This is a genomic window from Pseudomonas sp. GW460-12-10-14-TSB1 (assembly GCF_017349775.1).
Classification (GTDB): Bacteria; Pseudomonadota; Gammaproteobacteria; order Pseudomonadales; family Pseudomonadaceae; genus Aquipseudomonas; species Aquipseudomonas piscium.
The window spans coordinates 1-56,963 of record NZ_JACNAC010000042.1; the positions used below are offsets into that span (position 1 = coordinate 1).

Below are 56,963 nucleotides of genomic sequence, written 5' to 3' on the forward strand. Positions count from 1 at the left end.
ATACTTGCCTGATCCTCTGAGCTTGCCGGGTATCGGATAGGAAAGGCTTTCCCCCTGGGCTAGAGTTCGATCACTAGGAGCCAGCCGCCATGACCCAAGCCAGCGCCGGCCAGGCATCGCCCCTGGCACAACCCCTCGATACCTCCTCGTATTTTCTCGTTTACTCACCGGGCCTTACGGCCAACTCCGAAGTATTCGCGGCCAGCCCGGCACACGGGGCAACGGATTAACGTCCCCCCCCTTACCAGCGTTTCTTGACCAAGGATGCGCCTCGTAGCGCCTCCCTGAAGAAAAAACAAAGACACACCAACCGATGATCAGCAGGTGAGCCATGGAACTACGAATCAACCAAAAGGCCTATCAGGTCGATGCCGACGCCGACACGCCGTTGCTGTGGGTGATCCGCGATGACCTGGGCCTGACCGGCACCAAGTACGGTTGCGGCCTGGCCCAGTGCGGCGCTTGTTCCGTGCTGGTGGATGGCAACGTGGTGCGCGCCTGCGTCACCCCGGTGGCTGGAGTGGTCGGCCGCGAGGTCACCACCATCGAGGCGATCGAAACGGATGAAGTGGGCAAGCGCGTGGTGGCCGCCTGGGTCGAGCATCAGGTGGCCCAGTGTGGCTACTGCCAGTCCGGCCAGGTGATGGCGGCCACCGCGCTGCTCAAGCACAGCCCCACGCCCAGTGATGCGCAGATCGAGGCGGCGATGGTCAACCTGTGCCGCTGCGGCACCTACAACGCCATCCGTACCGCCGTGCATGACCTAGCCGCACAGCCTGCCAAGAAGGAAAGCGCCTGATGAACAAGCCCATCGACTCCGCTAATGAACTTCTGAACCTGGCGCTGGACGAGCCGGTCAACCTGTCCCGTCGGCGCTTTCTGACCGGTACCGCCGTGGGTGCGCTGGTGCTCGGCTTCGGCCTGCCGCTCGGCTCGGCCAGGGTCCTGGCCGCCACGGCGACTGCCGCGGAACGCGGGACTCAGGTCCCGGCGTTTCTCGAGATTCGCCCGGACGGCAGCGTGCGCCTGCTCAGCCCCTTCATGGAAGGCGGACAAGGCACCCACACCGCCATGGCCCAGATCGTCGGTGAAGAGCTGGATGCCGATCCCGCCACCTTCGTGGTCGAGAGCGCGCCGCCCGGCGAAGCCTACGTGGTGATGGAGAACGGCCTGCGCATCACCGGCGGCAGCATGTCGGTGCGCATGAGCTACCCGACCATGCGCCGCCTGGGTGCCCTCGCCCGCGCCATGCTGCTGCAGGCCGGCGCCGAACAACTGGGCGTTCCCCTGGCCGAGCTGTCCACCGAGCCTGGCCGGGTGCTGCATGCCGCTTCCGGTCGCTCGCTGGGCTACGGTGAGTTGGCCAGTCGCGCCCTGGACATGCCGGTGCCCGACCCAACCAGCATCACCCTGCGCGACCCGAGCCAGTTCCGCTGGATCGGCAAGCCGGTGCGGCGCGTCGATGCCTACGAAAAATCCACCGGCAAGGCGCTGTACAGCATCGACCTGAAGGTCGACGGCATGCTCCACGCCGCCGTGCAGCACGCGCCACGCCTGGGCATGACCGTGGGCAGCCTGCGCAACGAGGCGCAGGTCAAGGCCATGAAAGGTGTGCACTCCGTTCACCAGTTGCCTGGCGCGGTGGCAGTGGTCGCCGAACGCTGGTGGCACGCCAAGCGTGCGGTAGAAGCCATCCAGGTCGACTGGCTGGAAGCATCCGCCGATTCGAAGGTGCGGACGATGCCCGCCGATTTTTCCAGCGATGGCTTCCGCGATTTTCTCGCCGCCCAGCAAGGCCCGGCCCGCGACGACGAGAACGAAGGCGACGTGGCCGCCGCCCTGGCCAGCGCCAAGACCCAGGTCGAGGCCACCTACCACAACCAATACCTCAACCACGCCCAGCTGGAGCCGCCTTCGGCCCTGGCGCGCTTCAACCCCGACGGCTCGCTCGAGGTCTGGCTGCCGAACCAGGCGCCGGACATGTTCCGCGACGACATCGCCAGGCGCACCGGTCTTTCTGCCTCGCAGATCACCCTGCATTCGCCGCTGCTGGGCGGTTTTTTCGGCCGGCATTTCCTCTATGACTCGGCCAATCCCTACCCACAGGCCATCGCCCTGGCCAAGGCCGTCGGCCGGCCGGTCAAGCTGATCTGGAGCCGTGAGGAAGAGTTCGTGCGCGATGTGCTGCGCCCGGTCGCCGTGGTCAAGTTCCGCGCCGCGCTGGACGCCGAAGGCCTGCCGGTGGCGATCGAGGCGGTGAGCGCCACTGAAGGCCCCACCGAGGCCATCGCTGGCAAGCAGCGTGAAAAAATCGACCCTACGGCCGTCGAGGGGCTGTCGGGCAAGTCCTATGCCATTGCCAACAAACGCATCGCGCAGATCTACGTCAAGGGGCCGGCCATGCTCGGCTACTGGCGTTCGGTGGGCAATTCGCTCAACGACTTCTTCTACGAAGCCTTCCTCGACGAGCTGGCGGACAAAGGTGGCCGCGACCCCTATGAACTACGCCAGCACCTGCTGCGCGACAACCGGCGCCTGACCACGTTGCTACAGGCGGTGGGCGAACTGTCCGGCGGCTGGAAGCGTGGCCCGTTCACCGCCGAGGACGGCAGCCGACGCGCCCGCGGCGTGGCCATGGCCTCGCCGTTCGGCTCGCAAACGGCGGTGATCGCCGAGGTGTCGATCGAGCGCGGCCAGGTCAAGGTCCACGACATCTGGCAGGCCATCGACCCGGGCAGCATCGTCAACCCGGCGATAGTCGAGGCCCAGGTCAATGGCGCCGTGGCCCTGGGGTTGTCCCAGACATTGCTGGAGGAAGCGGTCTACGTGGACGGCAAGCCACGGGCGCGCAACTACGACCTGTACCCGATCCTGCCCCTTTCACGCATGGCGCGGGTGCATGTGCGGATAGTCGAGAGCGGCGAAAAGATGGGCGGCATCGGCGAGCCACCGCTCCCCGCGGTGGCGCCGGCGGTTGCCAACGCGGTGGCGCGGCTGACCGGCCAGCGCATCCGTAGCCTGCCATTGAGCCGATACACCTTCAGCTAACCGACAAGGACTGCCCATGAATAACAGCCGATTCGCAAGAACCGCAGGCTGGCTGGCCTTGCCGTGCCTGGTCGCGGCAGGCCTGCTGGCCTGGTATGTGACCCGCCAGCCCGCCTCGCCCTTTGAACAGGAACAGGCCGCGGCGAGCAGCTTCGACCCCGCACTGGTGAGCCGTGGCGAGTACGTCGCCCGGGTCAGCGACTGCGTGGCCTGCCACAGCCTGCCAGGCAAGACGCCCTTCGCCGGCGGCCTGGAAATGGCCACGCCGCTGGGGGCCATCCACGCCACCAACGTCACCCCCGACCGGGACACCGGCATCGGCGCCTATAGCCTGGCCGACTTCGACCGCGCCGTGCGCCATGGCGTCGCGCCGGGCGGCCGGCGGCTCTACCCGGCCATGCCCTACCCGTCCTACGTCAAGCTCAGCGACGATGACATGCGCGCGCTGTACGCGTTCTTCATGAAAGGCGTGCAACCGGCCAACCAGCCCAACGTCCCCAGCGATATTCCCTGGCCGCTCAATATGCGCTGGCCCATCGCGCTGTGGAACGGTCTGTTCGCCCCGAGCACGCCCTACGCGGCCAAGCCCGCCCAGGACGCGCTGTGGAACCGCGGCGCCTACATCGTCCAGGGACCGGGCCACTGCGGCAGCTGCCACACCCCCCGCGGCCTGGCATTCAACGAGAAAGCCCTGGACGAGTCCGGCGCGCCGTTCCTAGCCGGCGCCCTGCTCGACGGCTGGTACGCGCCGAGCCTGCGCCAGGACCCCAACAGCGGCTTGGGACGCTGGAGCGAGCCGGAGATCGTGCAGTTCCTCAAGACCGGCCGCAACAAGCATGCGGTGGTCTACGGCTCGATGACCGAAGCCTTCAACAACTCCACCCAGTTCATGGCCGACGAGGACCTGGCCGCGATCGCCCGCTACCTCAAGTCGCTGCCCGGCGATCCGCAGCGCGACGGCACGCCCTGGCAGTACCAGGCCGTGTCCGCCGCCACCCGCCTGGACAGCCCCGGAGCCCACACCTACGTGACCCGCTGCGCCTCCTGCCACGGCCTGGACGGCCAGGGCCAGGCCGAGTGGATGCCGCCCCTGGCCGGCGCTACCTCGGCACTGGCCAAGGAAAACGCGTCGGCGATCAACATCACCCTCAACGGCTCGCAGCGCATTGTCAGCGCCGGCGTGCCGGATGCCTACCGCATGCCGGCCTTTCGCGAGCAGTTGTCGGACCGGGAAATCGCCGAGGTCCTGACCTTCGTGCGCGGCACCTGGGGCAATCAAGGTAGCGCGGTCGACGCGCAAGCGGTCGGCAAGCTGCGCGGGCATACCGACCCGGCCAGCAGCAGCCCGATCGTCCTGCACATGCGTTGAAAAGAAGGGCTGCAGGCGATCCCCTCCTCCAGGATCGGGTTTGCCGGCAGCCCCTCCCATGAACAACAGAGGTCCCCATGGAAAGCATCGATCTACTGGTCCTGAGTACCGCCCATGACTGGCTCCAGGCCGGCCAACGCGTGCTGCTCGCCACCGTGGCCCGCACCTGGGGCTCCTCGCCCCGCCCCGTGGGCTCGATGATGGCCCTGCGCGGCGATGGTCGCGTGGTGGGCAGCGTGTCGGGAGGTTGCATCGAGGACGATCTGATCCACCGCTACACCAGCGCCTATGAGGGCAATTGCCTGCCGGACGGTCCGCCGCAGGTGGTGCGTTATGGCATCAGCGCCGATGAAGCCCACCGCTTCGGCCTGCCCTGTGGCGGCACGCTGGAGCTGATCCTCGAATTCACCCCATCCAGGCCCGCCCTCGAACGGCTGCTGGCCCAGCTCAACGCCGGCCACCTGGTGCGCCGCAGCCTGGACCTGGGCAGCGGCCAGGTGAGCCTGGCCACCAGCACTGCGCCGGAGCAGTTCTTCTTCGATGGCCAACAGATGGTCAATACCCTGGGCCCCGGCTACCGCCTGCTGCTGATCGGGGCTGGCGCGCTGGCCGAATACCTGGCGACCATGGCGCTGTTCAACGGTTTCCGGGTCGCGGTCTGCGACCCCCGCCCCGAATACATCGGCGGCTGGAGTATCGCGGGCGTGGAGCAGTTGGTCGGCATGCCGGACGATGTGGTCCGGGCCTTCGCCCCGGACCTGCGCAGTTGCATTGTCGCCGTCAGCCATGACCCCAAGCTCGACGACCTGGCCCTGCTCGAGGCGCTGCACAGCCCGGCCTTCTACATTGGCGCGATCGGTTCGCGGCGCAACAGCCAGCTGCGCCGCGAACGCCTGATCGAACACTTCGGCGAGAGCCAAGCCTCGCTCCAGCGCCTGCACGGCCCGATCGGCATCTACATCGGCAGCAAGACGCCCGCCGAGATCGCCGTGAGCGTCATGGCCGAGATCCTCGCCGCCAAGAACGGGGTCGCCCTGCCCCGCACCGTCGACATTTCGAGCGCCAAGCAGGCCCGCGAGCAACTCGACTCCGTGGCGGCACTTTGAATCGGTCCGGCGCCGGCCATGGCGCCCTCCCCTAGACCGCCAGAACGCTGCAAGACGCCTGATACAGGATATGTTCGGTGGTGCTGCCCAACAGCTTGCCCAGCCCGCGGGACTGGTTTCTGCCCATCACGATCACATCCACGTCCTGGGCGTGGGCAAACTCGCTCAGCACCGAGACGGGTTGCCCCCTGATGAAGTGTCGACACTCGGCAGGCACGCCAAAACGCTCGGCCAGCCTGAGGAAAGACTTTTCCAGATCCTCGCGCAGCTCCCTGGTTAGACCCGCCAGGGTCAGGTCGACACCGCCCATATCCGCCAGGAAGGCCGCGGAAATATCACAGGCATACAGCAAGTGCAGCTCGGCATCACACTGCAATGCGAGGCCGGCGGCCTGATGGATGATCCGCTCATTGAGTTCGTTGTCCGCAGGCTCGGTATCCGACACCTCGACCGCTGCCACGACCTTGCGCGGCAAGGCGTAGCCATTCCCGCCAATCAGATAGACCGGTATCGGGCAATGGCGCAGCAAGTGCCAGTCCAGAGGGGTGAAGAACGCGCGCTTGAGCTTCGGCTCATGCTGTATCTGCTTGATCAACAGGTCGGGTTGCATTTCCACGACATGGTCGAGGATGTCTTGCTCCATGTCATCGACCCATGCCACCTCCGTCGTCACGGCGAGCCCCTTGCCATGCAGGTCTTCTACCTGGGCCTCGAGCCAGTCGCGCTGGTCCTGCAAGTAACTTTCCCGGGCCTGTTTGCGGTCGCCCTCCTCAAGCAACGACAGAATATCCAGAGACCTCAGCAAGGCCGCGATATGCAGGCTCGCACCGCTGGCCTGGGCCAGGGCGGCGGCGTGACCTATGGCGTGGGCATGGCGTTGAGCCGGATTGATGATCAGCAGCAACCGTTGATACTGGCTCATGATCTACCTCCAGACAGGTGGGTCTTCGGCGCCAGACGCCCATTGATAAAGGCATCCGCGTCAATCCAGATTCCTCCCTTGGCGCCTCCAGGGTGCTGATCCATGTCAGATCCCCGCGCAATGCGCCGACATGATCAATAATTCATCAATGGGCCCCTTCGCGGCTGACCGCACGTCAGTTGGCCTGCTCCACGACCGGACGGCTTGATACAGATCAAACGCGCACCACCGGCCGGAGGCAGGATCGCAGCAAGCTTTCACGGCCACAGACGCGTTGCCGTTATCTGCTATCACCCACGGGAGATTTGTCATGTCCGAGCAATCACGTTTCATGCTGGTCGCCTCGCCGCTGATGGAAAACAGCCCGGCCTTCGATCGGGCCGCCGCGCTGGCCAGGGTCGAAGGCGCGGCACTGCACATCGTCGCCTTCGACTACCTGGAGGGTTTGGCCACGGCCAGCCTGGTCAACGAACAGGCCCTGGAGCAAATGCGCCTGGGCTACGTCGAGCGCCATCGCCAATGGCTTGAAGAACAGGCCCGCCCGATGCGCAAACTGGGTGTCACCGTCACCACTGAAGTGGTGTGGGTGCAAAACCCGCTGCAGGAAATCCTGACTCATCTCAAAGAACAGCCCATGGCCCTGCTGATCAAGGCCCTGGAGCATCAATCGCTGCTGTCGAGGGTGTTCTTCACTCCCCTGGATATCCACTTGCTGCGCGAATGCCCGGTGCCCCTGCATTTTGTCAGCCACCTGCAGCATGCGTTGCCACGCAAGATCGTCGCGGCGGTCGACCCATTCCATCGCGATGACCAGTACCAGGACTTCAACGACCGGATACTGCATGAGGCGACAAAACTGGCCAGCGCCTGTAACGCCGAACTCGATGTGGTCTATGCCCATGACCTGTCCTCTATCGGCGCGGACGAATTCAATTTCGACGAGAGCTCGACGTTCTTCTCCTCGAGCAAAGCCAAGACCCTGTTCGACGCACAGGGCGCTGCCCTCAACGCACTGGCCGAACGCAACGGCATTCCAGCGGAGCGCCAGCACATGATCATGGGCAGCCCGGCCAAGGTCCTTGCCAGCTACGCCGAAACCCATGGCATCGACGTGATTGTCATGGGCAGGGTCGGCCATCGTGGTGGCATAGGGCGCCTGATCGGCAGCACGGCGGAGCAGTTGCTGTACAAGATGCCTTGCAGCGTATGGGTGGTGTCGCCAGAGGTGTTAACGGCTGGATAAAAAGTATTTCAGGACGATTGCCCGCGCGCCTGACCGGCATCGAACGCCATCCAGGGCGCCCGGCAACCTCGCGGCCTTTACCGGTCAGCGCGGCGCGCCAGCTGCGTGAGGTAGGCGCAGAACATGTCTGCCATCGCGTCGGCGTAGGTCTCGATCTCTGCGGCGGTACGCGGGCTTTCTGAAAACTCCTTGCCCACGCTGCTGAGCGTGGTGGTAATCAAGTCGCTGGCCAGGGCACGGATTGCCTGCGGCGCGTCGGGCAGCACCTCCTGCATGAAGACCTGGAAAATCATTTCTCCCTGCGCCTTCACGGCCTGCGCCTCAGGGGCGTGGCGATACAGCGGCGCGGCGTCGTTGAGCGCCACGCGCATCCTCGCCTCCTCGCACTCGGACTGGATAAACACCTGGACCAGGATGCGCAGCCGTTCCAGCGGGGCTTTGCCAAGGTCTTCGAGGATGCTGCGCAGCAGCTGCGTGGTCTGTTGCCACTCATCGCTTTGCAGGCGGAACAGAATCGCCGCCTTGTTCGGGAAGTATTGGTACAGCGAACCGATGCTGACACCGGCCTTCTCGGCCACCCGCGCGGTGGTGAAACGCTGCGCACCCTCCCTGGCCAAAACCTGAGTAGCGGCTTCCAGAATCGCCGCGACCAGCTCCGTCGAGCGGGCCTGTTTAGGGGCTTTTCGCGAGGAAACCTGCGGGGTTCGGCGATTGCTCATGAGGGCCTGACAGGGCCGGAGCCAATGCGAATAGCGGATGGGGTCACCTGCTCATATTCTCTAAATGCGACGAATTGATCGCATTTTAGCCACGCGCCGCCAGGCGTCAACTTCGGACAGGATGCCCCCCATGACCACCACACTGACTACTTCCCCGCTCGCGCCCTTGCTCGATCGCCTGTTCGAACAGGCCGATACGGCGACCAGCCCGGCCGTCGCCGACATCCCCCGCGAGGAACGCGAGCGCCTGATGCACAGCAAGACCGAATACCTGGACTTCTATGGCCGCCTGAAGGACCTCTGGCTGCCGGTTTCGCGCGAGACCGGCGGGCTGCTGTACATGCTGGCGCGCAGCACCCGGGCCCGATACATCGTCGAATTCGGCACCTCGTTCGGCATCTCGACCCTGCACCTGGCGGCGGCGATCCGCGACAACGGTGGCGGCCGCCTGATTGGCAGCGAGTTCGAGGCGTCCAAGGTGCAACGGGCGTACCAGCACCTGCTCGAAGGCGGCCTGGCTGACCTGGTGGAAATCCGCGAGGGCGACGCGCTGAAGACCCTGGCGGTCGACCTTCCCGAGTCCATCGACCTGCTGTTGCTGGACGGCGCCAAGGCGCTGTATGCCGATATCCTGGCCCTGGTCGAAAGCCGCCTGCGGCCAGGCGCGCTGATCGTCGCCGACAACACGGACTACTGCCCGGACTACCTGGCCCGCGTCCGTTCGCCCGGTAGCGGCTACCTGTCCGTGCCCTTCAGCGACGACGTGGAACTGTCGATGCGGCTCGGCTGAGTCGCCCTTGGAAGGTAAGGTCCTGATCAAGATCGGGACCTGATCACCCGCGACCTTGCCATGCCCCTGAGTCGCTCCGCTGCCGCTCAGCGATCCTCGCGCCCTGCCCACTCCAGCGGATGCAGCGCCAGGTAGCTGTCGACGGCATCGCCTATGGTCGGGAAGAACGCCGCTTCGCCCAGCCGCGCGAACAGCCCGAACCGCTTCAGCTTGTCCTTGACCGGGTCTTTCATCTCGGCCACGCACAACTTGATGCCGGCCGCGTGCAGGCTGTCGTCCAGCTCCGCCAGCATGTCGGCGGAGGTCACGTCGACGCTGGTCACCGGTTCCGCCGCCACCACCAGCCAGCGCACCGGTGTCGGCGAGGCCGCCACGGCATCCAGCACCCGGTCATGGAACAGCTCGGCGTTGGCGAAAAATAACGGCGCATCCCAGCGAAACAGGACCACGCCGGGGATGAGCTGCGCGTCGGGATAACGCTTGATGTCGTGATACCCCCTGACGCCTTTCGCCCGCCCGAGAACCGCCGAATAAGGGCGCCAGCCATCCCATAGAAACTCGATGACGGCAATCAATATGGCCAGCCCGATGCCCTCGATTGCGCCAAGCACGGCTACGCCGATGGTGCAGACGATGGACAGCCAGAACTCCCAACGCTGGATGCGATAAATCCGTCGCAGGTCGCTGACTTCGATCAGGCCAATGGCCGATGCGATCACCACCGCGGCCAGGGCGCTGCTCGGCAGGTCCTCCAGCAGGTCTGGCGCCAGCATCAGCAGCAAGGCCACGGCCAGGGCGCCTATGACTCCGGTCAGCTGGGTCTTGGCGCCGGCGGCCTCGGCCACGGGGGTGCGCGACGAGCTGCTGCTGATAGCAAAACCCTGGAAAAGACCGGCGGCCAGGTTGGCGACGCCGAGCCCGACCATCTCCTGGTTCGGGTCGACATAGGTGTGGGTTCGCGCCGCATAGACACGGGACAGCACACTGGTATCGGCGAACGAAACCAGGGCCACCGCGCAGCCGCCGATCAGCACCGGGACGATATCGGCGCGGGTGATCCAGGGCACGGCGAACGCCGGCAGGCCTTGTGGCAGCGAGCCCAAGACCGAGACGCCGGCGGTTGCCGCAAGGTCCAGTACAGCAACGGCGACCGTCGCCGCGGTGACGGCAATCAGGATGCCCGGCACCCGTTTGTGGTTTCTGAACAGCAGAATCACCGCCAGGGTCGCCGCGCCGACCATGAAGGCGGTCCAGTTGGTTTTCCCTTCCAGCACTGCAGTGGCGATGGCCCACAGGTTGCGCAGCGGCCCCTCGGCGTCCACCGAAAAGCCGAAGAGTTTCGGCAACTGGCTGATCAAGACCGTCAGTGCAATGCCGTTCATGTAGCCGTAGCGGATCGGTTTGGACAGCAGTTCGGTGACAAACCCCAGGCGCGCGATGCCGGCCAGGATGCACACCGCACCCGCCACTATCGCCATCATCCCCGCTAGCGCCACCGCGCGCTGCGGGTCGCCGCCGGACAGCGGCAGGACCACGGCGAGGATCACCGCCGCCAGCGAGGAGTCCGGCCCCAGCACCAGGATCCGGCTGGGGCCGAACAGCGCATAGGCGAGCAACGGCACTATGGTCGCGTAGAGGCCATAGATGCCGGGCAGGCCCGACGCCGCCGCGTAGGCGATGCCGACAGGCACCAGCATGGTGGTCAGCACCAGCCCGGCCACCAAGTCATAACGCAACCAGGCGATCCGGTATTCGCGCAGCATGCGCAGCCCCGGTAGCCAGCGGCTCCAGCGGTTCTGCCCGTCGCCGGCATCCCGGCGGGCGATGCGGCCGGGTTCCGGGACGGGCGGTGAAGACCCCGAATGGCTCATGGGACGCGGGTCCTTTGCTGTACTGCGCAGGTTTGCTTACAGGTGCCGCTCAGAACTTCTCCGGAACCCGCCGCAGCGGATGGTCCGACTCCCGATAGCCGCCCGGTTTCTGGCGTTTCGGCAACACCACTTGCTCCCGTGGTACCTCCTTGTAGGGAATGCGGCTGAGCAGGTCGGAGATGATATTCAGGCGCGCGCGGCGCTTGTCGTTGGAGTTGGCCACCAGCCAGGGCCCATGTTCGGTGTCGGTGGCCTTGAACATCTCGTCGCGGGCGCGGGAGTAGTCATACCAGCGGCTGTATGACTTGACGTCCATGGGCGTCAGCTTCCAGATTTTGCGTCCGTCCTTGATCCGCGCTTCGAGCCGGCGGGTCTGTTCCTCCGGGCTGACCTCCAGCCAATACTTGAGCAGGATCACGCCCGAGTCGACGATCGCCCGCTCCACCAGCGGCACCGCCTTGAGGAAGGCGACCGCCTGCTCTTCGCTGCAGAACCCCATCACCCGCTCGACACCCGCGCGGTTGTACCAGCTGCGGTCGAAGATCACCACTTCGCCCGCCGCGGGCAGGTGCGGCAGGTAGCGCTGCAGGTACATCTGGCTTTTCTCGCGGTCGGTCGGCGCCGGCAGCGCCACCACCCGGAACACCCGCGGGCTCAGGCGCTCGGTCAGGGCCTTGATGGTCCCGCCCTTGCCGGCGCCGTCGCGCCCCTCGAAGACGATGCAGATCTTGATGCCCTTTTCGCGCACCCACTCCTGCAGCTTGACCAGCTCCACATGCAAGCGGCGCAACTGGTCCTCATAGTCTTTTTTTGTCAGTTTCGCGTGCTCAACGGCAGCGCCCTTGGCGGCGCCCTTGTTGTTTTTTGCCATGACCGGAACCTCGTGCCAGACGTTATAGATCGCGTGAGTCTAGTCGATGATCCGGCATCCACAGGGCTGCCCAGACCAGTTGGGGGCGCGGCAAGGACAAGCGCCCTCACCCGCCCCCTTGGCTCAGAACACCGCGATATGGGCATCCGTGCGCGGTTCGGTACCGCCGCACAGCACGCCGGTTTGCGGGTCGCGCAGGATGATCTGCCCGCGCCCGTAGCTGGTCAGGTCACAGGCCACCTGCACCTCGTGCCCGCGGCGCGCCAGGGCGGCGGTCATGTCCCGCGAGGCGTTCTGTTCGATCCCCACTTGCAGCCCGCCCAGCCATTGCCAGCGCGGCGCATCCAGGGCCGCCTGCGGGTTGAGGCCGAAATCCACCAGGTTCATGACCATCTGCACATGCCCCTGGGGCTGCATGTAACCGCCCATCACGCCAAACGGCCCCATGGGCACGCCGCCCTTGCTGAGGAAACCCGGGATGATGGTGTGGAAAGTCTTCTTGCCCGGCGCCAGGCAGTTCGCGTGGGCTGGGTCGAGGCTGAACTCTTCGCCGCGGTTCTGCAGGGCGATGCCGCTGTCGGGCAGCACCACGCCCGAGCCAAAGCCGTGGTAGTTGCTCTGGATGAACGACACCATATTGCCCTCGGCATCGGCGGTGGCCAGGTAGACCGTGCCGCTGGCGTGCGGATCGCCCGGCTGCGGGGTCAGCGCCTGCTCGCCGATCTGCGCCCGGCGCTGGGCCGCGTAGCGGTCGCTGAGCAGGTCCTCCACCGCGACCCGCATATGCGCGGGGTCGGTGATGTAGTGCAGGCCGTCGCTGTAGGCCAGCTTCATCGCCTCGAGTTGGCGGTGCCAGGTCTGCTGGCTGTCGCGGTGATCGAAGTCGAAGCCTTCGAGAATCTTCAGGGTCATCAGTACCACCAGGCCCTGGCCGCTCGGTGGAATCTCCCAGACGTCCACGCCGCGATAGTTGACCTTGATCGGCTCGACCCACTGGGCGCGGTAATCCTGCAAGTCGCTGGCGCGCAGGTAACCGCCGGTGGCCCGCGAGTGCTGGTCCAGGCGCTGCGCCAGGGCACCGCGATAGAAGCTTTCGCAGCCGCTGGCGGCCAGCTCCGCCAAGGTCCTGGCTTGCGCCGGGTTGCGAAACATCTCCCCGGCCCGGGGTGCCCGGCCGTCGATCAGATAGGTGTCGAACCAGCTGTCGAGCACGGTGTTGCGGCTCGGGGTGAAGTTCTCCAGCGCGCTTTGCCATTGCAGGGCAACCACCGGCGACACTGGGAAGCCATCGCGCGCCAGGCTTATGGCGGGCTGCAACAGGTCGGCGAATGGCAGGCGGCCGAAACGCTTGGACAGTTCGGCCCAGGCCGACGGGCAGCCTGGGACCGTCACTGGCGTCCAGCCGTGCAAAGGCATCTGTTCATGGCCGGCGGCTTTCACCGCCTCGATGCTCAGGGCCTGGGGGGCGACGCCGTTGGCGTTCAGACCATGCAGTTTGTTCTGGGTCCAGACCAGGGCAAAGGCGTCGCCACCGATGCCGCAGCCGGTAGGCTCGACCACGGTCAAGGCCGCCGCCGTGGCGATCGCGGCGTCGATGGCATTGCCCCCGCGACGGATGATTTCAATGCCGGCCTCGGCGGCCAATGGCTGGGAGGCGGCGACCATGCCGCGCTTGGCGAACACGCTTTGGCGCTGGGAGGCGTAGGGATACTCGTGGGCAGAAAATTTGAACATGGCAGGACTCACACAAGGTTGAAGATTCGGGTTCACAACACCCGGCTGAGAAAGGCCCGGGTCCGGGCGTGGCGGGGCTGGCTGAAGATCTGTTCGGGCGGGCCTTGCTCGATCAGCTCACCTTGATCGAGCACCACCACCCGGTCGGCCACTTCGCGGGCAAAACCCATTTCGTGGGTGACCACCACCATGGTCATGCCCTCCTCCGCCAGCTCCTTCATCACTTGCAGCACTTCGCCCACCGTCTCCGGGTCGAGGGCGCTGGTCGGCTCGTCGAACAGCATCGCCTGGGGTTTCATCGCCAGCGCCCGGGCGATCGCCACCCGCTGTTGCTGGCCGCCGGACAGCATTGAAGGATAGTGGCCGGCCTTCTCCGCCAGCCCCACGCGCTTGAGCAGCGCCCGCGCCTGTTCCTCCGCGGCGGCGCGTGGCACGCCGAGGACGTGGATCGGCGCCTCGATAATGTTTTCCAGGGCGGTCATGTGCGGGAACAGGTTGAAGCGCTGGAACACCATGCCGATGTCCCGGCGCTGGCGGGCGATGTTGCGCTCCGAGTCGCGCACCAGGCTGCCGTTGGCCCGCGTGCGGTAGCCCATGGGCTGGCCGGCGACGCGGATCTGCCCGGCCTGGATGTCTTCCAGCAGATTGATGCAACGGATAAAGGTGGTCTTGCCCGAACCGGAGGCGCCGATCAGCACCACCACTTCGCCGCGCCGCACTTGCAGGGAGATGCCCTTGAGAATCTCCAGGTCGCCGAAGGACTTGTGAATATCCAGGGCTTCGATGACCAGTTCTTCACTCATGTGCGCCATGCTCAACGCCCCCTCAGCAGTTTCATGGTGTGACGCCCGAACAGGCGGCTGGCCGCCGGTGCCGGGCGCTCGGACTGGCCGAAGCGGTTCTCCAGCCAACGCTGGAAGAAGCCCCAGAGCGTGGTCAACGCCAGGAAGTAGATGGCAACCACCAGGTACAGCTCGAACACCCGGAAGGTGGCCGAGGTCACCATCTGGGTACTGAGCAGCAGCTCCTGCACACCGATGACGCTGACCAGGGTGGTGTTCTTCAGCATCACGTTGAACTCGTTGCCCAGCGGCGGGACTATCACTCGAAACGCCTGGGGCAGCACGATGCGCCGCATCAGCTTGGGGAAAGTCATGCCCAGGGAGCGCCCGGCTTCATACTGTCCTTTATCCACCGCACCGATGCCGGCGCGGATGATCTCGGCCATGTACGCGCCTTCGTTGAGGCCCAGGGCGATGATCGCCGCCTGGATATTGCCCGGCACCACGAACCAGCCCAGGTCCAGGTCCTCGAAGCGGAAAATCCCCCCGGCCGCCAGCGCGGTGTACAGGAACACGATCTGCACCAGCAGCGGCGTGCCGCGCATCAGCCACACATAGAAGCGCACCGGGTACTGCAACAGCGGGTTGCGCGACAGCTTCATCAGCGCCGCCAGCAACCCCAGCACACAGCCCAGGAGCATGGCCGACACGCTGATCAGGCAAGTCAGCCCGAGCCCCGTCAGGTAGACATCGCTGGGCAGCAACAGGTACTGCCAGAACACGTCCCAATTGAAGTTCATCGAGTCTGCCCTCAGTCCAGTTTGTCGCCGCTGACGTGCCATTTATCCAGCAACGCGGTGTAGCTGCCGTCGGCGCGCATGTCCTGCAAGACCTTGCCCAGCGCCGCGCTCAGTTGCGGGTCCTGCTTGCGCACGCCGAAGCCGGTGAGGATCCGGTTGAACGCTGGCACCGCCGACTGGAACAGGTCCGGGGCCAGTTGCTGATAGTGCCCGGCGGACTCCACCGTGGTACCGAAGGCGTCCACCTGGTTGATGCGCAGCGCCTGGAAGGCATCGGCGTCGACGTTGTACACCACCAGTTTCATCGGCGGCTTGCCGGCCGCCACCAGCTTGTCGTTCTCGGCACCCAGCAGGATGCGGATGGTCGAACCATTGCTGACCGCCACCTTGAGCCCGGACAGGTCCCCAAGGCTGTTCACCGCCTTCGGGTTGCCCTTGGGCACGACGATGGACTGGCTGGAGTACATGAAGTTGACGATGTCGATCACTTCCCGGCGCTCGGGTTTATCGAACAGCTGGTCGACGATCATGTCGCATTGCTGCGCCAGCAGTGCCGGAATCAGCCCGGCGAAAGGCGAGATGCGCCACTCGACTTGCTTGCCGCCCAGGCGCTGGGCAATCGCCTCGCCCATGTCCACCTGCAGCCCCACCGGTTTCTGTTGCGTGTCGAACGACACCAGCGGCGGCGAGTCCATGCCGGAGCAGTAGACGATCTTTTCGCTCTTGCTCAAGCGCTCCGGCAACTCGGGGGCGGCCTGCGCCCATAGGGAACAACATAGACTCAAGGTAAAAACGGCAACTGACGCGCAAGGCTTGTGCATGGCATTACTCCAGTCATGTCGGGTAGCAAGGGGACCGGCGCTCACGGCAAGCGTGAAGCGCCCGGCGAAAAGTGCGTGGTTACTGATGGGCCTCCAGGAACTGGATCAGCCGCGGGATGGTGCCCTCGATGTGCTCGCACACCACCTGCGCCGCCTTGTCCGGGTCGCCGGAACGCAGCGCGGCAATGATCGAGGCGTGTTCGTCACGGGCGCTGCGGGGTTTGTCGGCGTGTTGCAGCCACAGACGCATGTGCGGCTCGATCACCGAATACAGCGCCGAGATCTGCCGCATCAGCCGCGGGCGCTCGCTCAGGCTGCACAGGTATTCATGGAAGGCGCGATGGCGGCTGACCCACTCGGCACCGTCTTCGCGGTAGTCGTCCATCTCGTCGAGCAGGCGCTCCAGATGGCTGAAATGGCGCTCGGTGATCTTGCCCACCGCCACGCGGATCGCCAGCCCTTCGAGGGCGCTGCGCATTTCGAAGACTTCGCGCATTTCATCGATGTTCAAGCCACGGACAATGGCCCCGCGATTGGGCCGCAGGGTCACCAGGCCATCGGCATCCAGGCGCCGGAAGGCTTCGCGCACCGGCATCCGGCTCATGTTGATTTCACTGGCGATGTCCTCGGCGATCAGCCGCTCGCCAGTGCGGAAGCGCCCTTTGCAGATCGCTTCCAGCAGAAAGTTGTAGGCCTCCTCCTCCGCGGTCACGGGCTGGCGCTCGGTATAGGCTGGGGCGAATTTCATCGGTGACACCTTTTGAATTTTTGTATCCAATTATCCATATAGCCAAAAAAGCACATTGCATGCCAAAGCCCCTGCCCGTTTTACAGGTGCTTGATTCGCTTGGTTTTTGAATAATCAGGAAGGCTGACGAAGAAGATCGCCAGCCAGAAAGGCGAGTGAAAATGCCCCAGGACGGGGCTTGTCGGGCGCGAAAAATGTGCTCGCGGTAACACCGGGGGCGCGGGTCACCCGATGTGGCGCTTTAGCAGGCGCGGCGCCTAGAAGGTGCGCAGGTAACGCAGGGTCAGTTGCGAGCCCTGGGCGCGATTTTCAGCAGCGCTTTCAAAGTAGAGGTTGGCGAACAGAGTCTGCTTGCCCTGGCGGTACATCACCCCTGGGCCGATGCCCAGCACCTGTTCCCGGGAGTCTTTCTGCCGATGGCCGTCGATGCGGTCGTCGCTGATCTGCTTGAGCTGGTAACCCGCCACCCCGACCCGCCAACGGTCCGAGAGCGCATAGGACAGCGCCAGGTTGCCGTGGACCGCCTGCCCCGGCTGAATGCTGTCGACCCCCAGCACCGACGCCGGATCATGGTTGCGGCTGGACCAGGCGTAATGAATGCGCCCGCTGACCTCCAGGCGCTCGCTCAGCTCCCAGGTGAACACATAGTGCGGGTTGAACACCCAGACATTGCTCCCGGTATTGATGCTCGAATCCTTGCTGTAGGAACCGGTCGGCAGCGAGAACACGAAGTTCAGGCGCTGCCAGTAAGGCCGGCCGAAGAACGATACCGGGGCCCATTGCAGCAGGAACGGGCTGACGATCACATCGCCCTGGCGAGTGCGCCGGCCCTTGGGGCCCTGGTCGATGTCCAGCTCCAGGTTCACCAGCGGCAACAGCACCTCGGCGCCATAATTCGCCCCCAGCAGGGTGTCACTGCTGAAATAGGCCAGGTGCGGCAGTACCGTGGTGCTGTACACCTGCTGCCGGCCCGGGAGCGAGTGGCCGCGGGCATCGTAGGCCGAATGGCTGCGGTAGTACTGCACCGGCAGTTCGAACAGCCCGCCCGGGCCGGCGACCCCGTCCATGAAGCTGGTATTGCCCAGGGCCAGGGGCGGCAGGCTGACACTGTCGGCTTCGCTCGTGGCGCAGGCCAGCGCCGAGCTGATGCCCAGCGCCTTGACCCATTTCGTTCGGTTCATGCAACAGCCCCTCTGCGGCCGGTTAGAAAATGCTGAACGGGTAATCGACTATCACCCGGTATTCGTCGGCGTTGGCATTGCCGCGGGTATTGCCCGGGGCGGTGTAGCCCTGCCCCGTGCGGTGCGCGGCCCAGCGCAAGGTCAGGTTCAGGCCCTTGGCCCGGCCGTCGGGCACGGCGTAGCGCAGCGACAGGTCGCGCTCCCAGTGATGGGCGTCCTTGCCGGCGGCGTTATAGATGTAGCCGTAGCCCTGGCTGCCGGGGTCGACCCGGGTCAGGTCGGCCTCGCCTCGGGTATAGGCAGCACTGAACTGCAGGTCCGGGGCGTCGATAAAGGCCAGGCTGGTCTGGTACTGGAGTTTCCAGGAGCGTTCCCCCGGCGCGTTGAAGTCGGCGTATTGCTGCGAATTGCTGAGGTAGAGAAAGGAGCGGTCGTCCTGGGCGATGTAGTCGAACGGGGTATTGCCATCGACCTTCTGCACCCCGAGGGTCAGGCTCTGCCCCGCCACGGCCAGGGTCAGCCCGCCGCTGTAGGTATCGTTGTCGATGCGCCCCAGTTGGCCGCGGCCCTGGTCGCGGGTTTTGAAGTAATGCAGGTAAGGCGTCAGGCTGATGCCCTGGTTCAGCTTGAAGGGCTGGCTCACGCCTGCGTAGTACTGGCGCCAGATATCGCTCAGTTGCCCGCCATACAGGGTCAGCGTGGGCCCATCCACTGGGTTGTAGATGCCCCCGGCCCAGGCCATGCGCGAGGCTTCGCGGTCGGCTGCGACCCCACTCTTGGTGCCGCTGCCATAGCTGGTGGTCAGGTGGCTCTGCCCGCTCTGGTTGCGCAGGCGGGTGGAGTCGACCATGCCGACGTCCAGGGTCAGGTGTTCCAGGCTGTAGTTCTTCAGCGTCAGCCCACGAAAGGTCTGTGGGAACAGGCGACTGACCCCGCCCGCCGCCAGCGGATTCTCCAGGTACTGGTCGCCGGCCTGGAGCAGGCTGTCGAAGCCGCGCAGCTTCAGGGCCGCGCCGGCGGCGGAGAAATCCGCCTGGGGTGCCCGTTGCGAATCCAGCGGCAACAGCCCCGCCCCGCCACTGCCGCCTCCGCCGTCGAGCTTGAGTCCGTAGAACCCGTGCACATCCAGGCCGACACCGATCGGCGTGTCGGTGTAGCCCGAACGAAACGACAGGTACAGGCCCTGCACCCACTCGCGCTGGTCCTGCCGCGCCGGGGTGTTGTGGTTGTCCCGGGCCAGGTAATAGTTGCGCAGCAGGCCGTTGAGCGACGAACCCTGGACAAACCCGGCCGGCACCGCCAGCTCGGCCTTTTGCCGCTCGTTGATGGCGGTGCTGAGGTTGTCGCGCTGGCCCAGGGAGTTGTCGGCCCGGACATCGATCAGTGTCAGCGACAGGCCGAGGGTCATCGCCCAGCGTTGCAGGCGTAAGGCAGGCACACCCTGGGGTTGGTTTCGTGTGGTCATGGTGGTTTCAGCAATCGTCAGGCGGGATATCGAGGCGCGGCTATCCAGCGAGATTTCGCTGGACGGGCCCGCAGGCAAGGGCTGCCAGGAGCGGCAGCCCTTGCCCGGAGGTTACTTGCCGGAAGTCAGCGTGTTGTAGCTGGTGATCAGGTTGCGGTAGTCCGGGATGTGGTTGGAGAACAGGGTGCCCAGGCCCTCGATATCGTTGCGCCAGTCGCGGTGCAGCTCGCAGGCCAGGCCGAACCAGGTCATCAACTGGGCGCCGGCGGTGGACATGCGGTTCCAGGCCGAATCGCGGGTCAGCTCATTGAAGGTGCCGGAAGCGTCGGTGACCACGAACACCTCGAAGCCTTCTTCCAGGGCCGACAGCGCCGGGAACGCCACGCAAACCTCGGTCACTACGCCGGCGATGATCAGCTGCTTCTTGCCGGTGGCCTTGATCGCCTTGACGAAGTCCTCGTTGTCCCAGGCATTGATCTGGCCCGGCCGGGCAATGTAGGGCGCGTCCGGGAACAGCGCCTTGAGCTCGGGCACCAGTGGACCGTTGGGGCCGGTCTCGAAGCTGGTGGTGAGGATGGTCGGCAGCTGGAAGTACTTGGCCAGGTCGGCCAGGGCCAGCACGTTGTTCTTGAACTTGTCCGGGTCGATGTCGCGCACCAGGGACAGCAGGCCGGCCTGGTGATCCACCAGCAGCACGGCGGCGTTGTTCTTGTCGAGACGCTTGTAGGTAGTGGTCATGTCCATCTCCAGAGAAACAGCGCAAACCCCGATGGTTTGCGCTGGAAAGGCAGAAAGCCCCGGCCCTGTTCAGCTGCGCTGGGAGTCGAGGGTTTCGTGATTGTTGGCCACTTGCTGAGCCTTGATGTAGCTCTCGATCAGCAGTTGGTAGTGCGGCATCGCCTGGGTGTAGACGCGTGCCCAGTCCTCGGCATCGGGACGGTTCCACGAGCCCTGCAGTTCGGAGAGCGTGGCCATGATGTCGATCGGCACCACCCCGGCCTGGGCCAGGCGAGCGATTGTCAGATCGGTGGCCAGCCGCGAATGGTTGCCCGAGGCGTCGACCACCGCGAACACCTTGTAGCCGGCATGCACCGCGGCAATCGACGGAAATGCCAGGCAGACACTGGTCAGGGTGCCGGCGATCACCAGGGTCTTCTTGCCGGTGGCTTTTACCGCGGCGACGAACTCGGGATTGTCCCAGGCGTTGATCTCGCCTTTGCGCGCCACGTACCGGGCGTGGGGAGCGGCTTCCTGGATCTCCGGGATCAAGGGGCCGTTGGGGCCCTGGGGCACCGACGCGGTGGTGATCACCGGGATCTTCAGCAGGCTGGCCGCCTTGGCCAGGGCGATGGCATTGGCCCGCAGCTGGGGAACCTCGATGTCCTTGACGATCTGGAACAGTCCGCTCTGGTGATCGATCAGCAACATCGCTGTGTCGGTCGGATCAATGGTCGGTTTGGCCCCATTGAAGTTGGCTGCGTGTCCTGTTGTGCTCATTTCCATTTCTCCTGCGTAGGGTGCCCTCATGGCATGGGGAACGGGCTGGATGCTCGGCGCTGGCTGCCGTCCTGGGCAAGCCTGGGTGGGGGCTGGGCCATGGGCCGGCCCCGAAGTCCTGGCGGCAGTCGTTTACCTGACTGCCCCCTCTCGACTGTTCCAGCGGTGTAACCACGACTGCTGACAGGACGGGCCTCATGACTGCCCCACCAGCCGCGCAAATCGGCTCAAGGGCACTACCTTAGTGGCCGGCCTTGGGTGCCGGTAGTCATTGAATTAGACTGCACCGTCTCATTATTGGAACAACGCGATTGTCGATGATCGATCTGAACGAACTCTTCCTTTACGCCAAAGTGGTCGAACACAGCGGCTTCGCGGCGGCCGGCCGGGCGCTGAACATGCCCAAGTCGACCTTGAGCCGCAGGGTCAACCAGCTGGAAACCCGCCTGGGAGTGCGCCTGATCCAGCGTTCGACCCGGCAATTCCAGGTCACCGAAATCGGCCAGGCCTACTACCGGCATTGCGTGGCGATGATGGCCGAAGCAGAGTCGGCCGAAGACCTCATCGAACAGAACAGGTCCGAACCCCGGGGCGTGGTCAGGCTGAGTTGCAGCACCCCGCTGCTGAACTACTGGGTGGCGCCACTGATTGGCAAATTCATGGTCCAGTGCCCGGCTGTCGAGCTCTATGTGAAGAGCTACAACCGGCGGGTCGACATCATCAGTGAAGGTTTCGACATCGCCCTGAGCCTGTGTTTTCCACCGCTGGACGACAGTGAGCTGGTGATGAAGGTCCTGAGCAAAAGCCCGCAGGTACTGGTGGCGAGCTCAGACTTTGTCCGCCGCCATGGCCCGCTGGAGTCCCCCGAGGACCTGGCCGAGCTGCCCAGCATCGGCTGGACCAGCGCCGGGCAGTCCAGCCACTGGTGGCAATTGCGCGACACCTGCGGCGCGACCGCACAGATCGTCCACACGCCCCGGCTGCTCAGCGACGACATGGCGGTGCTCAAGAGTGCAGTGCTGGAAGGCGCCGGCATCGCCAACCTGCCCCTGGCGGTGGTCCGCGACGAACTGGCGAGCGGCCAGTTGCAGCGACTGCTGGGGTCCTGGCAACCCGCCGAAGGGGTGATCACCGCAGTGTTCCCGTCGCGCCGAGGCTTGCGCCCTTCGGTACGCACGCTGATCGACTTCCTCGCCACCTCCTTTGCCCAGGAACCCAGCGAATAACCGCGCGAATACGCGGTTCTGCCGCCTTGCCCGGTCCCCGATCAACGTGCGCGATGCCGTGGCCTGGCAAGTCGGCCTTTAGCTCCTAGAAACGAAACGCCACCTCGGGGGTGAGGTTGAACGCATCCCCCGGATAGAAATTCGCCGAGTCCCGCCCCTTGGTGTCATAGGCGGTGTTGGCCGCGGTGGCGTAGCGGACGCCGCGCGGGCACAGCGCGATCTTGCAGCGCGCCGCTTCTCTTTTTTAAACACCCGGTTTTCGCCTAAACCGGCGACTCGTCCAGGACTTCGTCGAACTGGCGACGCCACAGCCGATGATACTGCCCACCCTGGCGCAGCAGTTGTTCGTGGCTGCCGTCCTCGACCACCCGGCCCTTGTCGAACACCAGGATCCGGTCCAGATGGGCCACGGTGGACAGCCGGTGCGCCACCACCAGCACGGTCTTGTCTTCCATGATTTCGTCCAGCTTGTCCTGGATAAAGCGCTCGGTGATCGAGTCGAGGCTCGATGTCGCTTCGTCCATCACCAGGATCGGTGCGTTCTTCAGCAACACCCGGGCGATGGCGATGCGTTGCCGCTGGCCGCCGGACAACTTGACGCCGCGCTCGCCCACCAGTGATTCATAACCCAGTTCCATGCCCTCGATGAACTCGCTGGCGCCGGCGCGGTGGATGGCTTGCGCCAGTTCTTCCGGCGAGGCGTCCAGGCGACCGTAATGGATGTTCTCGCGGATGCTGCGGTGGAACAGCCCCGGCTCCTGGGGAATCAGACCGATCTGTTGGTGCAGGGAATGCTGGGTCACGCTGCGCACATCCACCCCGTCGATCAGCACCGCGCCTTGCTGCACGTCGTACAGGCGCAGCAGCAGGTTGACCAGGGTCGACTTGCCGGAGCCGGAAGCCCCCACCAGGCCGACCTTCTGCCCGGCCGGGATGAGGATATTCAACTGCTGGAAAATCGCCGGCCCCGTACCGTAGGCAAAGCCGACACTGCGGAACTCGATATCCCCGCGCTGGATCCGCAAGGGCTGGGCCTGGGGTTGGTCGATCACCTCATGGGGACGGATCAGGGTGTTCACGCCGTTGGCGATGTTGCCGGTGGCCTCGAACAACTCCAGGAAACGCCGGGACAGGTTGCCGACATCATTGATGATCAGCAGCGACAGGCTGGTGGCCATGACGAATGAGGCGATATCGATGCGCTGGGTGCGCCACAGGTACAGCGCCAGCAACAGCAGGCCGAGCTTGAGCACCACGCCGCAGCTGGTCTGGAACCAGCGGATCTTCTCCATGTAGCCCAGGGAGCGGTTGGCCGCCTTCACCTCCTTGTCGAGGAAGCTGCCCAGGTAGCGGTGTTCGAAGGCATGCCGGGCAAACAGGCGGATATTGGCCAGGTTCGACACCGCATCCACCACCTTGCCATTGCTGGTGCTGCGCGCCGCCGAGTATTGCTGGGCCAGGGGGTGGCTGCGCCGGGCCAGCAGGTAGCAGATGGCAATGAACAGCAGCGACCAGGCAGCCATGAACAGCGCCAGCACCGGTGACGCGCTCCACAGCAGCACGGTGGCCAGGCTCAGGGTCGCCACCAGGGGGATCAGGTCGAACAGCAGGATACCCAGCGCCTGGTTCACCCCCAGGGCGATCTCGGACACCTTGTGCGCCAGGGCGCCGGCGAACTCATTGCTGATAAAGCGATGGGAATGCTGTTGCAGGTAGGCGAACACCACATGGGTAACCATGCGCCGCTGTAGCGGCAACACATGAATGTGGCAACCGGCGGCGGCTCGGGTGAACAGCACTTCGCCCACCAGCAGCGCGGCAAACAACGTCAGGGGCCACCGCAACACCTCGAAGGCGTGGGCACTGTCCAGGCCGTTGCTGACCGTGCGGGTGATCTGCCCCAGGCCCCAGGGAACGAGAATGGTGCAGACCACCGCAGCGATCTGCAGCAGATGAATCGCTAGGTACCAGAGCTTGAAGTGGCTGGCGAAAAACCGCACGAAAGCCGCCGGCGTGGCAGGCAGATGCTCGACTTTCCAGTGGCTGTAGTGGCGATCGCGCGAAGGCGAGGAGGATGAACTCATGACCGATGGTTTCCTGGATAAAACCTGTGGCCGCGCAGCTTCCAGGCAAGAATGGGCGCGCTGGCGCCCGTTGAAATATTGCGTTCAAAGCGTTGCCCGGTAGCGGATTTCCTCCAGCGCCCAGCCCCCCCTGGCTATGCTGCGCTGCGAGCTGTTGTCGGCCAGCAGCCCGGCCTTGCGGTAGAAGCCTGTGGCCCGTGTATTGTCGAGCAGCACCCACAAGCTCAGCGCCTGGAAACCCTGGCCGCGCAGATGCTCCACGGCCGTTGTCCAGAGGGTGCGCCCAACACCTGTCCCCCAGTGCTCGGCCAGCAAGTAGAAGGCCATGACCTCGGCGGTTTCGCGCTGGTCCACATCCTCGTCGCGGCTGCTGCCGACAGCGATCCAACCTATCACTCGTTCATCGACCAGGGCCACGAACACCTCGGGCGAACCCTGTTCGATCGACTGTTTCCACCAGGCCTGGCGCTGCTCCTGGGTGCGGTCCAGGGCGGCCAGGTAATCATCGGGCATCAGCCCACGATAGGCCTGTTGCCAGCTGCGAATCTGCACCTGGGCAATGGCCGGGGCATCCGTGGGACGAGCGACGCGAATCATTGACTACCTCCTGTATACACGGCGGCACCTGCCACCGGCGAAAGCCTGCGGAACACCACTGCTGACAAGGCGCAAAACACACCGCCGATCAGCATCACCAGGGCCACGTCGTTTTCCGCGATGCCGACGTGGCCACGCAGCGCCATGACCAGGCTGAGCAGCGCCGCCGCGACACCCACCGACAGGCTCATGCTCAGCTGGATGGTCATGGCCGCCAGGCTGCTGGCGCGGCTGGACAGCTCGGCGGGTACGTCGGCGTAGGTCAAGGCGCCCAGGGTGCTGAACTGCAGGGAGCGGATGATGCCGCTGCCAAACAGTAGCAGGATCACCACCCAGTACGGCGTGGAAATATTAAAGCTGGCGCAGGCCGCTATCGTCAGCCCGGTGAGCAGCGCGTTGACGGTCAGGGTGCGGCGAAAGCCGAAGCGACTGACGATCCGCACCGCCAGCAGCTTCATCAGGAACGCCCCCGCGCCGCTGGCAAAACTCAGCAGCCCGGCCTGCAGCGGGTTGAGGCCGAAACACAGCTGGAACAGCAGCACCAGCAGGAATGGCTGCGAGGCACTGCCAAGGCGCAGCAGGTTGCCGCCCCAGAAACTCAGGCGGAAGGTCGGGATGCTCAGCAACGAAAGATCGATCAGCGGCTGCGCCACGCGCCTGGCATGCCTGACGTACAAAGCGGCGCAAAGCCCCCCGGCGACGATCAGCGCCAACGCCCAATGCCGTTCCAGCAGGCCGTGGCCGAACGCCTCGAAACCGAAGACCAGGCCGCCCAGGCCGACGCCGCTGAGCAGCAGCCCCAGGCCATCCAGGGGCCGCCCGCGGGCGCCGGGATAGTCGGGGATGTAGCGCAGCACCAACAGCACCCCGAGGATGCCGATGGGCACATTGATCAGGAAGATCCACTGCCACGACAGCAAGGTCACCAGCAGACCGCCCAGGGGCGGCCCCAGCACCGGGCCGATCAGCGCCGGAATGGTCAGGTAGGACATGGCCCGCAGCAGGTTGTCCCGGGCCGACCAGCGCAGCAGGATCACCTGCCCCACCGGCACCATCATCGCCCCGGCGGCACCCTGGGCCATGCGCGCCAACGACAGTTGCAACAGCGAACCGGCGCTGGCACAGGCCACCGAGGCCAGGGTGAACAGCAGGATGGCGCTGACGAACACCCGGCGCGGGCCGAAGCGGTCCGCGGCCCAGCCACTGACCGGGACGAACAGCGCCACGGCCAGCAGGTACAGGGACACCACCAGGTTCATCCGCACGCTGGGCTCGTTGAAGTCACGAGCCATCTGCGGCAGCGCGGTGAGCACGGCGGTGGCGTCGATCAACTCCATGAACAGCGCGCAGCCGATGATCATCGGCACCCGGCGCTGGCTGCCCTGCGCCCCTTGGCTCAAAGCGCTGGGCGTTGATAGACCAGGGTGTCGCAGATACCGAAGGTCGCCGATCTGCGGGCCGCCGTTATTGTTTGTATGCATTGAAACCCCACGGCCTGCGCCAGCCTCTGGCTGGCAATGTTGGCCGACGACGTGGTCAACCCCAATGGCTGGCCGGCCAGTTGCCCGATCAGCGCGGCCAGCGCTTCTTTCATCAGGCCCTGCCGGGCATGGCCCTGGCGCACCCAATACCCGAGATCGAAACCGCCCTCGTCGCCGGACCGTGGCTTGAGCCCGACACAGCCCACCAAGGGTTCGGTTTCAGCCCGCAACAGCAGGAAGAACTTCTTCTCCCCGACCGGCTGCGGGAAGTCTTCCAGGGCCCGCCGCAGGCTGTCCCGGGTGTCGCCGGTGCTCCAGTGCGGCTTGCTCCAGGACAGGAAGTCCTGGTGCAGCCCGTAGCTGGCATTCAGCGCCTCGGCCAGCCGCGGCGCCAGTTCGAGGTCGGGCCTGACCAGGCGCAGGCGTGCGGTGTCCAGGCTCGTTGGCAGTTGAACGCTCGCCATATCAGAACAACCCCGAGGTCGGAGGTGGGGTTCCCTTCAGTTGCCAGGCGCCGACCGCCGCGGCCTTCCAGTGCCGGGGGTTGTGGTTGGCCACGGTGCGCGCGTTGCGCCAGTGCCGGTCGAGGTTATGGCCGCGGCCGGTGGTCGAGGCGCCACCGACGTCGAACACCAGCTCCGCCGCCTTGAGCGCCGACTCGGCGGCGATGTATTGCGCCTGGGCCACGTCCACCGCGGCCCGGTCCACCGCCTGCGGATCGAGATCGGCGGCCCAGGCGCGGTCGATGGATTCGGCCGCGCGCAACACCACCGCTTCGGCGCTGAAGGCCCGGGCCGAGATGTCGCCGACGCTGAGTTCGACATAGGGATCGTCCACCGAGCGCGTGGCGCTGCTGTGCTTGATCGGTCGCGCATGCTCATTGGCGAAGGCCACCGCGTCGTTCAGCGCATTGCGCGCGATACCGGCCTGCACCGCCCCCAGGAACAGCTGCAGGAACGGCGTGACTATGGTGCGCTTGCCCTCCTCCACGGTGCGGGTGCGAATCTCCTCGGCCAAGACCTGCACATGGTGCAGGTGGGTGGTGCCGCTGGCGGTCAGGCGCTGCCCCATGGCGTCGAAATCGTCCAGCAGCTCCAGGCCCTGGCGATCGCGGGGCAGGACGAAGGACACCGGCTGGTCGTTCTCGTCCAGGGCCACCGCGCTGACCCAGTCGGCATACAACGACCCGGTGCTGTAGTACTTGCTGCCGCTGGCCCGGTAATGGGCGCCGTCGCGGACGATGCGCGCGCTGATCGAGCCGTTGGCGCCGCCCACCTCCCAGCCGGCGTTGCCCAGCACCGCGCCCTGCAGGTAGCGTTCGAACCAGCGCTCGCGCTCGGCCTCCGCGCCCTCGACGCGGGAAGCCAGCAGGCCCTCGACGAAACCGAAGCCCGGGCGCAGTGCCTGGGCCACGTTGGAGTCCACCGCGGCGATGCGGATCAGCAGCGCGATCACATCCTTGACCGAGCCACCCGAGCCGCCGTAGCGCCCGGGAATCCGGCAGGTGAAAAAGCCCGCCTTGGCGATCTGCGCCACCGCCTCGAACGGCAACTGTCGCTCGCGCTCGCGTTGCGCGGCGCCCTGGGCGATCTCCGGCAACAGCCGGTCGGCCCGAGTATTGAGTTGTTCCACCGAGACAATCGGGCGTTCGGGTACAGCGGATAACCTGCTCATGGCATTTCCTTGTGCAACATTCGGGGCTGGATCGCCCGGCAATGGCCACCCGCTACCGCTGGCCACCGGACAGCCGCAACGGCCGGCGTGACGCTCCAGCGCGGGTCGAACGAACGTGGGGGGGGTAGATCCTGTGCGACCTGGGTCGCGGGCTGTGCAATTGCGGGAGGCTGGGCGGGTTCTCGCATGGGTGCTGGTAGGCCTTGGGTCCGGGAACCAGGCTATTGCACAAGGCATGCCGGGTTTCGCGTCCCGTAAACAGGCGCGGAGGCCAGCGTTGACGAGGTGGCAAGCAAACAATCTGTTCGGCCACTGTTGGCTGAGCAACAGTGCCGTCGACGCCTCAGCCGAGGTCGCCCTCGCCCGCCGATTCCACCCGCAGGAAACCCTCCGCCTCGCAGGGCGGTTCGAGCATGGCGAAAACACTTTTCAGCGCCGCCTCGGGCACGCGCTTGTCCAAGGCGCGCCGCGCATTGCGCGACAGCGCCTGCTCCAGGGACGCGCGGACGAAGACGCCGATCACCGGCACCGCGTACTGCCGGGCCAGCGCCAGCAGATGCTGGCGATGCCGCCGGGCCGGCAAGGCCGCATCGAAGACGATCGCCCGGGCGCCGAGCCGCTCGGCATTCTCCGCAACCCAACGCGACTTGCCCGCGCCCTGCACGCCCATGACCACATACAGGCGGGCACCCGCGGCGGCCCTCGCCAACTCCGTTTCCAGCCGCGTATAAGCCAACGCCCAGGCCAGCTTGTTGCGCTCGGGGGTGAACTCGCGACCAAACTCGGTTTCAAGGTAATCGTCGGGATTGATGACCTGGGCAATATTCTCCATCTCGACTCCTGCCTGCTGGATGTGGCTGATGACAGTCGGCCTCAGGAACCGGCCTAGGTAAAACGCAGCGGCGCCGTCGGAGCCTTCAACGCCGTCGGGTCGCGGTAACGGGCGCCGAGTCGCGGGCGGTCTCGAAAGACAGGTACTGCCACAGGTTTCAGATCGCCAGCTTGAGAAATTCGAAGGACGTGCGCCGCCCGCTTTCCAGGTGCGGGATCGCGTCGAGCAAGGCCAGGGTGTAGGGATGCTGCGGATGGTCGAACACCTCGCGCACCGGCCCGGCCTCCACCACCCGGCCATCCTTCATCACCAGCACCGCGTCGCTGACATGGTTGATCACCCCCAGGTCATGGGAAATGAACAGGCAGGCCAGGCCCAGGCGCTGCTTGAGGTCGTCGAGCAGTTCGAGGATCTGCGCCTGCACCGAAACGTCGAGGGCCGACACCGGCTCGTCGCAGACCAGGATCTTCGGCCCGGCCGCCAGGGCCCGGGCGATGGCCACCCGCTGGCGCTGGCCGCCGGACAGTTCGAGCGGCCGCCGGCCGAGCAAGGCCGCATCCAGGCGCACCAGGCCCAGCAGCTCCGCGGCCTTGTGCGCCCAGTCACGGCGCGGATGCCCGGCCACCTGCAGCGCTTCGAACAGCACCCGCTGCACGCTGTAGCGCGGATCGAAGGAACTCAGCGGGTCCTGGAACACCACCTGGATGCTGCGTCGCAACTGGCGTTTCTGCGCATCAGGCAGGCTCAGCCAGAGCTGGCCCAGCAGCTGGATATCGCCGCTGTCCGGGGTCTCCAGGCCGAGGATCATCCGCGTCAGGGTGGTCTTGCCCGAGCCGGACTCGCCGACTATGCCCAGGGTCTGGCCCCGGCGCAGTTGCAGGGAAACCCCGTCGACCACCCTGCGCAGGCGCCCGTCCGGGCCCTTGAAGGCCTTGCTCAATTCATCCACTTGCAACAGCGGCGGCGCCTCGCCCCTGACCGGCGCCACCGCGCTCAGGATCGGCCGCGGACTCGGCGCGGGGCGCCGGAAGTGCACCGCCCTGCCCGCGCGCAGCAGGAATTGGGTGTAGGGATGCTGCGGATCGTGCAGCACCTCCTCGACGCTGCCCTGCTCGACGATCACCCCGTTGTGCATCACCGCCACCCGGTTGGCCAGGCGCGAGACCACCGCCAGGTCGTGGCTGACGATCAGCATCGCGGTGCTGTCGCCGCGCAGGGATTCCAGCAGGTCGAGGACCTGGGCCTGCACCGTGGCGTCCAGGGCCGTGGTCGGCTCGTCGGCGATCAGCAGCCGTGGATTGCAGGCAATCGCCGAGGCGATCAGCGCCCGTTGGCGCAGGCCGCCGGAGAGCTGGAACGGGTATTGGCGGGCGCGCAGTTCGGGCTCCGGCACGCCCACCGCGCGCAGCAGTTCGAGTACCCGCGCCTGGCGCTGCGCCCGGTCCAGCGGGCTGTGCAGCTCCAGGGGTTCGGCGATCTCCTTGCCCACCGGGCGCAGCGGGTCGAGGGAACCCAGGGCGTCCTGCATGACGAAGCCGATCTGCGCTCCGCGTATCCGTCGCCAGGCGCGCTCATCGAAGCGCCGCAGGTCCTGCCCGGCGAACTCCAGGCGGCTGGCCTGGATCAACGCGTTGGCCCCGGTCAGCCCGGCCAGGGTGCGCGAGGTGACGCTCTTGCCCGAGCCGGATTCGCCCACCAGGGCCAGGCATTCGCCGCGCCGCAGTTCGAAGCTGATGCCCTTGAGCGTGGGCGCGGCATGGGCGCCGAAGCGCACCTGCAGGTCGCTGACCCGGATCAGCGGTTCGGGGCCTTCTGGAATAAGGTTCATAGGTGTTTTCCTTCGCTGCGCCGCAGCAGTTCGCGGCCGATCGCGCTGATCGACACCACGGTCAAGGTGATTGCCAGGGCCGGCCAGGCCACCAGCCAGCCGGCGTTGCCCAGGTAGTTGCGGCCGATGGCGAGCATGCCGCCCCACTCCGGCGCCGGTGGCGGCGCGCCAAAACCGAGAAAGCTCAGGGCCGCGCCGGCGACTATGTTGCCGCCGATGCCGATGGTGGCCAGGATCAGGATCGGCTTGATCGCATTGGGCAGCACATGCCGGGCGATCACCGCGGATCGCCCGAGACCCAGGGTGGTCGCCGCCTCGACATAGGCCGCGCCGCGCACCACCAGGGTTTGCACGCGCACCAGGCGGGCGTAGCGCGGCACGCTGGCGATGCCCACGGCAATGATGGTGTTGAGCTGGCCCTGGCCGAAGAAGGTGATGATCACCAGGGCCAGCAGCAGGTCGGGAAACGCCAGCAGCACATCCACCAGGCGCATCACCGCGCCGTCCAGCCAGCGCGGGCCGAGGCCGGCGAGCAGGCCGAACAGTGTACCGACCAGCAGGCCGATGGCGGTTGCCGCCAGCCCCAGCACCAGGGAGGGACGCACGGCGTAGACCAGCCGGGTGAGGATGTCCCGGCCGTTCTCGTCGGTGCCCAACCAGTACAGGCTGTCCGGGGCCCGGAACGCCTCGCGGGCATTGGCCGCCAGCGGATCGCCGGCTACCAGCCAGGCCGGTTGCAGCGCGGCGATCAGCAGCAGGACCACGAACAGCCCGGCCAGCAGCAGCCCGGGACGCACGACCCAACCGAGAACCCGCGGGCGTCTGGCGGCGAACAAGGGCACCGCCTGGATCAGGCCGACCGGCGCCGGCGTGCTTTGATTGATGGGCGCCATGGGCACCTCCACAGGCTAAGGGATGACGCTCAGGGCGCCGGATTGGGGATGGTCCCGTGGATCTGCTCGATACGCGCCAGTGCCTGGGCATCCAGGCGCAGCGCCAGGGCCCCGAGGTTTTCCCGCAACTGGCTCAGCGAGGTCTGCCCGGTCAGCGCGCTGCTGACGAAGGGCTTGCCCAGCACATAGGCCAGGGCCAGTTGCGCCGGGCTGACCGCCAGGTCCGCCGCCAGCTCGACATAAGCGGCTATCGCCTGCTGTGCGCTCGGGCTGTCGTAGCGGTTGAAGGTGCGGTACACCGACGACAGGCGCGAACCCTCCGGCCGCGCCCCGCCCAGGTACTTGCCGGTCAGCGCGCCGAACGCCAGCGGCGAATAGGCCAGCAGGCCGACGCCTTCACGGTGGCTGAACTCCGAGAGCCCGCCCTCGTACAGGCGATTGAGCAGGCTGTAGGGGTTCTGGATGCTGAGGATCCGCGGCAAGCCGAGGATCTCGGCCTGGCGCAGGAACTGCGCGACGCCCCAGGGGGTTTCGTTGGACACGCCGATATGGCGGATCTTGCCCGCCGCCACCTGCTCGGCGAGCACGCTCAAGGTCTCGCCGATGGCAATCGCCTCGGGGTCGTCGACATAGGGGTATTCGCGCTGGCCGAAGATATTGGTGGTGCGGTCCGGCCAGTGCAGTTGGTACAGGTCCAGGTAGTCGGTGCGCAGGCGCTTGAGGCTGCCGTCCAGGGCCTGGACTATGTTCCGGCGGTCGTGGCGGGTCAGGCCGTCGCGGATATGCGCCCCTGCCCCTGGCTGGCGCGCCGGGCCGATGATCTTGCTGGCCAGGACGATGGAATCGCGGCGCCCACGACTGGCCAGCCAGCTGCCGATAAAGCGTTCGGTGCTGCCCCAGGTCTCGGCGTGGGTCGGGGTCGGGTACATCTCCGCGGTGTCGATCAGGTTGACGCCGTGGGCCAGAGCCTCGTCGAGTTGCCGGTGGGCCTCGGCCTCGCTGTTCTGGTGGCCCCAGGTCATGCTGCCGAGGCCGAGTGCGCTGACCTTCAGGTCGCTGTTGCCAAGTGTGCGGTAGTCCATGGTCTGTCCAGGTCGATGATGGATGGGGTCAAACGGCGACGGCCGCCTGCTGGTACTGGCTGGCCGGATACGGCAGGCCGAGGTGCTCGCGCAAGGTGCTGCCACGGTATTCGCGGCGAAACACCCCGCGCTTCTGCAGCAGCGGCACCACGTGGTCGACGAAGGCCTCGACCCCGGACGGGAACACGTCCGGCATGATGTTGAAGCCGTCGGCGGCGCCGGCGCGGAACCAGTGTTCCAGGCTGTCGGCCACCTGCTCCGGGGTGCCCACCAGCAGGCGGTGGCCCACCAGGATGCGGCGCGACAATTCGCGAATGCTGAGGTTTTCCCGGCGCGCCAGGTTCAACTGGGCTTCGAGGAAACCATGGGAGCCACGCTCGAACTCTTCGATCGGGCCGATCCGCTGCCACGGCAAGGGCGCGTCCGGGTCCAGCTCCTCGACCGCCAGGCCTACCCGCGAGGCGACCTGTTGCAACAGGCCCTCTTCGCCGTGATAGGCATTGAGCTGGTCGAAACGCGCCTGGGCCTCGGCCTCGGTGCTGCCGATCACCGTGGACAGTCCCGGCATGATTTTCAGGTGCTCGGGGTTGCGCCCCCACTGCCGCGCGCGTTGTTTCATTTCCTGATAGAAAGCCTGGCCGTCCACCAGGGTGGTCTGGGTGGTGAAGATCGCATCGGCGTAACGCGAGCCCAGGGCCTTGCCGCCTTCCGACGAGCCGGCCTGGACCAGCACCGGGCGACCCTGGGGCGAACGCGGCAGGTTCAGCGGGCCCTTGACCGAAAAGTGCTGGCCGACGAAGTCGATGGCATGGATCTTCGCCGGATCGGCGAAGCGCCCGCTCCCGGCGTCGGCGATCACCGCGTGGTCTTCCCAGCTGTCCCACAGCTTGAGGGTGACGTCGATGAACTCGTCGGCCCGGGCATAACGGTCGACATGCCGTGGCGCGCCGGCCAGGCCAAAGTTCTGCGCCGCGGCGTCGCCGGCGTTGGTCACCACGTTCCAGGCCGCGCGGCCGCCGCTGATATGGTCCAGCGAGCTGAAACGCCGGGCCAGGTTGTACGGGTCGTTGTAGCTGCTCGACGCCGTGGCGATCACCCCGATATGCCGGGTCGCCAGGGCCACCGCGGTCAGCAGCACCGTCGGTTCCAGGCGCCCGGCCGGTTGCCGGGCAACATCGCCGACCAGCGCCGGGCCATCGGCGAGAAAGATCGCATCCAGGCAGCCGCGCTCGGAAATCCGCGCGATGTTGCGGTAATACTCGACGTCCAGGTAAGCGTCGGCCGCCACTTCGGCCTTGCGCCAGGCCGCGGCGTGGGCGCCGAAGCCGAGGATGTTCATGCCGATACTCATCTGCTGTTCAGGCTGGCTCATGGTCACTCCTGCGAAGGTGGGGTTCAGACGGCGCTGGCTTCATCGCGCGCGCCGCCGCTGGCCGCGTCCTGCTCATGCAGGGCGCGCCAGGCGGCGCCCGGGCTGATGCCGTTGAGGTAGTAGTTGCCCAGCGCCCGCTCGCGGTAGATCGCCGGGTTGTGCGAAGCCAGAGTGCGGGCGTTGCGCCAGTGCCGGTCGAGGCGCCGGGCCTGGCTGGTGGCCGAAGCTCCACCGACTTCGAAGAGCAAAGTGGTGGCTTCCAGCGCCTGTTCGAGCACGATCTGCTGGGCCTGGTACACGCGGATATCCGCCTCGACGTAGTCGGACTCCCGTACCGTGCCGGCGAGTTCGGCCTGGTGCACGCCTTCGAGCACCTCGGCGGCGCCGAGCACCAGGGTCTCGCTGGCATAGGCCAGGCTCGACAAGCGCCCGATCACCCGCTGCACCAGGGGATCGTCCTTGGGGCTGGACTGGCCCGGCACGCCGAAGGCGCGGGTGCGGCCCTGGACGAACAGCGTGGCGTCCTGCAGCACCGCGCGGGCGATGCCGGCCAGGGTCGCCAGGTGGAACAGCTGATAGAAGGCCGACAGGTACGACTCGGCGCGCAGCTCGCCGGGCTTGAAGCGCCGCAGCACATGCTCGCTGGGCACCGCGACCTGCTGGAAACGGGTGGTGCCGCTGCCGGTCAGGCGCTGGCCGAAGCCGTCCCAGTCGTCTTCGCGGCTGACCCCGGGGGCGTCCACCGCCACCACCACGCTGACGAAATCCTCGTCCAGCATGGCCACGGCGGCGACCCAGTCGGCGTAGATCGCCCCGGTGCAGTAGTACTTCTCGCCGTCCAGCAGCCAGCCGGCGCCGGGATTCTGCGGGTCGGCGGCGCTGAGCCGCACTGAGTTGCTGGTGCTGTCGCCGCGCTCGGCCATGGCCGCGCCCCACAACTGACCGTCCAGCACCTTGGCGAACCAGTAGGTCTGGGACGCGCTGTCGCCACTGGACAGGCGCCCTTCGACGAAACCGAAATGGGCGCGGACGATCTGCGGCAGGTTCGAGTCGGCCGCGGCCAGGTCGATCAACAAGCGAAACAGCACTGGCAGGCTGATTCCGGCGCCGCCGTGGGCAAGCGGCACCCGCAACGCCGCGAACCCGGCTTCGCGCAGCCAGCCGACGGCGTCGAACGCCAGGCTGCGTTGCTGCTCGCGCTCGATGGCACCGGCGGCGATGCGCTCGAACAACGGGCGCAAGCGCTCATGCAACGCGGAGTAAGACTGGGGTTTGGGTGGATGTGCAGTCATGACAGGTCCTTGCGGGGTTTCACACGGCTTTCGCACGCGGATCGACCCAGTGATTGATCAGGTCGACCAGAAAGTTGACGACCACATAAATCGCCGCCGCCAGCAGGGTGATCCCCAGCAGCAACGGCACGTCCTTGCTGTTCGCCGCGTCGAGCATCAGCCGGCCGATGCCCTGGCGCGCGAACAGCAGCTCGATCACCACCGCCCCGCCGAGCAGGCTGGCGAAGACGAACCCCGACAGGGTCACCAGCGGCACCAGCGCGTGCCGCAGGGCATGCCGCAGGCGCACCCCGGTCTCGGACAGGCCGCGGGCCCGGGCCATGGCGATAAAGGGTTGTTCGAGGATGTCTTCCAGCGCCTGGCGCAAGACCTGGGTCAGCACCGCGGCGATCGGCAGCGCCAGGGCCAGGCTCGGCAGGATCAGCGCGCGCCAGCCCTTCGAGCCGGAAGGCGGCAACAGGTGCCAGCCGAAGGCGAACACCAGCAGCAGGGCCAGGCCGATGACGAAGGACGGCGCCGACGACAGCACCAGCTCGGTGCCGGACGCCAGCGAGCGAATCCAGCGCGCGCGGTTGGCGGTCAGCACCGCCACCCCGATCGCCAGCAGCACTGCCAGCACCGCCGCGGCCAGCGACAGTTGCACGGTGGCCGCCAGTTGCCCGCCGATTGCCTGCACCACCGGGATCCGCAGGCGATAGGAGTCGCCCAGGTCGCCTTGGGCCAGGCGCCCGAGGTACTGGCCGTATTGCACGATCAGCGGCTGGTCGAGACCGTATTCGGCGCGCACCCGGGCGATCAGCTCGGCGCTGGGCATGGCTTCCGGGCCGCCGAGGATCGCCAGGGCCGGGTCGCCGGCACTGAGGTTGAGCGCGAGAAAGGTCAGGGTCGCGGCGCCCCAGAGCACGCCGATCCCGGACAACAATCGGCGCAGGACGAGTCGCAGGCTGTTCATCGGGCCTCCTGGTCCAGCCAGACGCTGGTGAAAAAAGGTGTGTTGTGGGAGGTGTCGAAAATCAGGCCCTTGACCTGTTTGCGATAGGCCACCAGCACGTGGCTTTCGAACACCGGCACAGCGGGCACGGTTTCCACCAGGCGTTGCTGGGCAATCCGGTAGGCCGCGGCCAGCTCGACCGGGTCTTGCAGTTGGCGAGCGGCGGACAAGGCCCGGTCCAGCTCGGTATCCCGGAAGCGCCCGGCGTTCTGCCCGATCAGCTTGGGCGTGCTGATCGCCTGGCTGTGGTAGAGGATGAACAGGCCGTCCGGGGTGTTGGTGTGCCAGTAGCCGCCGGCGATTGCCTGGAAGTTGCTCGCGTAGCGGCGCTCGGTGACCTGGGCCAGGGGCAACTGGTCGATGGCCATCTCGAAGCCGATCTTCTTCAGGTCGGCCTGGATCGCCACCGGCACGCTGCTGGGAAAAGCCCCGGTTTCGTAGGTCAACAGCCGCGCCGCCAGCCGCTGGCCGTCCTTGACCCGGTAGCCCTGGGCATCGCGCTGGCTCCAGCCGGCCTGGTCGAGGATGCGGTTGGCGGCGTCGACGTCGTACGCCAGCACATCCTTGAACGCCGGGTCGTAGTAGCGGGTGTTGGCAGCGAGGAAATCGCCCTTGGGCAGGTACTCGCCAAACCCGGTGATCCAGGCCAGGCCTTCGCGGTCGATGGCCTTGGCCACCGCCCGGCGCACCTGCACGTCCTCGAAGGGAAAACGCTCGACGTTGAAGGTCAGGCTGCGAAACGGGTTGGCCTTGCGGATCCGACTGCGCATCTGCAACTCGGGGTTGGCGCGGATGGCCCGGGCATTCTGCGCCGGGGCGTCCACGGTGAAATCCGACTGGCCCGACTCCAGGGCGCTGAAGCGGATCATCGGCTCGGGCACGATGCTCAGCTCCAGGCGTTCCAGATAGGCTTCGCCCTGGTGCCGTGTGACCGGCGGCGCCCAGTTGTAGCCCTTGCGCCGGACGAAGCTGGCGCCCTGGTCGCGGGTGTAGCTTTCCAGCACGAAGGGCCCGGAGCCGATCGGCCGTTCGGCGATGGTCTTTGGCGCCTCGAGGATCTGCCGCGGCGAGATCATGCTCAGCCAGGACTGGGCGAGCACGTCGAGGAACGGCGTATAGGCTTCGCGCAGATGTGCCTCGAAGGTGTACTCATCGACGATCCGGCCGTCGACATAGGGCGCGATGTAGGCCGCCGCCAGGGGCGACTTGGTGGCTGGGTCGCGCATGTGTTCGAGGTTGACCTGCAGCGCCCGGGCGTTGAATTTCTCGCCGTCGCTGAAGGTCACGTCGTCGCGCAGGTGAAAGGTGTAGGTCTTGCCGTCGGCGGAGATCTCCCAGGACTTGGCCAGCCAGGGCGAGATATTGCCCTGCTCGTCCTGGTACAGCAGGCAGTCGAACAGGATCCGCCCCAGCCACTGCACATTGCCGTGGGAAATCGAATGCACGTCGAGGGTGGTGGTGTCGGACGAAGTCGACACCCGCAGGGTGCCGCCAGGTTTGCCGGGCGCGCTTTCACGGTAGTCCTCGGCGGCGTAGCTGAGGCTGCCGTTGTCCAGCCGGCCGTCACTCGGTTGGCCGTCACCGATGCGTGGCGCCTCGCCAGCCGGCTTGCAGGCGGCCAACGCCATCACGGCGACGAGCGCCGCCAGGCGGGCGAGCCTTGTGGTCAGGGTCATTGCTGTCTCCCACCACTGCCCGGTCGCCGTCGTGGGACGCGCCGGGCAGCAGCCGCGCTGGCTCAGAAGTTGTAGGCGATACCGGTGAAGGCACCGAAGCCGTCGCCCGGGTACAGCGACGCGGTGTCGCGGCCGTTGGCGTTGTAGGTCGGCAGCACGGCGGTCACGTAGTTCTGGTCGGTGAGGTTCTTCAGGTCCAGGTACAGCTGCCACTTCTTGCCCGGGTCGTCGTAGCCGAAGCGCGCGCCCCACAGGGTGTAGGACGGGGCGTAGAAGGTGTTGGCGTAGTCCACCGCGGTGCTCGACACCGCGCGCACGTTGATCCCGGCGTAGAAGCCGTTGGCGTACTGGTAGAACAGTTCGCCCTGGTAGACATGCTTGGGCAGGCCCGGCAGCTCGTTCTGGCTGAACAGCGGGTCGTTGCGGTAGTGGAAGTCGTTGAGGGTATAGGCCTGGCGCCAGCTCAGCACGTCGCCGTTGCCGCCTTGCCAGAGCCGCGTGGTGAGCCCGGCCTCGACGCCCTGGTGAATGGTCGGCGTGGCGTTCGAGGTGGAGACCACCGCGGCTGTGGTGCGGGTGGCCGGGAGCACTTCGACGTTAAGCAGCTCGTTCTTGATCCAGGATTTGTACAGGGTCAGGCTGCCGTCGAAGATCGCGTTCTTGCCACGGATGCCGAACTCCACAGTGTTGGCGCTTTGCGGCACCAGCGGCTTGGCGTAGTTGCTGGTGACCCCGGAACCGGAGCTGGACCAGGAGCTGGGCGGGTCGATGGAGCGGCTGGCGTTGGCGAACACCTGGACATCCGGGGTCAGGTAATAACGCAGGCCGGCGCGCGGCGCGAGCTTCCACTCGTCATAGCGGTAATGATCCGGCAGGCCGCTGGTGTTGGCGCGGTCGCTGAAGGTGACGTTGATATCGCGCTTGATCTCGATCGCCGAGAGCCCGCTGGACAGGTACAGGTTGTCGGTCAGGCCGAGGTCGTTGCCGAGGGTGAACACATGGTCGAACGAGCCGTCGTACTCGACTTGTTTCTGCAGCACGCCCAGGTCCTTGTCGCCCCGGTAGGTACGCACCCCGGAGCGGATATGCTCGGTGCTGCTCCAACCGACGGTGGTGGTGCTCGGCAGGCCGAACACCTGGTCGTGGCGACTGTACTTGAGCGAATAGTTGATGTCGCGCCAGTCCCAGTAGTTGGGGTTGACGCTGCTCTGGCGGCTGAGGATCTGCGGGTAATTGTGGTACACCAGCCCGGCTTCGAGGGTGGCATCGTCGTCGAAGGTGTAGGTGGTCTTGCTGCCGACCCAGGTCGAGCCGCGCTTGGTCGAGTCGCCCCGGGCATCGCGCACGGCGGCGGTGGTCTTCGACGAGTCGTGCTTGATCTGCGCGCGGGTCAGCGGTGCCGAGTTCTCGTGGTACTCCTCGCGGTAGCGCACGTAGAGGCGGGTTTCCAGTTTCGGGTTGAAGCGATAACCGAAGTTGGTCACCACACCCTTGGCCTTGGTGAAGGTGAAATCCTGGTAACCGTCGCGCCGCGAATTGTCGACGCTGACGAAGTAATCGCCATCCCCCACTACACCGCCGGTGCTGAGGGTCTGTTTCTGCCAGCCGAAACTGCCGCCCTCGACCTTGATCCGGTTACCCGGCGCGGTCAGCCCCGAGTTGGTCACGAAGTTGATCGCGCCCCCCAGGGACAAGGCACCGTATTCGAAGGCATTCGCGCCGCGCAGTACCTCGGTGTAGTTCAGGCCCTGGGTATCCAGCAGCTCATAGGGCGTGCCGCCCGGGCCGGTCAGGGCCAGGCCGTCGAACAGGAACTTGGTGCCCTCGCGGAAATAACCCGGCGAGGTATTGGCCCCGGAGCCGCGGATGGAAATCTTGATCGCATCGTTGCCGCCCGCCGCCTGGGCATACACCCCGGGCTGATAGGCCAGGGTGTCTTCGAGGGTCGCCGAGCGGCCCTTCTCCACCTCTGCCTGGGTCACCAGGCTGGTGCCGCCGGGGATCTCGTCGAGTGCCGCCTGGGCGGCTTGCGCGGCTGTCTGCTTGGCCGCCTCGACCGTGACCGTGCCCAGGCGCTTCTCGCCGGCCACCGGAGCCTCGGCGGCCGAGGCCCCAGAGGCCAGACCGAGTACCGCGGTGCCTACGGCGAATAAAGAGGAATGACGGAAGGTTGTTGCGGTTGTCGCGGCTGTTGTCAGAGACACATGCTTCAAGGTCTTGCTCCCCACCTGATTAAAAAATAGGCGAGTTTCTATAGGTATAGTCAATCTCCCTTGGGCCAATGCACCGACCATGCCAAATGGCAAAGTGCTTTATCTGTTGGCTTTCAAGGAGTTGGCTGGAGCAAGCGGGTTGTTGCAAAACGACGTGAGTGTTCAGCCGCTGTTGCCTGGCGGACAGCTGGAGGCGTCCAGTCCATCGATTGCCGGTGAGCCCAATGAAAAACGGGCGCCTGCCACGGCGCCCGTTTTCCTGGCCAATGGCTGGCCGCCCTGCTCTCGCTGATCCGCTCAGCCAGACGCCTTGCTCGCCGCCAGATAAGGCGCCAGGCGGCGCGCCATTTCCTCGCCGAGGGCCTGCAGGCCGCTCATGGGACGGACCATCACCTCGAACTCGACGATCTTGCCGGCTTCGTCGAAGCGGATCAGGTCGATGCCCTTGATCTGCCGCTCGCCGACCCTTGCGCTGAACTCCAGCACCACGCTCAGGCCATCGGCGGTGACCAGTTCGCGGTGATAGGCGAAGTCGCTGAACACCTTGAACACGGTATTGAGGATGGTCGAGACCACCGGCGCGCCCGGATAAGGCGTATGGGCCATGGGCGAGCGGAATACCACTTTCGAATCCAGCAGTTCAGGCAAGGCGCTCAGGTCACCCTGGGCAAGCATGGCGTGCCAGCGTTGCAGCGAGGCGGCAGCCTGGGGATGCAGTTTCAGATCGGACATGGTGTTCTCCTGTCGCTTGTAAGGGTCGGACTTGGGAGCTGTGGTTCGGTGCGATTGACCGGGTCACCATAAGCGCCGGGCACGGCGCGCAACAATGATCGCAAGTGACACTTGACTGATCGCAATGAGCAATCCCCGTGGCGGCCCTCTTCAGGACTGGCAGAGTTGCTCGAACAGTCTGGCGTGCTGCGGGAAGCCTTCGCTGAGCTGGCGCTTGCAGCCCAGCTGCATGTCCGCGTAGTCGAATCCGGGGCACACCGCCTCACTGATCAGGCCGTAGCCCGCTGCACCGGGCAGCAGCCGCGAGGCCTTCCACACGCCGCCGGGAACATGCAGTTGCAAGCACTGACCGGCCAACACATCGCTGCCCATCACTCGGGTTTCCAGGCGGCCATCCGGGAACAGCAGGCAGTATTCGAGGGCGTCTCCGAGGTGGAAGTAATGCAGGATGTCGGACTGGTTCAGATGGAAGTGACCGATGGGTGAATCCCCGGTCAGCAGGTAATAGATGGAGGTCATCAAGTAACGCTGCCCACCCGCGCTGGCGAGCATCGGCCGCTGGTCCGTCTGGAAGGTCCGGCGGTAGTAGCCGCCTTCCGTATGCGGTTCCAGGTTGAGGGCGGTGAGCAGTTGTTGTGCGCTGCAATCAGGCTTGGGCGGGAGCTGGTCAGTCATGTCGAGGATCACAGGTCAGGGAGTTGCTCCCAGCGTAGCAGCGCCTCGCCCTGGCGCCCCTGGGCCGGCCCGACCTGCCGTGCGAAGGCAGATCGGGCCCAGGTCACTTACGTCCGCCGCGAACCGGCGACCTTGCCGACCGGCACGGACTTGCGTGACAGGGTCCTGGTCCGACGCAGGTAACGCACGGCCCAGACCAGCAGCATGCCCAGGCTCAACAGCAGCGGAACCAGGGCGATGTTGAGCATCTTCAAGGTCCTTCCAAGCTCATCGATATCGGCGTTCAGCTGGTATTGCACCTCGCGCAGCTCCTTGCGAATGCGGGTTTTCTCCTGCATGAACTGACGCACCGTCGCCTGCTGTTCGGCGCTGAGGGTCTCGCCCTTGTCCGAGGAGCCTTGCAATTGCTGCAGCTTGCCTTCGGTTTCCTCAAGACTTTCCTCGAGGGCGAAGCGTTTGGCCCGGAAGCTGGCTTCGGCCTGGCGGCGCAATTGCTCCACCACCACGAACGGACGGCTGTAGGGGCCGCGCGAGCGCAGGCTGTTCAGGGCGTCCGAGCCAGAGAGGTTGTCCAGGGTATTGAGCACGAAGGAGGCGTTGTCGGCCCAGGGCCGCGTTGCCGGGCGCCCGTTGATGTCCTGCATTTCCAGCCACATCCGGTCGCTCAACAGGTCCGTATCGGCCACCACCACCAGGTTGACCTGCTGCGCTTCCTTGAGGCCGTCCTTGCGCCCCTCGATGCCGTCGGCAAAGGCGCTCTGTACCGGACCCTGCACCCGGGCGGCGATAACGTAACGCTGACTCGGCTGCTCCTGGTCGCGCACCAATTGTTTGCGGTCGACGGGCTTGTCGAAACGGTCCGCCTCGAAGGCCTTGGCCGAGTCGGAGCTGTACATCAGCGGGGTAAAGCGCGTGCTGGCGCCGGCCACCGGCTCGAGGATGCCAGCGGTGGTCAGGGCGATAAACTCCAGCCCGGCAGTACTCGGGTCCTGTTGGCTCAGCGCGGCTTGCGGCACACCCAGGGTGAACGGCCGCGGCGTCGGACGCCCATCCTCCTCGGCACTCTCCAGCAAGGCATAGAGGTTGTCCCCCAGGACCTTGCCCGGCTGCATATGGATGCCCCAGGCCTTGAACAACGGCTCGAGATTGGAGGATTTGTCCTTGCTCTGGATGCCGAAGTACTCCTCGCCTGAGTCCTGCTCGCTGTAGGGGTCGACGAAGGCCAGCAGCTTGCCGCCGCGCAGCACGAACTGGTCGATGGCGTACAGGGTCGGCTGCGAGAGTTTTTTCGGGTGCAGCAACATCAAGATGTCGACGTCTTTCGGGATGTCCTGGGTATCGGGCTTGAGCTGTTGCAGATCGAACTCCCGGCGCAGCTCCTGGATCAGCATCCACGGCTCGGTCTTGCTCTGCGTGCGGATATCGAAGCCACCGTTGGCCGGCAGGCTGGTCAGCAGGCCCAGGGTCGGGCGCTTGGGGTTGGCCAGGGCTTGCAGCAAGCGGCTGATGTCGTACTCGAGAAACTCTTCCTGGTCCGGCGCAAAAAACTCGATCGTCTGGGCGTTGTTCTGCTCATCGGTACCGGCCAGGCCGAAATACACCGGCGCCCCGCCCTGCCCCAGCGGTACGGCTTGCAGGCCGAACTCGCTGGCCTTGTCCTCTTCCGCGGAAAACGGCAGCGGGTCGATGACATGCAGGCGGATCTTGCCGTCAGCCTCGCGCTCATAAACCTTGAGCAGTTCCTGGACTCGCTGGGCATAGCCACGCATCGGCACCAGCTCCTTCGAGCCACTGTCGGAAAAGTAGAAATACAGGTCGAGCGGTTGTTTCAGCTCCGCGAGAATCTGCCGGGTACCGGCGCTGATGGAATAGAGCTTGTTCTGGGTCAGGTCGAGCCGGACGCCCGTGAGCAGTAGCCCGGTCGCCAGGTTGAAGGCCAGGAACAGCAAGGCAATCAGCAACAGGCCGGAAGTGGAATACAGCATGCGTTTCATCGAATCGTCCTCACTCGGCTTTCTTCAGGTTGACCGTCACCACCGTGGCCATCAGCCAGGCGACGATCACGCTGAGGAAATACAGCGGATCGCGCAGGTCGATCAGCCCTTTGCTGATCGTGCCGAAATGGGTCAGCAGGCTCAGCGAGGCCAGCAAGTCCAACAGCCATTGCGGCGCCCAGGGGTTGAGTGCATCCAGCACCAGGGAGAAACCGCAGGCGACGAACAGGAAACACACCAGGAAGGCGAGGATCAGGGCGATCACCTGGCTCTTGGCCATGGCCGACATGCAGGAACCGATCGCCAGGTAGGTGCCGGCGAGCAACCAACTGCCCAGGTAGCCGGTCAGGATCACGCCGTTGTCCGGGTTGCCCAGGTAATTCACAGTCAGCACCATGGGCAGGGTCAGCAACAGAGTGATGCCGGCGACGACCCAGGCGGCGAGGAACTTGCCGACCACCGCTTCGAAACAGCTCACCGGCAGGGTCATCAGCAGTTCGATGCTGCCGGACTTGCGCTCCTCCGACCACAGGCGCATGGCCAGGGCCGGCAGCAGGAACAGATAAAGCCAGGGATGGACGTCGAAGAACGGCGCCAGGTCTGCCTGGTTGCGCTCGTAGAAACTGCCCAGGTAGAAGGTGAAGACGCCCGAGAGCACCAGGAAGATCTCGATGAACACGAAGGCCAGCGGCGTGGCGAAATAACTGCCCAGCTCGCGTTTGAAAATCACCGGTAGCTGTCTCATGCCGATTCTCCCCGGGTCAGGGTCTGGAACACTTCGTCGAGACGGCCCTGCTCCAGCTCCAGGCGCTTCATCTTCCAGCCACGCGCAGTCACCAACGCGTTGACCTGAGGGAAAATCACCTCGCCAGGCCGCGCCAGCAGCGTCAGGCTGCCCTCGGCCGGGTTCTGCTCGACGCCTGCCACGCCCGGCAAGACCACCAGGGCCAGCAGGTCCAGCGGTTCGTCGGCCTGCAAGGTCACCGCCTGGCGATAGCGGGAACTGCGCTCCAGCTCATACGGCGTGCTGTCAGCCAGCAAGCGGCCATTGCTGATGATCAGGGCGCGGTTACAGACGGCCGAGACTTCTTCGAGGATATGGGTCGAGATGATCACGATCTTGTCCTGGCCCAGGTCCTGGATCAGTTGGCGAACCAGTTGTTTCTGGTTGGGGTCGAGCCCGTCGGTGGGTTCGTCGAGAATCAGCACCCGCGGATCGTGGAGGATCGCCTGGCCCAGGCCGACCCGGCGGGTGAAGCCCTTGGACAGGGTCTCGATGGTCTGGCGGCGGACGTCGCCCAGTTCCAGCAGGTCGATCACCCGGTCCACCCGTTCGCGCTTCTGCGCGCCGCGATAGCCGCGAACACTGGCAATGAACTCGAGAAAACCCTGTACCGCCATGTCGCTGTAGCTGGGCGCGCCTTCCGGCAGGTAACCCATCTGCCGCTGAGCGTGGCGGGTCTGGGTGCGGATATCGAACCCCAGGATGCTCGCGGTGCCGGAGGTCGGCGCCAGAAAGCCGGTGAGCATTTTCATCGTGGTGGATTTGCCTGCACCGTTTGGCCCGAGAATCCCCAGTACTTCTCCCGGGCCGATATGACAGGACAGATCGTCGACCGCGACCTGTCCGGAAAAAGACTTGGTTAGTTTGGATATTTCAATCATGGCTTCCAGGTTCAGCAAGAGAAGTCTGAGGTAAACAGCCAAAGGCCATTCATATTCAGAAGAGGTTGAGATTGGGTAGTTGCAACAGGATCAATAGCTGTGTTGTGCCGGAATGGGCGCAATACAATACACGCTGATATTTTTAATGCGGATATAAAGCCATATGAATAAGAGTATTCAATAGAAATATAAGATTTATCCTAAATAGCGACAGCATTGTTCCTAAAGCCGACTGACGTTATTTCCTAGTATCCTAGCGCTCATATTTTTACTTGAGTTTACTGGGTGACACATGCTCTTACGCACTATCTTCATTGAAAACAAAGAGCAGCAAATGCTGACGGCGGCTTTGCTCTGCAGTTTTTCTGTTCCGGAAGCAGGTCGAAACTTTCTCGCCTATAGCCTCAACGAAAGCCTTGATGAGGATAATCTACGCGTCTATATCGCCTTGTTATTCAACGAAGGGGGCACTTACTGCCTGGGCGCCCTGGACTCGGACGAGGATGGGCAGCTGGCGATTCGCGTGTTCAGCCAGATCCTGCGCGAGGCCGCCACCGGCGAACAGCGTGAAAGCGATGTGCCCTACCATCTGCTGGACCTGAACAAACAACAGTTGCCCGCCGCCGCGGCGGCGGACCATCGTCTGTTGAGCACCAAGAAGGAGTGGATCGCCAAGCTGCTGAGCTTCCAGGCTTCGGCTCAATTCGGCTCGGCGATCGAACATTCGCCCACCGCCATCGATGACCAGCAACTCGACGCCGCCCTGGCGCAGCTCGACGAGCAGGCGGGCGAAAGCGCCGAACAAGAACGCCACGAATCCACCGAGACGGCGGGCAACTCCGAAACGCAAAGCCCCCAGCCAGAAGCGCCCACGACCGAAATCCGCTACTCCGATGCCGGCTCCCTGCCGATGCCAGCCGAGCAGCAGCCTCCGACCGAACCCCAGGATGAAGACTGGCCTTTCCCGGGCACCGACCCCGAGCACTTCCTGCAGGATGTCGAGGCGAGCCTGATGGAATTTTCCAGCATCGCCAACCGGCTCAAGCAACAGAAACAGCAAAGCCAGGCGCAACAGCAAACCCTGGACTCCAGAGCGTCTCAATTGCAGGAGAAAGAGCGCCTGCTCGAACAGAAGGAAGAGCAGTTAGAGCAACTGCAACGGCAACTTGATCAGGATCGGCAATCCGACAGCACTATACGTGCGCAACAAGAAGCCCGTCAGGGCGAACTGGATAAACGTGAAGAAACATTGCAGCAAAAAACCAGGGAGCTGGCGGACCAATTCAGGAAGCTCAAGCATGCCAAGGACAACTTCAACAACACCCTGAAAAACCTCAACGAGATCATTCAACTCAATGAGGATGTGCTCTCCGAATGAACTTGCCTTGGTCGCCGGGCAAACTTGGGCTATTACCAAGGCCGGTAAAACCTGAAGCGACTCAATTACAAACTACCTGTTTTATCCAACGGGTCGTTATTCAGATAGCGGTCTTTGACTTTCTCGATATAACCGTCACGGCGCATGGCCTCTATGGCTTTCGCAACATCGGTCACCACTTCGGCGTCGCACACTTTGGAACAGGCCAGGTAAAGCTCATGACTCACCATAGGCGGGCTCATCAACAGCGGCCGGCTGGAGACGCGCTGCCAGATATACCGGCTTTCCTGAACCCCGTTGAACCAGGCGTCCACCCTGCCCTTCAACAGCAATTGCGCGGGGTTCTCGCCGATCTTGATGGGATAGATCTGCTCCGGGGCGAAGCCTTTGCTGCGCAGGATTTCTTCCTGGGCACTGCCCAGCCCCACGGCGATGGTCTTGAAGCGCTGCCGGGCTTCGTCGAAGGTCGCCACTTTATGCTCGAGACTGAAAAATGCCCTGTCCATCTGCATGATCGGGGCAATCCAGGTGTAGCGATCTTCCCGTTCGGGTGTCCGGCTGAGCGGCGCGAGCAGGACGCTGTCCTTTTCGAGGGCATATTTCTGCGCCCGCGCCCACGGCAGGGTTCTCAGTTCGCTGGCATATCCGGCTTTTTTCAGTGCCCGCAAAACAACATCGCCGACTATGCCGTGACGCTCGCCCTGGTTGACCATGGTCAGGGGTGGCGCGTCCGGCATCAGCAACTCGAGAGACTCGTGTGCCTCGAGCACAGGAACCCTTCCCAGCAATAGCGGCAGTAACAACAGGCTGAAAAGAGAAACGCCTTTGGCTGGTGTTCTGTCAATCACACAACGAGCCTCTTGTTGGCTTCTATTCGTTATTGAGTGGCCGGTGGTTATTCAACGGTGAATGGTAGAGCAGTGTTATTGCCGGCGCCTTCCCTCCCCCGGACTCTGCCGACAAGAGTGCCGTTTGACTTCAGGCAAGCGATCGAGCGCCGCTACAAGCCCGACGGAGTATACGACGGGAACGCCACGGCCCTGTCAAAGGTCGTATCGGTCGGCGCCCCGAAGGTGTCAAGGCAGCAAGATAGAGCGTCCACGGGTCGGTGATGTGCAAACGGATGCTCCTTAGTTCATGTGGTGTTTGAAAACAGTGGCGCCTGCAAAGGTAAAAGAACCTCTCTCGGCCAAGCGACTTTCACCCCTGTTATCCGCGAAAAAAACACCTTGGGGATGCTGTAACGAGGGTTTTCCCGATCAACTAGTGGCGAAGTCTGAACACTGGCTGTCTAGGTGAAAGATAAACGCTCCGTTGGCCTTTTTTTCATGTTCGTTTCACATTTTTCCGCTTAACCTGAATCCATTCATAGGCGCAGGGAGTCAGCCCGGTCATCTGATTGAAACAAAAGCTAACACACTGATCTGGCTTTACTTTTACCCTGCATGGTCTTTACTGCAATCAGGCATGGACGACCACAACGACCTCACTTATGGACGCGCTTCAATGACCGAACCAAAAACGCCTTTTTTGAATACTCCCAGCTGTAGCACAGGCGCTTTTTCTCCTTTCGATTGCTGAAAATCCTTTTTCCCCGAGGTCTCAATGAACCAGGCTTTCCTTCCTTTCTCGCGCCCGAGTATTGGCGATGAAGAGATTGCTGCGGTCGAGCAGGTTCTACGTTCTGGCTGGATCACCACCGGACCGAAAAACCAGGAGCTTGAGCAGCAATTTGCCGCGCGGGTCGGCTGCAAGCACGCGGTGGCGCTGTCGTCGGCCACCGGCGGCATGCACATTACCCTGCTGGCGCTGGGCATCGGCCCCGGCGATGAGGTGATCACCCCCTCGCAGACCTGGGTTTCCACGGCCAACATGATCTGCCTGCTGGGGGCGACGCCGGTCTTCGTCGATGTCAATCCGCACACCCTGATGACCGATGCCGCCACCGTCGAAGCGGCGATCACGCCACGGACCAAGGCGATCATCCCGGTGCATTACGCCGGCGCCGCCTTCGACCTCGATCCGCTCTACGCCCTGGCCGACAAACACGGCATCGCGGTGATCGAAGACGCCGCCCACGCCGCCGGCACTACCTATCGTGGCCGCGCCATTGGCGCCCGGGGCACGGCGATCTTTTCCTTCCATGCGATCAAGAACATGACCTGCGCCGAAGGCGCGATGTTCGTCAGCGATGACGAGGCCCTGGCCAACCGGGTGCGCATGCTCAAGTTTCATGGCCTGGGGGTCGACGCCTATGACCGCCTGACCCACGGGCGCAAGCCACAGGCCGAGGTGATCGAGCCCGGCTTCAAATACAACCTGGCGGATATCAATGCCGCCATTGCCCTGGTGCAGTTGCAGCGCCTGGACGCAATCAATCGCCAGCGCGAGCTCCTGGCCAACGCCTACCTGGAGCAACTGCGCGACCTGCCGGTGCAACCGCTGCACCTGCCCTCGTATCCGCAGCAACATGCCTGGCACCTGTTCATCCTGCGCATCGACGCCGAGCGTTGCGGCATCGATCGCGACGGCTTCATGAAAGCCTTGCAGGAGCAGAACATCGGCAGCGGCATCCACTTCGTCGCCACTCACCTGCACAGCTATTACCGCCAGCGCTTCCCGGATGTGCGGCTGCCCAATACCGAGTGGAACTCGGCACGCCTGTGCTCGATTCCGCTGTTCCCCGACATGACCCTCGACGATGTCGAGCGGGTCGTCGGCGCCATCAAAACCTGTCTGGACCGAAACCTTTGAAACCTTATCCAATCCAGTTCGTGTCGATCGTCATTCCGGTCTACAACGAAGAAGAGAGCCTGCCCGAACTGCTGCGGCGCACTGAAGCGGCCTGCCGACAGCTCAAGCACGATTTCGAGATCGTCCTGGTGGACGACGGCAGCCGCGACGAATCGGCACAGATCCTCGAGGAAGCCGCCGGCCGCGAAGGCAGCCCGGTGGTGGCGGTGATCCTCAACCGCAACTACGGCCAGCATGCGGCGATCATGGCCGGTTTCGAGCAGTGCCGCGGCGACGTGGTCATCACCCTGGACGCCGACCTGCAGAACCCGCCGGAAGAAATCCCGCGCCTGGTGGCCCAGGCCGAGCTGGGCTACGACGTGGTCGGCACGGTGCGCAACAACCGCCAGGATTCCGCCTGGCGCCGCTGGCCGTCGAAGCTGATCAACCTGGCCGTGAAACGCTCCACTGGCGTGGCCATGAACGACTACGGCTGCATGCTGCGCGCCTACCGCCGCAGCGTGGTCGACGCGATGCTCGCCTGCCGCGAACGCAGCACCTTCATTCCGATCCTGGCCAACAGCTTCGCCCGCCACACCACCGAAGTGCAGGTCAACCACGCCGAGCGTGAACACGGCGATTCCAAGTACAGCCCGATGCGCCTGATCAACCTGATGTTCGACCTGATCACCTGCATGACCACCACGCCGCTGCGCCTGTTGAGCATCATCGGTTTCAGCATGGCCGGCCTCGGCGTGCTGTTCGCCCTGATGCTGATCTTCCTGCGCCTGGTGTTCGGTGCCGAATGGGCCGGCGACGGTATGTTCGTGCTATTCGCCATCCTGTTCGTGTTCACCGGTGGCCAGTTCATCGGCATGGGCCTGTTGGGCGAATACCTGGGTCGCATGTACAGCGATGTGCGCGCCCGTCCGCGCTTCTTCATTGAAAAAGTTCTGCGCAGCCAGCCTGCCGCCCCTGCTCCCGCTGTCACGGTCGACGGTCTAACTTCCACTCTCTCCGATCAGGTTTCGCCATGAGTCATAAAGCTGTTGTCTTCGCCTACCACGATATCGGCTGCGCCGGCATCGAAGCCCTGCTCAACGCGGGTTATGAAATCGGCGCGGTCTTCACCCATGCCGACGATCCGAAGGAAAACACCTTCTACGGCTCCGTTGCCCAGCTGTGCTCGCTCAAGGGCATCCCGGTGCATGCCCCGGAAGACGCCAACCATCCGCTGTGGGTCGAGCGCATCGCCAAGTTGAAGCCCGACTACATTTTCTCTTTCTACTATCGCAACCTGCTCAGCGAAGCGCTGTTGGCCACCGCCAGCAAGGGCGCGTTCAACCTGCACGGTTCGCTGCTGCCGAGCTACCGCGGGCGCGCGCCGGCCAACTGGGTGCTGGTCAACGGCGAAAGCGAAACCGGCGTGACCCTGCACCGCATGGTCAAGCGCCCGGATGCCGGCGCGATCATTGCCCAGCAACGGGTGGCCATCGAGCGCAGCGATACCGCGCTGAGCCTGCACGGCAAGCTGCGCGATGCCGCCGCCAGCCTGCTGCGCGACATCCTGCCCGCCCTGGCGCAAGGCAAGGTCAGCGAAACCGCCCAGGACGAATCCAGGGCCAGCTACTTCGGTCGCCGCACAGCAGCCGACGGCAAGCTGCTGTGGAGCAAGCCGGCCGAACAGCTGTTCAACCTGGTGCGCGCCGTGACCAAGCCTTACCCGGGCGCATTCTGCGCCGTGGGCGAGCACAAGCTGATCGTCTGGAGCGCCGAGGTGGTCAAGGGCAACGAAGGCCAGGCCCCGGGCCGGGTGATCAGCATCGATCCGCTGCGTATTGCCTGCGGCGAAGACTCGCTGCTGATCAACGCCGGCCAGCGCAACGACAACGGTCTGTACCTGAGCGGCCCGCAACTGGCCAACGAGCTGGGCCTGGTGGATGGCTCGCTGCTGCGCGGCGCCGAATCCGGCCGTGCGCCGCGACGCACCCGGGTACTGATCCTTGGTGTCAACGGTTTCATCGGCAACCATCTGTCCGAGCGCCTGCTGCGTGACGACAAGTACGAGGTCTACGGCCTGGATATCGGCTCCGACGCCATCGAGCGCTTGCGCAGCCATCCGCGCTTCCACTTCGTCGAAGGCGACATCAGCATTCACTCCGAGTGGATCGAGTACCACATCAAGAAGTGCGACGTGGTCCTGCCGCTGGTGGCCATCGCCACCCCGATCGAATACACCCGCAACCCGCTGCGCGTGTTCGAACTGGACTTCGAAGAGAACCTCAAGCTGGTCCGCTACTGCGTCAAATACAACAAGCGCGTGATCTTCCCGTCGACCTCCGAGGTCTACGGCATGTGCCAGGACCAGAACTTCGACGAAGACAGCTCCAACCTGATCGTCGGCCCGATCAACAAGCAGCGCTGGATCTACTCGGTGTCCAAGCAGTTGCTGGACCGGGTGATCTGGGCCTACGGCAGCAAGGGCCTGAACTTCACCCTGTTCCGTCCATTCAACTGGATGGGCCCGCGCCTGGACCGCCTGGACTCGGCGCGCATCGGCAGCTCCCGGGCCATCACCCAACTGATCCTGAACCTGGTGGAAGGCACGCCGATCCGCCTGTTCGATGGCGGCGAGCAGAAACGCTGCTTCACCGATATCGCCGACGGCATCGAGGCCCTGGCGCGCATCGTCGACAACGAAAACGATGCGTGCAACGGCCAGATCATCAACATCGGCAACCCGGACAACGAAGCCAGCATCCGCCAGCTGGGCGAAGAGCTGCTGCGTCAGTTCGAAGCCCACCCGCTGCGTGGCAACTTCCCACCGTTCGCCGGCTTCCGCGACGTCGAGAGCAAGTCCTTCTACGGCGCCGGTTACCAGGACGTGGAACACCGCAAACCGAGCATCGCCAACGCCAAGCGCCTGCTGAACTGGGAGCCGAGCGTCGAGATGAAGCAAACCATCGGCAACACGCTGGACTTCTTCCTGCGCGAAGCCATGCTCGAAATCGCGGAGCACTCTAAAGAAGAAGCATGTTGATGCAGGCAGGTCTGCGAATCGATGTCGACACCTATCGCGGCACCCGTGAGGGGGTGCCGCGGTTGCTGGAACTGCTCGATGAGGCGGGTATCAAGGCGACCTTCTTCTTCAGCGTCGGCCCGGACAACATGGGGCGCCACCTGTGGCGCCTGATCCGTCCGCAATTCTTGTGGAAGATGCTGCGTTCCAACGCCGCCGGCCTTTATGGTTGGGACATCCTGCTGGCGGGTACCGCCTGGCCGGGCAAGCCGATTGGCCGCGACCTCGGGCACCTGATGCGCCGGGCCCGGGACGCCGGCCATGAAGTCGGCCTGCACGCCTGGGATCACCACGGCTGGCAGGCCAATGCCGGGCGCTGGAACCAGGCGCAGTTGATCGAGCAGATCCGCCAGGGCGTCGACACCCTCAATGACATTCTCGGCCAGCGCGTCGACTGCTCGGCAGCCGCCGGCTGGCGCGCCGACGAGTCGGTGATCGAGGCCAAGCAGGGCTTCGGCTTTCGCTACAACAGCGATTGCCGCGGTACCTCGATCTTCCAGCCACGGCTGGCGGACGGCGGCCTGGGCGCCCCGCAGATTCCGGTCGACCTGCCGACCTTCGACGAAGTGGTCGGGCCGACCGTTGCGGCTCATGACTTCAACACATTCATCCTGGACCGGTTCAGCCCTGAAAGGCTCAACGTCTACACCATTCACGCCGAGGTCGAAGGGATTCTGATGGCCAACGATTTTCGTCAGCTACTGGCGCAAGCCCGCCAGCGCGACATTCATTTCAATACCCTGGGCGAGCTGTTGCCCGCGTCCTTGCAGAGCCTGCCCCAGGGGCAGGTCATTCGTGGCGCCCTCGAAGGTCGCGAAGGCTGGCTGGGGGTGCAAGGCGCATGACCAGACGCTGGGCCCTGCCTCTTTTACTGCTTGCCTTTGGCCTGTTCTACCTGCTGCCGATGGCCACCCACGGTTTGTGGATTCCCGATGAAACCCGCTATGCGCAGATCAGCCAGGAAATGCTCCTGACTGGCAACTGGGCATCGCCGCATTTCATGGGCATCCGTTATTTCGAGAAGCCGGCCGCCGGCTACTGGATGATCGCCCTCGGCCAGGCGGTGTTCGGCCAGAACCTGTTCGGCGTGCGGGTGGCTTCGGCCCTGAGCATGGGCCTGAGCGTGCTGCTCACCTACCTGATGGCCAGGCGGCTGTGGAACGACCCGCGCAAGAGCCTGGTCTGCGCCCTGCTGTACATGAGCTTCTGCGTGGTGGTCGGCGCCGGTGGTTATGCCAACCTCGACCCGCAGTTCACCTTCTGGGTCAACCTGAGCCTGGTGGCCCTGTGGTTCGCCCTGGACAACCAGACGCTGCGCGGCCGCCTGCTGGCCTGGGCCGGCCTGGGTTTCGCCTGTGGCATGGGCTTCATGACCAAGGGTTTCCTTGCCTGGCTGCTGCCGGTGCTGATCGCCCTGCCCTACATGGCCTGGCAGAAACGCCTGCGCGAGCTGTTCATCTACGGCGGCGTAGCGGTGCTGGTGGCGATTGTCGTCAGCCTGCCGTGGGCCCTGGCGGTGCATGCCCAGGAAGCGGATTACTGGCGCTTCTTCTTCTGGCATGAACACATCCGTCGTTTTGCCGGTGACGACGCCCAGCACGCCTCGCCATGGTGGTACTACCTGCCGTTGCTGGTGGCCTACAGCATGCCCTGGGTCCTGGTGCTGCCGGGCGCCTTGAAGCAGGCCTGGCAGACCCGGCGCCAGGCGAGCATCGGTTTCCTGCTGCTGTGGCTGATCCTGCCCCTGGCGTTCTTCAGCCTGAGCAAGGGCAAGCTGCCAGCCTATATCCTGCCATGCCTGCTGCCCCTGGCGCTGCTGATGGGCAATAGCCTGAGCGACCGCCTGCAGGCCGGGCAGACCCGGATCATCCGCCTCAACGCTGTGCTCAACCTGGTGCTGGGCCTGTTGCTGCTGTTGGCGCTGGTGTATTTCCAGCTGAAGAAGCCGCTGTACAGCAACGAGCCCGGGCATCTGGTGCTGGTGTTCCTGGCCCTGCTTGGCTGGAACATGAGCAACCTGCTGCCGGCCTTCCGCCCGCTGCAACTGTGGGCCGCGCCAGTGCTCGGCAGCTGGCTGTTCATCGCCCTGCTGCCCGCCGGCCTGCCGAACTCCGTGGTCTACAACAAGACACCGGATCAATTCATCATCGATCACGCCGAGGAACTCGCCCAGAGCCACACCCTGGTGAGCAACGACCTGGGCGCCGCCTCGGCCCTGGCCTGGCGCCTCAAGCGCCCGGATATCGCCTTGTACAACACGACAGGCGAAGTGAAATATGGCCTGGCCTATCCTGACACCCAGCATCGCTATATCGACCTGCGTAAGGTCGGCGAATGGATGCCTGAGGCACGCAAGCAAGGCCAGGTGGGCGTGGTGATGCGCATCAATGGAGATGAACACTACGAGATCGATCTGTTGCCGCAGGATTTCAAACGTTATGACCAGGGCAATCTCGTGATCCTGATCTTCCCCCAGAGCCAACCATGAGCCTGTTGCTGCTGCTCGTCGCCTGCCTGCTGACCTGCCTGGGCCAGATCGCCCAGAAGTTCGCCGTGGAAAGCTGGCGCGGCCAGTCTTCGGGCGTGCTCGCCAAACTGCGCTCGCCCTGGCTGTGGCTGGCCCTGGCCAGCCTCGGCCTGGGCTTGCTGGTATGGCTGCTGGTGCTGCAGCGGGTCGAAGTCGGCATCGCCTACCCGATGCTCAGCCTGAACTTCGTGCTGATCACCCTGATCGCCCGCTTCGTGTTCCATGAAGCCATCGACCGCCGCCACTGGCTAGGCGTGGCGCTGGTGCTCGCTGGCGTGCTGCTGTTGAGTCGCCACGCATGAGCCGGGCTCTGGGCTTCACCTTCGCCATGGGCAGCGTGCTGCTGGTCAGCGCCGCGCAGTTGGGCATGCGCTGGAGCATGACCCGCCTGCCGGCACCGGCGGACTGGCTGGCGGTGCTGCCTGGCGGCCAGGTCGACCTGCTGGCGCTGGGCGTGGTGCTGGCGGCGATCCTCGCCTATGTCCTGTCGATGCTCTGCTGGCTGCTGGCCCTGCGCGACCTGCCGCTGGGCCGGGCCTATTCCCTGCTCAGCATCAGCTACGCCCTGGTCTACCTGCTGGCCGCCGCGCTGCCGCTGTTCAACGAGCCGTTCAGTCTCTCGAAAACCCTGGGGGTGGCCTTGGTCATCCTCGGCGTCATTACCATCAACTCACGACCTGCTCCCGCGACAAGTCCCAGGAATACCCCATGAAAATCAGCGTATTTGGAAGTGGTTACGTCGGCCTCGTGCAGGCCGCCGTGCTGGCCGAAGTCGGCCACGATGTCATTTGCATGGACATTGACGAACACAAGGTCCAGCAGCTGCAACAGGGGCACGTCAGTATCTTCGAGCCCGGACTGTCGAGCCTGGTGCGCGACAACCTGGAAAGCAAACGCTTGAGCTTCACCAGCGACGAAAAACTCGCGGTGCAGCATGGCCAGGTGCTGTTTATCGCGGTCGGCACGCCGTCCAGCGAGGACGGCTCGGCCGACCTGCGTTATGTGCTGTCGGTGGGCGACGCCGTGGCCCGGCACCGCGAGAAGCCGGTGATCCTGGTGGAGAAATCCACGGTGCCGGTGGGCACTGGCGACACCTTGAAAGCGCACATCGAAAAGGCCCTGGACGGGCGCGCCCTGCAGTTCGATATCGTCTCCAACCCGGAATTCCTCAAGGAAGGCTCGGCGGTTTCCGATTGCCGCCGCCCGGACCGGATCATCGTCGGTTGCGAGCGCGAGGAAGTCCGCGACGTGATGCGCGACCTGTACGCACCGTTCAACCGCAACCATGACCGCATCATGTTCATGGACCTGCGCAGCGCCGAGCTGACCAAGTACGCCGCCAACTGCATGCTGGCGACCAAGATCAGCTTCATCAACCAGATCGCCGAGCTGGCCGAACACCTGGGGGCCGACATCGAGTCGGTGCGCCTGGGCATCGGCGCCGACTCGCGCATCGGCTACCACTTCATCTACCCGGGCTGCGGTTATGGCGGCTCGTGTTTCCCCAAGGACATGCGCGCACTGATCCACAGCGCCGAGCAGGCCCATTGCTCCAGTGACCTTTTGCAAGCGGTGGAAGCCATCAACGAGCGGCAGAAACACAAGCTGTTCGAGCGCATCAACGCCTTCTACCAGGGCGACCTGAAAGGCAAGACCTTCGCCCTCTGGGGCCTGGCCTTCAAACCCAACACCGACGACATGCGCGATGCCCCCAGCCGGGTGCTGCTGGAGTCGCTGTGGGCCGCCGGCGCCAATGTGCGCGCCTTCGACCCGGAAGCCATGCAGGAAACCCAGCGCCTGTACCCCGACGAACCGAAGCTGATGCTGATGGGCACCCCGGAATCGGTGCTCAACGACGCCGACGCACTGATCATCTGCACCGAGTGGCAGCAGTTCAAGGCGCCGGACTTCCAACTGCTGCAACAGCGCCTCAAGGCCCCGGTGATCTTCGACGGGCGCAACCTGTACGACG

General features: G+C 64.9%; 50 protein-coding genes (1 of these 50 running past the window's edge). 17 read left to right on the plus strand and 33 right to left on the minus strand.

The window, feature by feature from the left end; genetic code table 11:
* Window positions 1-331 precede the first annotated feature (331 nt).
* From J4D52_RS21590 to J4D52_RS21605, 4 genes are all read left to right on the plus strand, one after another.
* Window positions 332-799 (plus strand): (2Fe-2S)-binding protein, encoded by a 468-nt coding sequence (locus J4D52_RS21590; RefSeq protein ID WP_102677633.1) that lies wholly within the window; start codon window positions 332-334, stop codon window positions 797-799.
* Window positions 799-3,048: a molybdopterin cofactor-binding domain-containing protein gene (locus J4D52_RS21595; protein WP_102677632.1), complete on the plus strand. Its 2,250-nt coding sequence runs from the start codon at window positions 799-801 to the stop codon at window positions 3,046-3,048. The genes J4D52_RS21590 and J4D52_RS21595 overlap by 1 nt, the downstream gene beginning before the upstream one ends.
* A 16-nt stretch (window positions 3,049-3,064) precedes the next feature.
* Complete coding sequence (locus J4D52_RS21600; RefSeq protein ID WP_102677631.1) at window positions 3,065-4,417, plus strand: cytochrome c; 1,353 nt, start codon at window positions 3,065-3,067, stop codon at window positions 4,415-4,417.
* A gap of 77 nt (window positions 4,418-4,494) precedes the next feature.
* A complete protein-coding gene (locus J4D52_RS21605) occupies window positions 4,495-5,523 on the plus strand; it encodes an XdhC family protein (RefSeq protein WP_102677630.1) in 1,029 nt (342 codons plus the stop codon).
* A gap of 31 nt (window positions 5,524-5,554) precedes the next feature.
* Here J4D52_RS21605 and J4D52_RS21610 read toward each other — a convergent pair whose 3' ends face one another.
* Window positions 5,555-6,445, minus strand: coding sequence for a universal stress protein (locus J4D52_RS21610; protein ID WP_063430725.1), 891 nt, complete (start codon window positions 6,443-6,445; stop codon window positions 5,555-5,557).
* 310 nt (window positions 6,446-6,755) lie between these two features.
* On the opposite strand from J4D52_RS21610, the gene J4D52_RS21615 reads away from it, so the two are divergent.
* Window positions 6,756-7,688 (plus strand): universal stress protein, encoded by a 933-nt coding sequence (locus J4D52_RS21615; protein WP_102677629.1) that lies wholly within the window; start codon window positions 6,756-6,758, stop codon window positions 7,686-7,688.
* Window positions 7,689-7,765: 77 nt separating this feature from the next.
* Here the strand turns inward: J4D52_RS21615 and J4D52_RS21620 are convergent, their stop codons facing one another.
* A complete protein-coding gene (locus tag J4D52_RS21620; protein ID WP_102677628.1) occupies window positions 7,766-8,407 on the minus strand; it encodes a TetR family transcriptional regulator in 642 nt (213 codons plus the stop codon).
* Between the two features lie 130 nt (window positions 8,408-8,537).
* On the opposite strand from J4D52_RS21620, the gene J4D52_RS21625 reads away from it, so the two are divergent.
* On the plus strand, window positions 8,538-9,197 hold the full coding sequence (locus tag J4D52_RS21625) for an O-methyltransferase (protein WP_102677627.1): 660 nt from the start codon (window positions 8,538-8,540) through the stop codon (window positions 9,195-9,197).
* An 86-nt stretch (window positions 9,198-9,283) separates the two neighbouring features.
* Here J4D52_RS21625 and J4D52_RS21630 read toward each other — a convergent pair whose 3' ends face one another.
* The 11 genes from J4D52_RS21630 to J4D52_RS21680 form a co-directional block, all read right to left on the minus strand.
* Window positions 9,284-11,068, minus strand: coding sequence for a SulP family inorganic anion transporter (locus J4D52_RS21630; protein ID WP_102677626.1), 1,785 nt, complete (start codon window positions 11,066-11,068; stop codon window positions 9,284-9,286).
* Window positions 11,069-11,117: 49 nt separating this feature from the next.
* Window positions 11,118-11,939: a polyphosphate kinase 2 gene (gene ppk2, locus J4D52_RS21635; protein ID WP_025808920.1), complete on the minus strand. Its 822-nt coding sequence runs from the start codon at window positions 11,937-11,939 to the stop codon at window positions 11,118-11,120.
* Between the two features lie 123 nt (window positions 11,940-12,062).
* The gene (locus tag J4D52_RS21640; RefSeq protein ID WP_102677625.1) at window positions 12,063-13,673 is read right to left on the minus strand and encodes a gamma-glutamyltransferase family protein; all 1,611 of its coding nucleotides are present in this window, start codon (window positions 13,671-13,673) and stop codon (window positions 12,063-12,065) included.
* Window positions 13,674-13,705: 32 nt separating this feature from the next.
* Window positions 13,706-14,485, minus strand: coding sequence for an amino acid ABC transporter ATP-binding protein (locus J4D52_RS21645; RefSeq protein WP_063430713.1), 780 nt, complete (start codon window positions 14,483-14,485; stop codon window positions 13,706-13,708).
* A gap of 2 nt (window positions 14,486-14,487) precedes the next feature.
* Window positions 14,488-15,255 carry an amino acid ABC transporter permease gene (locus J4D52_RS21650; protein ID WP_025808923.1) on the minus strand — a complete coding sequence of 256 codons (768 nt, stop codon included), beginning with the start codon at window positions 15,253-15,255 and terminating at the stop codon, window positions 14,488-14,490.
* Window positions 15,256-15,266: 11 nt separating this feature from the next.
* Window positions 15,267-16,076, minus strand: coding sequence for an ABC transporter substrate-binding protein (locus tag J4D52_RS21655; RefSeq protein ID WP_102677624.1), 810 nt, complete (start codon window positions 16,074-16,076; stop codon window positions 15,267-15,269).
* Between the two features lie 79 nt (window positions 16,077-16,155).
* Window positions 16,156-16,824, minus strand: a complete 669-nt coding sequence (locus J4D52_RS21660) for a GntR family transcriptional regulator (RefSeq protein WP_009048994.1) — start codon at window positions 16,822-16,824, stop codon at window positions 16,156-16,158.
* Between the two features lie 257 nt (window positions 16,825-17,081).
* Window positions 17,082-18,005, minus strand: coding sequence for a transporter (locus J4D52_RS21665; RefSeq protein ID WP_102677623.1), 924 nt, complete (start codon window positions 18,003-18,005; stop codon window positions 17,082-17,084).
* 22 nt (window positions 18,006-18,027) lie between these two features.
* Window positions 18,028-19,413, minus strand: coding sequence for an OprD family outer membrane porin (locus J4D52_RS21670; protein WP_234044331.1), 1,386 nt, complete (start codon window positions 19,411-19,413; stop codon window positions 18,028-18,030).
* Window positions 19,414-19,581: 168 nt separating this feature from the next.
* Entirely contained in the window at window positions 19,582-20,208 is a 627-nt protein-coding gene (gene ycaC / locus J4D52_RS21675) for an isochorismate family cysteine hydrolase YcaC (protein ID WP_053279120.1), read from the minus strand.
* Window positions 20,209-20,277: 69 nt separating this feature from the next.
* Complete coding sequence (locus J4D52_RS21680; protein WP_102677622.1) at window positions 20,278-20,967, minus strand: isochorismatase family protein; 690 nt, start codon at window positions 20,965-20,967, stop codon at window positions 20,278-20,280.
* A 317-nt stretch (window positions 20,968-21,284) separates the two neighbouring features.
* On the opposite strand from J4D52_RS21680, the gene J4D52_RS21685 reads away from it, so the two are divergent.
* Window positions 21,285-22,193: a LysR substrate-binding domain-containing protein gene (locus tag J4D52_RS21685; RefSeq protein WP_025808930.1), complete on the plus strand. Its 909-nt coding sequence runs from the start codon at window positions 21,285-21,287 to the stop codon at window positions 22,191-22,193.
* Between the two features lie 263 nt (window positions 22,194-22,456).
* Here J4D52_RS21685 and J4D52_RS21690 read toward each other — a convergent pair whose 3' ends face one another.
* The 14 genes from J4D52_RS21690 to J4D52_RS21755 all read right to left on the minus strand — a co-directional run bounded on the left by J4D52_RS21690 (window position 22,457) and on the right by J4D52_RS21755 (window position 40,199).
* The gene (locus tag J4D52_RS21690) at window positions 22,457-24,277 is read right to left on the minus strand and encodes an ABC transporter ATP-binding protein (protein ID WP_102677621.1); all 1,821 of its coding nucleotides are present in this window, start codon (window positions 24,275-24,277) and stop codon (window positions 22,457-22,459) included.
* A gap of 84 nt (window positions 24,278-24,361) precedes the next feature.
* A complete protein-coding gene (locus tag J4D52_RS21695; RefSeq protein WP_102677620.1) occupies window positions 24,362-24,874 on the minus strand; it encodes a GNAT family N-acetyltransferase in 513 nt (170 codons plus the stop codon).
* Complete coding sequence (locus J4D52_RS21700; RefSeq protein WP_102677635.1) at window positions 24,871-26,235, minus strand: MFS transporter; 1,365 nt, start codon at window positions 26,233-26,235, stop codon at window positions 24,871-24,873. Before J4D52_RS21700 ends, J4D52_RS21695 begins: the two co-directional genes overlap by 4 nt.
* 35 nt (window positions 26,236-26,270) lie before the next feature.
* Window positions 26,271-26,819: a GNAT family N-acetyltransferase gene (locus J4D52_RS21705; RefSeq protein WP_102677619.1), complete on the minus strand. Its 549-nt coding sequence runs from the start codon at window positions 26,817-26,819 to the stop codon at window positions 26,271-26,273.
* Between the two features lies 1 nt (window position 26,820).
* Entirely contained in the window at window positions 26,821-28,029 is a 1,209-nt protein-coding gene (locus J4D52_RS21710; protein WP_102677618.1) for an acyl-CoA dehydrogenase family protein, read from the minus strand.
* Between the two features lie 343 nt (window positions 28,030-28,372).
* Complete coding sequence (locus J4D52_RS21715) at window positions 28,373-28,861, minus strand: AAA family ATPase (protein ID WP_102677617.1); 489 nt, start codon at window positions 28,859-28,861, stop codon at window positions 28,373-28,375.
* 157 nt (window positions 28,862-29,018) lie between these two features.
* Complete coding sequence (locus tag J4D52_RS21720) at window positions 29,019-30,689, minus strand: ABC transporter ATP-binding protein (RefSeq protein ID WP_102677616.1); 1,671 nt, start codon at window positions 30,687-30,689, stop codon at window positions 29,019-29,021.
* Entirely contained in the window at window positions 30,686-31,582 is an 897-nt protein-coding gene (locus J4D52_RS21725; RefSeq protein WP_102677615.1) for an ABC transporter permease, read from the minus strand. The genes J4D52_RS21720 and J4D52_RS21725 overlap by 4 nt, the downstream gene beginning before the upstream one ends.
* Window positions 31,583-31,611: 29 nt before the next feature.
* Window positions 31,612-32,664: an NADP(H)-dependent aldo-keto reductase gene (locus J4D52_RS21730; protein ID WP_102677614.1), complete on the minus strand. Its 1,053-nt coding sequence runs from the start codon at window positions 32,662-32,664 to the stop codon at window positions 31,612-31,614.
* Window positions 32,665-32,692: 28 nt separating this feature from the next.
* The gene (locus J4D52_RS21735) at window positions 32,693-34,036 is read right to left on the minus strand and encodes an LLM class flavin-dependent oxidoreductase (protein WP_025808940.1); all 1,344 of its coding nucleotides are present in this window, start codon (window positions 34,034-34,036) and stop codon (window positions 32,693-32,695) included.
* Window positions 34,037-34,059: 23 nt separating this feature from the next.
* Window positions 34,060-35,328, minus strand: a complete 1,269-nt coding sequence (locus J4D52_RS21740; protein WP_102677613.1) for an acyl-CoA dehydrogenase family protein — start codon at window positions 35,326-35,328, stop codon at window positions 34,060-34,062.
* Between the two features lie 19 nt (window positions 35,329-35,347).
* Window positions 35,348-36,280, minus strand: coding sequence for an ABC transporter permease (locus J4D52_RS21745; RefSeq protein WP_102677612.1), 933 nt, complete (start codon window positions 36,278-36,280; stop codon window positions 35,348-35,350).
* The gene (locus J4D52_RS21750) at window positions 36,277-37,995 is read right to left on the minus strand and encodes an ABC transporter substrate-binding protein (RefSeq protein WP_102677611.1); all 1,719 of its coding nucleotides are present in this window, start codon (window positions 37,993-37,995) and stop codon (window positions 36,277-36,279) included. Before J4D52_RS21750 ends, J4D52_RS21745 begins: the two co-directional genes overlap by 4 nt.
* Before the next feature lie 62 nt (window positions 37,996-38,057).
* Complete coding sequence (locus J4D52_RS21755; protein WP_051519236.1) at window positions 38,058-40,199, minus strand: TonB-dependent receptor domain-containing protein; 2,142 nt, start codon at window positions 40,197-40,199, stop codon at window positions 38,058-38,060.
* An 88-nt stretch (window positions 40,200-40,287) separates the two neighbouring features.
* Here J4D52_RS21755 and J4D52_RS21760 point away from each other — a divergent pair, with 88 nt between their 5' ends.
* A complete protein-coding gene (locus J4D52_RS21760; RefSeq protein WP_124302931.1) occupies window positions 40,288-40,500 on the plus strand; it encodes a hypothetical protein in 213 nt (70 codons plus the stop codon).
* A gap of 5 nt (window positions 40,501-40,505) precedes the next feature.
* Here J4D52_RS21760 and J4D52_RS21765 read toward each other — a convergent pair whose 3' ends face one another.
* The 5 genes from J4D52_RS21765 to J4D52_RS21785 all read right to left on the minus strand — a co-directional run bounded on the left by J4D52_RS21765 (window position 40,506) and on the right by J4D52_RS21785 (window position 45,274).
* Complete coding sequence (locus J4D52_RS21765) at window positions 40,506-40,940, minus strand: nuclear transport factor 2 family protein (RefSeq protein ID WP_102677610.1); 435 nt, start codon at window positions 40,938-40,940, stop codon at window positions 40,506-40,508.
* A gap of 150 nt (window positions 40,941-41,090) precedes the next feature.
* Complete coding sequence (locus J4D52_RS21770; protein WP_102677609.1) at window positions 41,091-41,615, minus strand: cupin domain-containing protein; 525 nt, start codon at window positions 41,613-41,615, stop codon at window positions 41,091-41,093.
* 107 nt (window positions 41,616-41,722) lie between these two features.
* On the minus strand, window positions 41,723-43,609 hold the full coding sequence (locus J4D52_RS21775) for a Gldg family protein (protein WP_102677608.1): 1,887 nt from the start codon (window positions 43,607-43,609) through the stop codon (window positions 41,723-41,725).
* Between the two features lie 10 nt (window positions 43,610-43,619).
* The gene (locus tag J4D52_RS21780; protein WP_025808948.1) at window positions 43,620-44,354 is read right to left on the minus strand and encodes an ABC transporter permease subunit; all 735 of its coding nucleotides are present in this window, start codon (window positions 44,352-44,354) and stop codon (window positions 43,620-43,622) included.
* A complete protein-coding gene (locus tag J4D52_RS21785) occupies window positions 44,351-45,274 on the minus strand; it encodes an ABC transporter ATP-binding protein (protein WP_025808949.1) in 924 nt (307 codons plus the stop codon). Before J4D52_RS21785 ends, J4D52_RS21780 begins: the two co-directional genes overlap by 4 nt.
* 334 nt (window positions 45,275-45,608) lie before the next feature.
* Here J4D52_RS21785 and J4D52_RS21790 point away from each other — a divergent pair, with 334 nt between their 5' ends.
* On the plus strand, window positions 45,609-46,652 hold the full coding sequence (locus tag J4D52_RS21790; RefSeq protein WP_256581568.1) for a hypothetical protein: 1,044 nt from the start codon (window positions 45,609-45,611) through the stop codon (window positions 46,650-46,652).
* A gap of 65 nt (window positions 46,653-46,717) precedes the next feature.
* On the opposite strand, the gene J4D52_RS21795 is transcribed toward J4D52_RS21790, so the two are convergent.
* On the minus strand, window positions 46,718-47,500 hold the full coding sequence (locus J4D52_RS21795) for an ABC transporter substrate-binding protein (RefSeq protein WP_063430698.1): 783 nt from the start codon (window positions 47,498-47,500) through the stop codon (window positions 46,718-46,720).
* 757 nt (window positions 47,501-48,257) lie between these two features.
* Between J4D52_RS21795 and arnB the strand changes: the two genes are divergently transcribed.
* The 8 genes in view from arnB to J4D52_RS21835 are tightly spaced (each overlapping or abutting the next) and all read left to right on the plus strand, a layout consistent with a single transcriptional unit that may run on beyond the window.
* Complete coding sequence (gene arnB / locus J4D52_RS21800; RefSeq protein ID WP_102677606.1) at window positions 48,258-49,406, plus strand: UDP-4-amino-4-deoxy-L-arabinose aminotransferase; 1,149 nt, start codon at window positions 48,258-48,260, stop codon at window positions 49,404-49,406.
* The gene (gene arnC / locus J4D52_RS21805) at window positions 49,403-50,422 is read left to right on the plus strand and encodes an undecaprenyl-phosphate 4-deoxy-4-formamido-L-arabinose transferase (RefSeq protein ID WP_102677605.1); all 1,020 of its coding nucleotides are present in this window, start codon (window positions 49,403-49,405) and stop codon (window positions 50,420-50,422) included. The genes arnB and arnC overlap by 4 nt, the downstream gene beginning before the upstream one ends.
* Window positions 50,419-52,425 carry a bifunctional UDP-4-amino-4-deoxy-L-arabinose formyltransferase/UDP-glucuronic acid oxidase ArnA gene (gene arnA / locus J4D52_RS21810; protein WP_102677604.1) on the plus strand — a complete coding sequence of 669 codons (2,007 nt, stop codon included), beginning with the start codon at window positions 50,419-50,421 and terminating at the stop codon, window positions 52,423-52,425. The genes arnC and arnA overlap by 4 nt, the downstream gene beginning before the upstream one ends.
* Entirely contained in the window at window positions 52,425-53,309 is an 885-nt protein-coding gene (gene arnD / locus J4D52_RS21815; RefSeq protein ID WP_025808955.1) for a 4-deoxy-4-formamido-L-arabinose-phosphoundecaprenol deformylase, read from the plus strand. The genes arnA and arnD overlap by 1 nt, the downstream gene beginning before the upstream one ends.
* Entirely contained in the window at window positions 53,306-54,952 is a 1,647-nt protein-coding gene (gene arnT, locus J4D52_RS21820) for a lipid IV(A) 4-amino-4-deoxy-L-arabinosyltransferase (protein ID WP_102677603.1), read from the plus strand. Before arnD ends, arnT begins: the two co-directional genes overlap by 4 nt.
* Window positions 54,949-55,293 (plus strand): 4-amino-4-deoxy-L-arabinose-phosphoundecaprenol flippase subunit ArnE, encoded by a 345-nt coding sequence (gene arnE / locus J4D52_RS21825; RefSeq protein ID WP_025808957.1) that lies wholly within the window; start codon window positions 54,949-54,951, stop codon window positions 55,291-55,293. The genes arnT and arnE overlap by 4 nt, the downstream gene beginning before the upstream one ends.
* Window positions 55,290-55,703, plus strand: coding sequence for a 4-amino-4-deoxy-L-arabinose-phosphoundecaprenol flippase subunit ArnF (gene arnF / locus J4D52_RS21830; RefSeq protein WP_102677602.1), 414 nt, complete (start codon window positions 55,290-55,292; stop codon window positions 55,701-55,703). The genes arnE and arnF overlap by 4 nt, the downstream gene beginning before the upstream one ends.
* Window positions 55,700-56,963: the 5' portion of a UDP-glucose/GDP-mannose dehydrogenase family protein gene (locus tag J4D52_RS21835; protein WP_009048971.1), read on the plus strand. 110 nt of this gene lie beyond the right edge of the window; the window shows 1,264 of its 1,374 coding nt (coding positions 1-1,264); the start codon lies at window positions 55,700-55,702; its stop codon lies off the right edge, out of view. The genes arnF and J4D52_RS21835 overlap by 4 nt, the downstream gene beginning before the upstream one ends.

Coding starts and splice junctions, on each gene's coding strand:
- J4D52_RS21590 (WP_102677633.1), top strand. CDS start 332: ATGGAACTACGAATCAACCAAAAGGCCTATCAGGTCGATGCCGACGCC.
- J4D52_RS21595 (WP_102677632.1), top strand. CDS start 799: ATGAACAAGCCCATCGACTCCGCTAATGAACTTCTGAACCTGGCGCTG.
- J4D52_RS21600 (WP_102677631.1), top strand. CDS start 3,065: ATGAATAACAGCCGATTCGCAAGAACCGCAGGCTGGCTGGCCTTGCCG.
- J4D52_RS21605 (WP_102677630.1), top strand. CDS start 4,495: ATGGAAAGCATCGATCTACTGGTCCTGAGTACCGCCCATGACTGGCTC.
- J4D52_RS21610 (WP_063430725.1), bottom strand. CDS start 6,445: ATGAGCCAGTATCAACGGTTGCTGCTGATCATCAATCCGGCTCAACGC.
- J4D52_RS21615 (WP_102677629.1), top strand. CDS start 6,756: ATGTCCGAGCAATCACGTTTCATGCTGGTCGCCTCGCCGCTGATGGAA.
- J4D52_RS21620 (WP_102677628.1), bottom strand. CDS start 8,407: ATGAGCAATCGCCGAACCCCGCAGGTTTCCTCGCGAAAAGCCCCTAAA.
- J4D52_RS21625 (WP_102677627.1), top strand. CDS start 8,538: ATGACCACCACACTGACTACTTCCCCGCTCGCGCCCTTGCTCGATCGC.
- J4D52_RS21630 (WP_102677626.1), bottom strand. CDS start 11,068: ATGAGCCATTCGGGGTCTTCACCGCCCGTCCCGGAACCCGGCCGCATC.
- ppk2 (WP_025808920.1), bottom strand. CDS start 11,939: ATGGCAAAAAACAACAAGGGCGCCGCCAAGGGCGCTGCCGTTGAGCAC.
- J4D52_RS21640 (WP_102677625.1), bottom strand. CDS start 13,673: ATGTTCAAATTTTCTGCCCACGAGTATCCCTACGCCTCCCAGCGCCAA.
- J4D52_RS21645 (WP_063430713.1), bottom strand. CDS start 14,485: ATGGCGCACATGAGTGAAGAACTGGTCATCGAAGCCCTGGATATTCAC.
- J4D52_RS21650 (WP_025808923.1), bottom strand. CDS start 15,255: ATGAACTTCAATTGGGACGTGTTCTGGCAGTACCTGTTGCTGCCCAGC.
- J4D52_RS21655 (WP_102677624.1), bottom strand. CDS start 16,076: ATGCACAAGCCTTGCGCGTCAGTTGCCGTTTTTACCTTGAGTCTATGT.
- J4D52_RS21660 (WP_009048994.1), bottom strand. CDS start 16,824: ATGAAATTCGCCCCAGCCTATACCGAGCGCCAGCCCGTGACCGCGGAG.
- J4D52_RS21665 (WP_102677623.1), bottom strand. CDS start 18,005: ATGAACCGAACGAAATGGGTCAAGGCGCTGGGCATCAGCTCGGCGCTG.
- J4D52_RS21670 (WP_234044331.1), bottom strand. CDS start 19,413: ATGACCCTCGGCCTGTCGCTGACACTGATCGATGTCCGGGCCGACAAC.
- ycaC (WP_053279120.1), bottom strand. CDS start 20,208: ATGACCACTACCTACAAGCGTCTCGACAAGAACAACGCCGCCGTGCTG.
- J4D52_RS21680 (WP_102677622.1), bottom strand. CDS start 20,967: ATGAGCACAACAGGACACGCAGCCAACTTCAATGGGGCCAAACCGACC.
- J4D52_RS21685 (WP_025808930.1), top strand. CDS start 21,285: ATGATCGATCTGAACGAACTCTTCCTTTACGCCAAAGTGGTCGAACAC.
- J4D52_RS21690 (WP_102677621.1), bottom strand. CDS start 24,277: ATGAGTTCATCCTCCTCGCCTTCGCGCGATCGCCACTACAGCCACTGG.
- J4D52_RS21695 (WP_102677620.1), bottom strand. CDS start 24,874: ATGATTCGCGTCGCTCGTCCCACGGATGCCCCGGCCATTGCCCAGGTG.
- J4D52_RS21700 (WP_102677635.1), bottom strand. CDS start 26,235: ATGATCATCGGCTGCGCGCTGTTCATGGAGTTGATCGACGCCACCGCC.
- J4D52_RS21705 (WP_102677619.1), bottom strand. CDS start 26,819: ATGGCGAGCGTTCAACTGCCAACGAGCCTGGACACCGCACGCCTGCGC.
- J4D52_RS21710 (WP_102677618.1), bottom strand. CDS start 28,029: ATGAGCAGGTTATCCGCTGTACCCGAACGCCCGATTGTCTCGGTGGAA.
- J4D52_RS21715 (WP_102677617.1), bottom strand. CDS start 28,861: ATGGAGAATATTGCCCAGGTCATCAATCCCGACGATTACCTTGAAACC.
- J4D52_RS21720 (WP_102677616.1), bottom strand. CDS start 30,689: ATGAACCTTATTCCAGAAGGCCCCGAACCGCTGATCCGGGTCAGCGAC.
- J4D52_RS21725 (WP_102677615.1), bottom strand. CDS start 31,582: ATGGCGCCCATCAATCAAAGCACGCCGGCGCCGGTCGGCCTGATCCAG.
- J4D52_RS21730 (WP_102677614.1), bottom strand. CDS start 32,664: ATGGACTACCGCACACTTGGCAACAGCGACCTGAAGGTCAGCGCACTC.
- J4D52_RS21735 (WP_025808940.1), bottom strand. CDS start 34,036: ATGAGCCAGCCTGAACAGCAGATGAGTATCGGCATGAACATCCTCGGC.
- J4D52_RS21740 (WP_102677613.1), bottom strand. CDS start 35,328: ATGACTGCACATCCACCCAAACCCCAGTCTTACTCCGCGTTGCATGAG.
- J4D52_RS21745 (WP_102677612.1), bottom strand. CDS start 36,280: ATGAACAGCCTGCGACTCGTCCTGCGCCGATTGTTGTCCGGGATCGGC.
- J4D52_RS21750 (WP_102677611.1), bottom strand. CDS start 37,995: ATGACCCTGACCACAAGGCTCGCCCGCCTGGCGGCGCTCGTCGCCGTG.
- J4D52_RS21760 (WP_124302931.1), top strand. CDS start 40,288: ATGCCAAATGGCAAAGTGCTTTATCTGTTGGCTTTCAAGGAGTTGGCT.
- J4D52_RS21765 (WP_102677610.1), bottom strand. CDS start 40,940: ATGTCCGATCTGAAACTGCATCCCCAGGCTGCCGCCTCGCTGCAACGC.
- J4D52_RS21770 (WP_102677609.1), bottom strand. CDS start 41,615: ATGACTGACCAGCTCCCGCCCAAGCCTGATTGCAGCGCACAACAACTG.
- J4D52_RS21775 (WP_102677608.1), bottom strand. CDS start 43,609: ATGAAACGCATGCTGTATTCCACTTCCGGCCTGTTGCTGATTGCCTTG.
- J4D52_RS21780 (WP_025808948.1), bottom strand. CDS start 44,354: ATGAGACAGCTACCGGTGATTTTCAAACGCGAGCTGGGCAGTTATTTC.
- J4D52_RS21785 (WP_025808949.1), bottom strand. CDS start 45,274: ATGATTGAAATATCCAAACTAACCAAGTCTTTTTCCGGACAGGTCGCG.
- J4D52_RS21790 (WP_256581568.1), top strand. CDS start 45,609: ATGCTGACGGCGGCTTTGCTCTGCAGTTTTTCTGTTCCGGAAGCAGGT.
- arnB (WP_102677606.1), top strand. CDS start 48,258: ATGAACCAGGCTTTCCTTCCTTTCTCGCGCCCGAGTATTGGCGATGAA.
- arnA (WP_102677604.1), top strand. CDS start 50,419: ATGAGTCATAAAGCTGTTGTCTTCGCCTACCACGATATCGGCTGCGCC.
- arnD (WP_025808955.1), top strand. CDS start 52,425: ATGCAGGCAGGTCTGCGAATCGATGTCGACACCTATCGCGGCACCCGT.
- arnT (WP_102677603.1), top strand. CDS start 53,306: ATGACCAGACGCTGGGCCCTGCCTCTTTTACTGCTTGCCTTTGGCCTG.
- arnE (WP_025808957.1), top strand. CDS start 54,949: ATGAGCCTGTTGCTGCTGCTCGTCGCCTGCCTGCTGACCTGCCTGGGC.
- arnF (WP_102677602.1), top strand. CDS start 55,290: ATGAGCCGGGCTCTGGGCTTCACCTTCGCCATGGGCAGCGTGCTGCTG.